Raw genomic sequence first — 55987 nt, forward strand, 5'->3', positions numbered from 1 at the left:
CTCGTCGTGGGGTCCGGGGCTGCTGTTGGTGGTGATCGCGCTGATCACGACCCTCACCGCGTTGGCGGCTCCACGCCTGTACGTCCGTTCCTGACGGCGGGCCCGGCGTCACCGGACCCGGTCGACCGGCAGCGGTCCCCGCGACAGCACGGTGCGGATCGCGAAGGTCGACCGGGCGTCGGTGACCGCGTCGACCGCGAGGACCTGGTCGAGCAGCATCGACTCGTACGCCGCGAAGTCGGGCACGACCGCCTCGACCAGGAAGTCGGCCTCCCCGCTCACGACGTGGCACGCGATCACCGCCGGGATGGCGGTCAGGGCGTCCTCGATCGTGCGCGAGGTCCGGCGGGAGTGCTGGTCGACCCGCAGCGAGATGAACACCGTCATCCCGAGACCGGCCCGCGTCCGGTCCAGCTCGGCCCGGTACCCGCTGATCAGTCCGGCCGCCTCCAGCGCCCTGGTGCGGCGCAGGCACGACGACGGGGACAGGGACACGCGCTCGGCCAGCTCCACGTTCGCGATCCGGCCCTCGCGCTGCAGGATCGTCAGAATGGTGCGGTCGATCTTGTCGAACTCCTCCTCCGGCACATCGTGCAGCGTAGTGGCCGGATGCTGACGGATCGTTGCGTCGGCGAGCCCGTATGACGGTGGATTCGGCAGCGAATGCGCCGCTTCGCGCGCGATCGTCGTGGACATGGACGAACTCACGACGCCGCGAGCGGTCACCCTCTACGTCGGCGCCCTGCTCGGGCCCGGCGTGCTCCTCCTGCCCGGTCTCGCCGCCGAGGTCGCCGGCCCGGCGTCGATCGTCGCCTGGGGCGGCCTGCTCCTGCTGTCCGGGCTGCTCGCGACGGTGTTCGGGGCGCTCGGGCGGGCGTACCCGGGTAGGTCGGGCGCCGCGGGATTCGCCGGGGCGGCGTTCGGCGCGCGCGCGGAGCGGGCGGTCGCGGTCTGCTTCCTCGGGGGCGCCGTCCTGGGGGCGCCGGTCGTGTGCCTGATCGGCGCGTCCTACGCGGCGCGGCCGCTCGGCAGCGACCCCGGGGTGACCACGGCCCTCGCCGCCGTCCTGCTCCTGCTCGTCGTGACGCTCACCGCCTCCGGCGGGCGCTCGTCCGCGCGCGTCCAGCTGGGGCTCGTCGGCGTGCTGATCGCGCTCGTGGCCGTGGCCGTGCTCGCCGCGGCCCCGCACGCGCGGGCCGGGCACTGGACGCCGTTCGCCCCGCACGGCTGGGTCGCGGTCGGCACCGCGAGCTCGGTGCTGATGCTGTCGTTCGTCGGCTGGGAGGCGGTGTCCCCGATGACGGCGCGCCTGCGCTCACCGCGTCGGCAGCTGCTCCGGGTGATCGCGGCCGCCTTCGTCGTGACGTCGGTGCTCTACCTCGCGCTCGCCGGCGCGACGGTCGGCGTCCTGGGCCCGCGGGCGGGGAGCCCGACCCCGGTCGCGGACCTGCTCGCGATCGGCGTCGGGCCCGCCGGCGCCGTGGTGGCCGCGGTCGCCGCCGTCGCCCTCACCCTCGCGGCCACGAACGCCTACCTGACCGGCGCCGCCGCGATGACGACGGAGGTCTCCGGCCCCGCGCTCGCCCGCCGCCTCCCGGTCGGGGTCGCGGCGGTCGGGGTGGTGCTGCTCGTGGGCACCGGCACCGGGTGGTGGGGGACCACGACCCTCGTCGCGATCCCGACCGTCCTCTTCCTCGCGGTGTACGTCGTCGCGACGGCGGCCGGCGCGCGCCTGCTGAACGGAGGCGTCCGTGTCGCTGCGGCGGCCGCCTGCGTGGTGGTCACGGTCGTGCTCGCCTTCGCCGGTCCCGTCGCGCTGGTGCCGGTGCTCGTCGTCGGGGCGGTGGTGCTGCTCGGTCGCCGTTCGCCAGCAATCGTCCGTTGCTGACACCTGACGTCAGGATGGCGCCGTTCGCACGTCCGCCCGCGACCGGTCGAGAAGCGCGAGTGGCGCCGTTCGCACACCTGACGTCAGGAACGGACCATTGCTGACACGTCCTGTCAGGCCTGCGCGATCGCCGGCACCGGCGCCGCCATCGGCACGCGGGACCGCCGCGCGGCGAGGCGGGAGAACCCGGGGATCGCGGACAGCACCCGCAGCACCGTCGGCGGCGCGGTGTCCCCCGCGGCGTTGCGCCCCGCGGCCGCCCGCTCGGTGCGGACCTGGCGCTGCTGCTCGGCCTCCACGGTGGGTCGGCGCCGCCGCTCCAGCTCGGCCGGGTCGCCCCCGGTGACGACGAGGTTGGCCAGCTCCGCCGCGTCGGCGAGCGCCAGGTTGATCCCGTTGCCGCCCACCGGGCTCATGACGTGCGCCGCGTCGCCGAGGAGCACGACGCCGGGCCTCGACCACGTGTCCACCGTGGTGATGCGGACCGGCAGCAGCGTCAGGTCGTTCACCGACCCGACGCTCGCCCGGACCCGGGCGGCCAGCCACGGCAGGACCGCGCCGAGCGCGTCGATCAGCGGGCCCACGCCCGCCTCCCGCACCTGCGCGAACGTCCCCGCGGGGATCGACCAGCCGACCTGCCACTGCCCCGTGCCCTGGTCGAGCAGCGCCACAGTGCCGCCGGGACGGGCGAAGAGGTCGAGCCCGGAGGACGGCGGGTCGTCGTCGTGCTGGTCGACCGCGGCCCACAGCAGATCGAGGCTCGCGCCGAGCTCGGTGGCCTCGATGCCGGCCGCCGCACGGACCTTCGACGACCGGGGCCGTCCGCGCCGACGACGAGGTCGGCCGCGATCTCGTGCGCCTCGCCGTCGACGGTGTAGCGGACGCCGGTCACGCGGTCGCCGGCGCGGACGAGGTCGGAGAACCGGGCACCCATCCGCACGACGGCACCCAACCCCTCGGCCTTCGCGGCCAGCCACGGGAGGAACCGGGCCTGCGGGATCAGCGCGTAGAACGGGAACCGCGACGAGGCACCGCGGTAGTCCAGCAGCCGGTACGTGCGTTCCGGGGTGTGCCAGCGGAACGCGTCCGAGCGGGTGTGCGGGACCTCGGCGAGCAGGTCGTCGGCCAGGCCCAGGTCGTCGAGGTACTCCAGGACCCCGGGCGCGAGCGTGTCGCCCCGGAACCGCCGGGCGAAGTCGTGCCGCGCCTCGAGCAGGGTCACCTCGATCCCGCCCCGCGCCAACAGATACGTCAGCAGCACCCCGCCCGGTCCGCCGCCGACCACCACCACGCTCGTCCCCATGGCTCCACGATATCTTGGTTGCCAAGACATCAGCGCCAGAGGACCACCATCTCGACCGTCGTCGGGCCGACGCGACGCACCGAGGCGGCGACAACGTCGCCGCGTGCCGGGCACGGGGTCACGGTGTCCCCGTCGGGCTCCGGGCACCGCAGCTGGTTGCGGATCACCGACCCCGCGCTCGGCTCGACGGACCAGGCGCCCGCCCAGGAACGCAGGGCGGCCGCGGTGCCGACGGTGGACCCGGGCGTGATCTCGAGGGTCTCCACCTGCCGCCCGTCCGCGCCGATCACCGGGAACTCGGCACTCGTGACGTCGTCGCGTGGCCGGCTGCGCCGGAACCCGGGGTCGCCCTCGTAGCGCACGTCCTGCGACAGCCAGCCGCGGCGACCGTCGGCGGCCCGGAGCACACAGCGCCACTGGTCGTCCTCCGGCTCACTGCAGGTCGCGGTGATCGGCACCCGGAAGTAGGCGGACGTGATCTCGGCGGCCTCCGCCTCGACCGAGGACCGGCTGCGCTGGTCGAGCCCGAGCAGGGTCACCGCCAGGAGCCCCAGGCCGCCGACGACGACCGCCAGCGCGACGACCGGGAGGATCACCTCGAGCGGGCTCGTGCGCCACGCCGCCCGCAGGACGTCCGCGGCCCGGGCCACCGGACCTACAGCTTCCGCAGTCGCAGCAGCGCGTCGGCGAGCACCTCGTCGCGTTTGCAGCAGGCGAACCGCACCTGGGTCTCGACCCCCTCCGGCGACGCGTGGAACACCTGGTTCGGCACGGCGGCCACGCCCACGCGCGCGGGCAGCGAGCGGCAGAACTCCAGCGAGTCGGTCTCGCCCAGCGGCGCGATGTCCGCCGTCACGAAGTACGTCGCCTTCGAGTGGTAGACCTCCATGCCCAGCTCACGCAGGCCGTCGGTCAGCAGGTCGCGCTTGGCCTGGAGTTCCCGGCCCATCGTCGCGAACCGGTCGTCGGGCAGCTCCAGCCCGATCGCGACCGCGTGCTGTAGCGGCGTCCCGGAGGCGAACGAGAACCACTGCTTGACCCCGAGCACCTTCTCGATCAGCTCCGCCGGCCCCGTCGCCCAGCCGATCTTCCAGCCGGTCACCGACAACGTCTTGCCCGCCGACGAGACCGTGACCGTCCGCTCCGCCATGCCCGGCAGCGTCGAGATCGGGACGTGCACCTCGTCGTCGAAGAGCAGGTGCTCGTACACCTCGTCGGTCAGGACGATCAGGTCGTGCTCGATCGCGACGGCGGCCACCGCCTCGAGCTCGGAGCGCGAGAGCACGGCACCGGTCGGGTTGTGCGGCGAGTTGAGCAGGATGACCTTCGTCCGCCCGGTGACCGCCGCCCGGAGCAGCGCCGGGTCCAGCCGGAAGTCCGGGGCACTGATCCGCACCGGCACCAGGGACGCTCCGACCAGCACGGACGCCGCCTGGTAGAGGTCGTAGAACGGCTCCAGGGCGATCACCTCGTCGCCGGCGCCGACGAGCGCCACCAGCGCCGAGGACAGCGCCTCCGACGCCCCGGCACACACCACGACCTGCGACGCCGGGTCCAGCTCGATCCCGTAGAAGCGCTGCTGGTGCGCGCAGATCGCCTCGCGCAACGCCGGGACCCCGACGGCGGGCGGGTACTGGTTCTGCCCGCGGTGCATCGCGGCGACGGCGGCGTCGACGACCTCCCGGGGCCCCGGGGTGTCGGGGAAGCCCTGGCCGAGGTTGATCGCGTCGTACTGCACGGCCAACGCGGACATCTCGGAGAAGATCGTCGCCAAGGTGACCTCCGGTCTCGTGAGCACTTCCGGGGGCTATAGCACCAGAAAGTGCTCACGAGCGCGCAGCGCACCTACTCCCACTCGATCGTGCCCGGCGGCTTGCTGGTCACGTCCAGCACGACGCGGTTGATCTCGGCGCACTCGTTGGTGATCCGCGTGGAGATCCGCTCGAGCGTCTCGTAGGGCACCCGGGTCCAGTCGGCGGTCATCGCGTCCTCGCTGGACACCGGGCGTAGCACCACGGGGTGGCCGTAGGTGCGGCCGTCGCCCTGCACCCCGACCGAGCGCACGTCCGCGAGCAGCACCACCGGGCACTGCCAGATCGTGCGGTCCAGCCCCGCCGCCGAGAGCTCCTCGCGGGCGATCGCGTCGGCCCGGCGCAGCGTGGCCAGGCGGTCCGCCGAGACCGCCCCGATGATCCGGATCGCCAGCCCGGGCCCGGGGAACGGCTGGCGCTGCACGATCGACTCCGGCAGCCCGAGCTCGGTGCCGACCGCCCGGACCTCGTCCTTGAACAGTGCCCGCAGCGGCTCGACCAGCGAGAACTGCAGGTCGTCGGGCAGCCCGCCGACGTTGTGGTGGGATTTGATGTTCGCCGCGCCGGAGCCGCCGCCGGACTCGACGACGTCCGGGTAGAGCGTGCCCTGGACGAGGAAGTCGACCCCCTCGCCCTCGGCGAGGTCGCGGGCCGCGCCCTCGAACGACCGGATGAACTCCCGGCCGATGATCTTGCGCTTCTCCTCCGGGTCGACGACGTCGGCGAGCTCGCGCAGGAACACCTCCTCGGCGTCCACCGTCACGAGGTCGACCCCGGTCGCGGCGACGAAGTCGCGCTCGACCTGCCCGCGCTCGCCCTCGCGCAGCAGTCCGTGGTCGACGAACACGCAGGTCAGCCGGTCGCCGATCGCGCGCTGGACCAGGGCGGCGGCCACCGCCGAGTCCACGCCGCCCGACAGCCCGCAGATCGCCCGGCCCGCGGGCCCGACCTGCGCCCGGATCGCCTCCACGGTCTCGGCGACGATGTTCGCCGGCGTCCAGTCCGTGCGGATCCCGGCGACGTCGCGCAGGAAGCGCTCGAGCACCAGCTGGCCGTGCGGGGAGTGGCCGACCTCGGGGTGGTACTGCACGCCCGCCAGGCGCCGGTCGACGTCCTCGAACGCGGCGACGGGCGCCCCGGGCGAGGACGCCGTCGTCGTGAAGCCCTTCGGGGCCACCGTCACGCCGTCGCCGTGGCTCATCCACACCGGGTGGGCCTCGGGGATGTCGCCGTGCAGCCGGCCCGGGTCGGTGACGTGCAGCTCGGTCCGGCCGTACTCGCGGTCGCCGGTGTGCGCCACGGTGCCGCCGAGCGCGGAGGCCATCAACTGGAAGCCGTAGCAGATGCCGAAGACCGGCACGCCCGTCTCGAACAGGGCCGGGTCGATGCTCGGGGCGCCGTCGGCGTACACCGACGCGGGGCCGCCGGAGAGCACGATCGCGGCGGGGTCCTTCGCGAGCATGTCGTCGACCGACATCGAGTGCGGCACGACCTCGGAGTAGGCCTGCGCCTCCCGCACGCGCCGGGCGATGAGCTGCGCGTACTGGGCGCCGTAGTCGACGACGAGGACGGGGTGCTCACCGCTGCTGCTCACGCCGTCCATCGTGCACGACCGCATTGACACAGCGACCTCTTGCTTCTTAGTGTCGACGACACTAACTTCATTGACACCATGACCCAACGATCCGGACTCGCCCTCGCCGTCCTCGCGCTCGCCGTGGAGGAGCCCATGCACCCGTACCGGATGCAGCAGCTGATCCGGGAGCGCGGCAAGGACAAGGTCGTCAACGTCGGCCAGCGCTCGCAGCTCTACAAGACGATCGACCGGCTCGTCCGCGACGGGCTGCTCGTCGCCGAGGGCACCGAGCGGCCCGCCGCCCGCCCCGAGCGCACCGTCTACGCCGCCACGGAGTCCGGGCACGACACCGCGATCACCTGGACGCTGGACATGCTCACCGCGCCCCGCCACGAGTTCGGAGAGTTCACCGCGGCGCTGGCCCACCTCCCGCTGATCACCGCGGACATCGCCCGGGACGCCCTCGAGCTGCGCCTGGCCGACCGCCGGGCCGAGCGCGACGCGGTGCGCGACGGGCTCGACCGGGTCCGCGGCCGGCTGCCGCGACTGGTGCTCGTCGAGGAGGAGTACGCCCTCGCGCACCTGGAGACCGACGTCGCGTGGCTCGAGGGGCTGCTCGACGACCTGCGCGCCGGCGCCCTGACCTGGACCACGGACCTCCCGGGAGACCCACCATGACCGACCGCCCCCTCCGCGTCCTGATCGTCGGCGCCGGCACCGGCGGGATGTGCCTCGCGCACGGCCTGCGCCGGGCCGGCCTCGACGTCGCCGTCCACGAGCGCGACCGCACGCGCACCAGCGGCCTGCACGGCTACCGCGTCGGCATCTCGCCGAACGGTGCCCGGGCCCTGCGGGCGTGCCTGCCGCCGGAGCTGTTCGACACCTTCGTCGCGACCACCGCCGCGCCCTACGACCGGCTCGGGATGTACACCGAGCAGTTCCGCGAGCTGGTCTCGATCGGCCTCGACGAGCTGCCGCACACCGGCGACGGCCCGGAGGACCGCGAGCACAACGTCAGCCGCATGACCCTGCGTCAGGTCCTGTTCACGGGCATGGAGGACGTCATCACCTTCGGCCGCCGCTTCACCCACTACACCCAGCACGACGACGGCGTCACCGCCCACTTCGACGACGGCTCCACCGACGACGGCGACCTGCTGGTCGGCGCGGACGGCGCGAGCTCGCGGGTGCGTCGCCAGTACCTGCCGCAGGCGACGCAGACCGAGACCGGCCTCGTCGCGATCGGCGGGAAGACCCCGCTCACCCCGGTGACCGAGGCGCTGCTGCCCGAACGCGCCCGGCAGGGGTTCTCCATGATCTTCGACCGGCGTGGGCAGTTCGGCATCACCCACGTCATGCGCATGCCGTGGGACGCCGGGCACGCGCCTCGCGAGGGCATCGGGTCCAGCGAGGGCGAGCTGCTGTCGCGCTGGCCCGGCCTGCGCTTCGACAACACCGCCGACCACGTCTCCTGGGCGATCACGACGTCCCGCTCGATCGCGCCCGCCGACCTGCTCGACCGCGAGGGCGCCGACCTCACCGCGCTCGCCGACGAGCTCACCGCCGACTGGTCGCCGTGCTGGCGCGCGCTGCTCGCCGGGGCCGACCACGGCGCGGACGTCGCCCTGTCGATCCGCACCTCGGACCCGCTGCCCGCCTGGGAGCCGAGCACCGTGACCCTCCTCGGCGACGCCGCCCACACCATGACGCCGGGTCGCGGCGCCGGCGCCAACACGGCGCTGCGCGACGCCCGCGAGCTGCGCGACCGCCTCGTCCGGGTCCGCGACGGCGAGCTGTCCCTGACGGCGGCGGTGGGCGAGTACGAGGACCTCATGCGCCGCTACTCGGCGCTGGCGGTCCGCGAGTCGCTGGAGTTCATGAACGACCGCGGCACCGCCCGGAGACCGGTGATCGGTCCGCTGTCGGTGCTCGCCCAGCGCACCGGGCTCCGCCTGGTCGACCGCGTCCCGGCCGCGAAGCGCCGCATGGCCCTCGGGATGCAGAAGGTCCGCGACTCCGAGCTCGTCTGAGCGATGATTCCCGACGGCGGGTCCGGTCCTACCGTCATGACCACCATGACGACGGACCTCTGGCCGCTCATCCACGCCGAGCGCGCGGCCCTGGCGCGGGACCTGGACGACCTCCCGGAGACGCAGTGGCGCTCGCGGTCGCTGTGCTCGGAGTGGACGGTCGAGGAGACCGTCGCCCACCTCGTCGCCGGCGCCTCGATCGGCCCGTGGCGCTGGATCCGCAGCGTCGTCGGCGCCCGGTTCGATTTCGACCGGCACAACGCGCGGCGACTCGCGGAGCACCGTGGCGCGACGCCTGCGGAGACGCTGGCCCGCTTCCACGCGGTCGTCGACAGCACCACCTGCCCGCCCGGCCCCGTCGAGATGTGGCTCGGCGAGATCGTGGTGCACGGCGGCGATGTCCGGCGCCCCCTCGGGCTGGTCCGGGACGTGCCGGTGTCCACGCTGACCCCGCTCGCGACGTTCTTCGCGAAGCAGAACTCGACGGTGCGCAGCCGCACGGTGAGCTCGGGCCTGCGCCTTGCGGCCACGGACGGACCCTTCGCCGCCGGTCCCGACGACGGCCCGCTCGTGTCCGGCCCGACCCTCGCCCTGGTCATGGCGATGGCCGGCCGCGCCGCGTTCTGCGACGACCTGACCGGCCCGGGCGTCCCGACCCTACGGGAACGGTGCGGCTCATAGCGCCGCCCACAGCCCGATCCGGTTCCCGTCCGGGTCGCCGACGACGGCCATGGTCCCCAGGCCGGGCAGGGTCCACGGCTCGACGAGCACGGACCCGCCCGCCTCCTCGGCCCGGGCGACGGCCGCGGTCACGTCGTCGACCGGCACGTAGGCGACGACGCCGACCGGGTGCGGGCTCGCGTCGCCCGCCTGCCCGATCCCGCCGGCCAGGGAGCCCCCGGCGTCGACGAGGCCGTAGTCGAGCTGCTCGTCGACCTCGATGCGCCAGCCGAAGAGCTCGCCGTAGAACGTGCGGGACGCGGAGGCGTCGGAGGCAGTGACGTCGATCCAGACGGCGGGACGGTCCATGGGTCGTCTCCCGGGGTCGCGGTGGGTTCCCGGAGGTGTCGAGGCCGAGGGTCGGGTCCTCGACAGCGCAGCAGTGATCATCGAGCACTCCCGGCGCCGGTGGAGCGACACAGACCGCCGTAGGTGCTCCCTCGCCGATCCCAGACGTCATGATCCACTTACGGGCGGCAGAGTGTCCCACCACGCGGGCGTTCTGCCGCCCAGATGTGGATCATGGTCGAGTCGGGCCGGCGCCTGTACTCGATCGACGAGCGCCGACCGCGGACCGCTCCGGCCCTTGCGCCCCACACACGGCGGGCCCAGGTCGCCCACCTCCACCCCACCGTTGCGCCCCGCACACGGCGCGCCGCAGCCGCCCGACCGCCGTGTGCGGCGCGCAACGCACGGCCGGCGCTGAGTTCGACCCACGCGCCGTGTGCGTCCCGCAACGCACGCGTCCCGCTGCACGCCACCCACCGGCCGTGTGCGTCCCGCAACGCGCGAGCGACACTCAGCGCGGCCCGCCCGCCGGGTGCGCCCCGCACACGTCCTCAGCCTGCGCGGAACTCGCCCCCGACGAGCACCGGCACCACGTCGCTCGCGTCCAGCTCCGCCGCGACCTCGACGTCGTCCGCGAAACCGTCGTCGATGAGCTCCCGCCCGCTGACGCACGCGCGCAGTTCGGCCCGGAGGTCGGCGCGCACCGCCGCGAACGCCGCCGCGGCCGCCCTCGCCTCCGGCGACAGCCCGCCCGCACCCGCCGCGAGCAGCGTCGACACCACCGCGCCGGCTCCCCACAGGTCCTCGACGGCAGGTCGCAGCCCACCGTCGGGCCACCGCTCCCCCGCCGGCACCACGGCCACGGTCGCCCCCGGCCGCGCCGCGAGCCACGCGCCCACCGCCGTCGCGTTCCGCAGACACGCCGCGACCAGCGTCGACGCACTCGCGGCGAGCGCGGCGCCGATCGTCGAGCCGTTCGGAGAGGGCAGCACGATCCGGTCGGGCGCCGGGTCCACGCGGCGGATCGAGCCCGGCGAGAGCGACAACCCGCCCTCCGACCGGCGCCCCGCCACCACCACGCCGTCCCTCTGGGTCGAGCTCCGCTGCGCTCCGTCTCCCGGCGAACCGGAACGCACGGCCGACGGGATCACGGCCATCCCACGGTCCAGGGCGACCGAGGTCGCCGTCGTGAAGGACAAGACGTCGACGACCACGGCGACGTCCGCACCCCGCGCGACCAGTGCCCCGCCGGCGGGCCCCCACTCACACCGGACGCGGTAGCCCGCCTGACTACCCGAGGACGTCACGCACGGCCGCCCGCGCCGAGGGCACGTCGCGCGCGGCCACGGCGGCCTGCGCGGCACGCTGCGCCGTCGCCAGGTCGATCGTCGACACCCGCGCGGCCACCGCGGGCAGGGCGGACGCGGCCGCCGAGAGCGAGGTGACGCCGAGGCCCACGAGCACGACGGCGAGCGCCGGGTCCGCCGCGGCCTCGCCGCAGACGCCCACCGGCGTCCGGGTGACGGCCGCGGCCCGGCAGAGCTGGTCGAGCAGCCGCAGGACGGCGGGCTGCCAGGGGTCGTTGAACGCCGCGAGCGGCCCGGACTGCCGATCGGCGGCGAAGACGTACTGGGTGAGGTCGTTGGTGCCGACCGAGACGAAGTCGACCTCGGCGAGCAGCTCGGGCGCGTTGAGCACCGCGGCCGGGACCTCGATCATGACCCCGACCTGGTCCACCCCGGCCGCACGGGCCCGCGTCACGAAGCGTCGCGCCTCGTCGGCGGTGGAGATCATCGGGGCCATCACCTTGAGCTCGACCCCGGCGTCCGCGGCTCCCCCGACGGCGGCCGCGAGCTGGCGGTCGAGGACGGCCGCCCGGTCGGGTGCCGCGGAGACCTCGTCGAAGACCCGCTGGCCCCGCACACCCAGCGCCGGGTTCACCTCGGGCGCCATGTTCAGGAACGGCACCGGCTTGTCCGCGCCCGCGTCCAGCGTGCGCAGGGTGATCGGCCTCCCGGCGAGCGGGGCCATCGTCGCGGCGTACCCGGCACGCTGCTCCTGGGCGGTGGGCTCGGTCGCGGCCGACAGGAACGTCAGCTCGGTCCGCAGCAGCCCCACGCCCTCGGCGCCGACGGAGGCCGCGCGATCGGCGTCCTTCGCGTCCGCGATGTTGGCGACGATCGCGATCCGCCGGCCGTCGGTGGTGGTGACCGGCCCGGTGACCGACGTCGGCCCCGCGGCGGCGAGGTCGGCGCCGACCGTCGTGCCCGCGGGCACCTCGACGACCTCGCCCACCGTGCCGTCGACCCGCACCAGCGTGCCCTCCTCGAGGCCTGCCGCACCGGGACAGCCGACGACGGCGGGGATGCCGAGCGACCGGGCGAGGATCGCGGTGTGGCTGGTGGGGCCGCCCTCGACGGTGACCAGCGCGAGCGCGGTCGCCGGGTCCAGGGTCGCGGTGTCGGCGGGCGCGAGGTCCTTGGCCACGAGCACCGACGGGCCGTCCAGCACCGGGACACCGGGCGCGGGCACGCCGAGCAGCTCGGCGACCACGCGGTCCCGCACGTCCGCGACGTCGCCCGCGCGCTCGGCCATGTACCCGCCGGCGGCCTGCAGGGCGGCGACGAAGCGTGCCGCGGACTCGTACACCGCGCGCGGCGCCGGGGTGCCGTGGTCGCGCACCAGCTCCTGCGCCGCCTCGAGCAGGGACGGGTCCTCGGCCATCATCGCGGTGGCGTAGAGGACGTCCGAGACCTCCTTGGCCAGGCCCGGCGTCCCGGCCGTCTCCATCATCCGCACCGACACGGCGGACCCGGCGGGCGCGATGCGGGCGGCCTCGACCTCGCGGCGGTCCTCGGGCACCGCGGGACCCGCGGGCGGCTCCCCCAACGGCTCGGGCACGCGCACGACGGGGCCGACGGCCGCCCCCGCGCTCGCCGGCGTCCCGGGCAGCGTCGCGGTCTCGGTGCTCGTCATGGCGGTCCCTCCCGTTGGTGTCGGTGAGGAGAACGTACGACGACGACCCCTTGACAGTCCACAGGTAAAACCACAAACTTCCAACCAGAACCACACGGGTTCGCCGAAGAACGGAGGTGATCGGGCATGTACGCCGCAGAGCGCCACCAGTTCCTGGTCCGCCGGGCTCGCGAGCTGGGCCGGCTCGAGGTGACCCAGGTCGCCGCCGAGCTCGGGGTCACCACCGAGACCATCCGGCGCGACCTCACCGCGCTCGAGCGCCAGGGCCTGCTGCACCGCGTGCACGGCGGCGCGATCGCGACCGACCGGTTCGAGATCGAGCCCGCGGTCGGCGTCCGCGAGGTCACCCACTCCGAGGAGAAGGACCGGATCGCCAAGGCGGCGATCGCCGAGCTCGGGGCGGCGTCCACGATCCTGCTCGACGCCGGCACGACGACCGCGCGGGTCGCGGCGCTGCTGCCCGACGACGTCGAGCTGACCGTCGTCACGAACGCCCTGCCGATCGCGACCACGCTCGCGGGCCGCTCCCGCCTCACGGTGCACCTCATCGGCGGCCGGGTGCGTGGCACCACGCTCTCCGCCGTCGACCGGTGGGCGCTGAAGACGCTGGAGAGCGTCAACGTCGACGTCGCGGTGCTGGGCACCAACGGCTTCTCGGTCGACCGCGGCCTCACCACGCCCGACGTCGGAGAGTCCGCCGTCAAGGGCGCGATGGTCAAGGCCGCCGCGCGCAGCATCGTCGTCGCCGACGCGAGCAAGTACGGCGCCGACTCGTTCTCGCGCTTCGCCACCCTCGCTGACGTCGACACCCTGGTCACCGACTCCGACCTGCTCGAGTCCCACCCCGAGGCCGCCGACTCGATCCGCGGCGCCGGTGCGGACCTGGTGGTGGCTTGATGATCGTCACCGTCACGCCCAACCCGAGCATCGACCGCACCGTCGAGATCCCGGTCCTGACACCGGGTGCGGTGCTGCGGGCCACGGACCACCGGGTCGACCCCGGGGGCAAGGGCGTCAACGTCTCCCGTGTCCTCGCCCGGTTCGGCCGCCCGACCCTCGCCGTCATGCCCGGCGGGGAGGGCGAGCTGGCCGCGCTGCTGCGCCGGGCCGGCGTCCAGCCGGTCTGCACCCCGGCGACCGGCACGACCCGGGTCAACACCGCGCTCGTCGAGGCCGACGGCACCACGACCAAGGTGAACGAGCCCGGCGTCCCGCTGACCGCGGACCAGGTCGACGCGCTCGTCGACACCGTCCGGGTGCACGCCGCTCCCGCCGACTGGGTCGTGACGGCGGGTTCGGTCCCGTCCGGCGCGACCGACGACCTGCACGCCCGCATCACGCGCGCCGCACGGTCGGCCGGGGCCCGGGTCGCCGTCGACACCTCCGGGACCGCCCTGGCCCACGCCGTGGCCGCGACCCCGGACCTGGTCAAGCCCAACGTCGCCGAGCTCGCCGAGCTGGTGGGCCACCCGCTGCCCGCCCTCGCCGACGTGCTGGCCGCCGCCCGCGAGCTCGTCGTCGGGGGCATCGGCACCGTCCTGGTCAGCATGGGCGCGAGCGGCGCCCTCGCCGTGACCGACGACGGGGCCTGGCACGTCGCGAGCCCGGCGGTCGCCGTCCGCAGCACCGTCGGCGCCGGCGACTCCACCCTCGCGGGCTACCTGATCGCCCTGACGTCCGGGGCCCCGAGCTCCGATGCCCTGCACCACGCGGTGGCCTGCGGGGCCGCCGCGGTCGGCCTGCCCGGCACCGCGGTGCCCGGCCCCGCCGACCTCGATCTCCCCCACGTCCGCCCGGCAACCGCCCCGGACTCGACCCTGGACCTCACCGGAGAGGCAGCATGAGCGACCTGATCACGGCCGACCTCGTCGACCTGGACCTGCCCGCGGGCGACAAGCGGGAGGTCGTCCGCTCGCTGGCCGAACGTCTCGTCAAGGCCGGTCGCGTGACCGACCTCGAGCAGTTCCTCGCCGACGTCGAGGCCCGCGAGGCCCAGATGCCGACGGGTCTCGACGGCGGGATCGGGATCCCGCACTGCCGGTCCTCGGCCGTCACCGAGCCGACGCTGGGCTTCGGCCGCAGCACGGCCGGCGTCGACTTCGGCGCCGAGGACGGCAAGCCGGCCGACCTGGTGTTCCTCATCGCCGCGCCCGAGGGCGGCGGCTCCGACCACATGACCGTGCTGGCCGCGCTCGCCCGCCGCCTGGTCCGCAAGTCCTTCACCGGCGAGCTCCGTTCCGTCACCGACCCGGCCGCCGCCGCCGGCTTCATCGCGAAGGAGGTCTCGGCATGAAGATCGTCGCCGTGACCGCGTGCCCCACGGGCATCGCCCACACCTACATGGCCGCCGAGGCCCTCGAGGCCGCGGCCGAGGAGGCCGGGCACGAGATCGTCGTCGAGACCCAGGGCTCGGCCGGCTCCACCCCGCTGACCGCCGAGCAGCTCGCCGAGGCCGACGTCGCGATCTTCGCGGCCGACGTCGAGGTCCGCGACAAGGACCGCTTCGGGCACCTGCCGCAGGTCTCGGTCGGGGTCAAGAAGGCCATCTCCGGCGGCGACCTGCTGGTCGCGCAGGCCGAGGAGGCCGTGAAGAACCACGTGCCCGCCCCGGCCGGTGCACCGGCCGCCGCCACCCCGGCCGGCGCGAAGGCCCCGGCCGGACCCGGCGCCGCGTCCAAGGTCCGCGCCTGGCTGATGACCGGCGTCAGCCACGTCATCCCGTTCGTGGCCGCGGGCGGCCTGCTGATCGCCCTGGGCTTCGCGCTCGGCGGCTACCAGATCAACCTGCCCGACGACTCCCCGCTCTACGAGCAGATTCTCGACGGCGGGTTCTCGGCCGGCTCGATCACCGCCTGGGGCGCCCTCGCCTTCGGCATCGGCTCGGCGGCGTTCAACTTCCTCGTACCGGTCCTCGCGGGCTACATCGCCTACGCGATGGCGGACCGTCCCGCGCTCGTCCCCGGCTTCGTCGGCGGCGCGATCGCGGTGACGACGGGGGCCGGCTTCCTCGGCGGCCTCGTCGCCGGCTTCGCCGCCGGTGGCCTGGTCATGTGGATCAAGACGTGGCGGGTGCCCCGGGCCCTCGCCGGGATCATGCCGGTGCTCGTCATCCCGCTGATCTCGACGGCCGTCGTCGGCCTGCTGATGTACGTCGTCGTCGGGCGGCCGATCGCCCTGATCACCGAGGGCCTGACCAACTGGCTCAACGGCCTGTCCGGCACGAACGCCGTCCTGCTCGGCGTCCTGCTGGGCCTGATGATGTGCTTCGACATGGGCGGCCCGGTCAACAAGGCCTCCTACACGTTCGCGGTCGCCGGCCTGTCCACCGGCTCGTCCGGCGCCCTGACGATCATGGCGGCCGTCATGGCCGCCGGGATGGTCCCGCCGCTCGCGATGGCCCTGGCCACCGTCGTCCGGCGCTCGCTGTTCAGCGAGGTCGAGCGGGAGAACGGCCGGGCCGCCTGGCTGCTGGGCGCCTCGTTCATCTCCGAGGGCGCGATCCCGTTCGCCGCGGCCGACCCCTTCCGCGTCATCCCCTCGATCATGGCGGGCGGCGCGGTCACCGGTGCCCTGTCGATGGCCTTCGGCGCGACGCTGCGCGCCCCGCACGGCGGCATCTTCGTGGTGCCGCTGATGGGCAACCCCTTCGGCTTCCTGGTCGCGGTCGTCGCCGGGACCCTGGTGGCCACCGCCCTGGTCGTCGCCCTGAAGACCTTCGCCCGCCGTCGTCCGGCCCCCGAGGCCGCCGCGACCACCGAGACCGTCACCGAGCGCGAGTCGGTGACCGCATGACCGCCGCGTCGAACAGCCAGGAAGGCACCATGATCGAGCGCACCGTCGTCGTCGCGACCGAGATCGGCCTGCACGCCCGCCCCGCCGCGGTGTTCTGCAAGGCCGCCGCCGCCCAGCCGGCCCGGGTCACCCTGGCCACCGGGGACGGCGACACCGCGGACGCCCGCAGCATGCTGGCCGTGCTCGGCCTCGGCGTCCGCGGTGGCCAGGAGGTCACGCTGACCGCCGACCCGGACATCACCGGGGCCCAGGCCTCCGTCGACGCCCTCGCCGAACTCCTGGCGACCGACCTCGACGCCTGACACCCCGGTACTGAGCGAAGGGCCCCTCCGGTCGATCTAGTCGACCGGAGGGGCCCTTCGCTCATTCCGGGCAGGGTTGGCGGTGGGTGCCCACGGCCCGTCTGTCCGACCGATGGGGTCCCTCGCTCAATCCGGGTGGAGCGCCGTCAGCGGCGCACCGACAGCCCGACCCGCTGGAACTCCTTGAGGTCCGAGTAGCCCGTCTTCGCCATCGCCCGTCGGAGCGCGCCGAACAGGTTCACGGTGCCGTCGGCCTGCGGTGCCGGGCCGCGCAGCACCGCCGCGAGGTCGCACCCGCGCTGGGCCACCCCGACGACGGAGGACCGGGGCAGGTTCGGGTGGGCCGCGGCGGAGGTCCAGTACCAGCCGCCGCCCGGGGCCTCGTCCGCGGCGGCGAGCTGCTCGCCGAGCATGATCGCGTCGGCGCCGCAGGCGATCGCCTTGGCCATGTCGCCCGAGGTGGCCATCCCGCCGTCGGCGATGACGTGGACGTAGCGCCCGCCGGTCTCGTCGAGGTAGTCCCGGCGGGCCGCGGCCGCGTCGACCAGCGCCGTCGCCATCGGCACGCCGATCCCGAGCACGTCGTCGGTCGAGGTGGACGCGGACTGCCCGTAGCCGACGATCACGCCCGCCGCGCCGGTGCGCATGAGGTGCATCGCGGTGCGGTAGTCACCCACCCCGCCGGCGACGACGGGGATGTCCAGCGACTCGATGAAGTCCTCGAGGTCGAGCGGCGACTCGCCGTCCTCGGAGTCCGACCCGACGTGCTCCGCCGAGATGATCGTCCCCTGCACCACCAGGATCTCCACACCGGCCGAGAGCAGCGCCGGGGTCAGCTCCCGGGCGTGCTGCGGGCTCACGCGCGCCGCGAGCGTCACGCCCGCCCCGCGTACCTGGTTCAGCGCCTCCGTGACGAGGTCGGGCTGGACGGGCGCCGCGTGCAGACGCTGCAGCTCCACCAGGGCGGCCGCCGGGTCGTCGGCCGCGCGCGCCACGATCTCCGCGAGGGCCTTGTCCGCCTCCGCGTGCCGCGCCCAGATGCCCTCGGCGTTCAGCACGCCGAGCCCGCCGAGCTCGCCGACCCGGATCGCGGTGGCCGGGGAGACCACGGCGTCCGTCGGGTGGGTCAGCAGCGGCAGGTCGAAGCGGTAGGCGTCGAGCTGCCAGGCCGTGGAGACCACCGACGAGGACCGGGTGCGCCGGCTGGGCACGATGTCGAGGTCGTCGAAGGTGTAACTGCGGTGGGCACTGCGGCCCCGGCCGATCTCGACCTGTTCGCGCATGGCGCCCTCTCTGCGGCTCCGACCTGGCTCAGCGACCCCCGTAGTTCGGGGCGACCGCCGTCATCGTCACGTGGTGCGGGTGGGACTCGGCGAGACCGGCCGCGGTGATCCGCACCATGTGCGCGGACTGCAGCTCGACCGTCGTCCGGGACCCCGTGTACCCCATCGCCGCCCGGAGGCCGCCAACCAGCTGGTGGGTGACCTGCGCGAGCGGGCCCCGGAAGGGTACGCGGCCCTCGACGCCCTCGGGCACCAGCTTGTCGTCGGAGAGCACGTCGTCCTGGAAGTAGCGGTCCTTCGAGTACGAGCCCTGCTGCCCGCGGGTCTGCATCGCGCCGAGCGAGCCCATGCCGCGGTAGGCCTTGTACTGCTTGCCGTCGACCAGGACCAGCTCGCCCGGGGTCTCTGCCGTACCCGCCAGCAGCGACCCCAGCATCACCGACGAGGCCCCCGCGGCGATCGCCTTCGCGATGTCGCCGGAGGACTGGAGCCCGCCGTCGCCGATGATGGGCACGCCCGCCGGGCGCGCCGCCGAGTCCGCCTCGGCGATCGCCGTGATCTGGGGCACACCGACGCCGGCGATGATGCGGGTGGTGCAGATCGAGCCCGGCCCGACGCCAACCTTGATGCCGTCGGCCCCGGCGTCGACCAGCGCCTGCGCGCCCGCCCGCGTCGCGACGTTGCCGCCGACGACGTCCACGCGGTCGCCGAGCTCCTGCTTGAGCTTCGCGACCATCGCGGTGACCGCCCGGGAGTGCCCGTGCGCGGTGTCGACGATCAGCACGTCGACCCCGGCGTCGACGAGACCCATCGCGCGGGTCCAGGCGTCGTCACCGACCCCGATGGCCGCGCCGCAGAGCAGCCGGCCGTCCGGGTCCTTCGTCGCCATCGGGTACTGCTCGGTCTTGACGAAGTCCTTGACCGTGATCAGGCCCTGCAGGAAGCCGGCGCCGTCGACCAGCGGCAGCTTCTCGATCTTGCGACGGCGCAGCAGCCCGAGCGCGGCCTCCGCGGTGACCCCGACCTGCGCGGTGACGAGGTCCGACGCCGTCATCACCTCGCGCACCTTGCGGGTGTGGTCCACCTCGAAGCGCATGTCGCGGTTGGTGATGATGCCCACGAGCTTCCCGCCCTCGTCGGTGACGGGGAGCCCGGAGATGCGGAAGCGGGCGCAGAGGGCGTCGACGTCGGCGAGGGTGTCGTCCGGCGAACAGGTGACCGGGTCGGTCACCATCCCCGCCTCGGAGCGCTTCACGACCTCGACCTGGGCCGCCTGCTGCTCGGCCGGGAGGTTGCGGTGCAGCACGCCCATGCCGCCGTGCCGCGCCATCGCGATCGCCATCCGCGCCTCGGTGACGGTGTCCATCGCCGAGCTGACCAGGGGGATCCGCAGGGTGATGTTGCGCGAGAGGCGGGCCGACGTGTCCGCCTCGGAGGGCACCACGTCGGACTCGGCCGGGAGCAGCAGCACGTCGTCGAACGTCAGGCCGAGCAGCCCGAACTTCTCCGGCACGTCGGGGTCCGTCAGCACCATGCCCACGATGCTAGTCGCCCCCGGACAGTGACCCCGGTCTCCGCAGGTCACCCGTCACCCGGTATGCACGGTGGGGACCCGTCGATCGACTAGTCCGGACCGGTAGGTTCGTCACCGTGCCGTACGAAGCCCTGCCGCCCGACCCCTTCGCGGGCGACCCGTCGTCGGACCCCTCCCGCATGCTCGACGCGATCGGCGACTTCCCTGACGTGACCGCGCCGGAGGACCTCCCCCTCGACGAGGAGGAGCGCGAGGAGGTCGTCGCCGACCTCGGGGACCTGGCGGTGTTCCAGGCCCTGCTCGCTCCCCGTGGCATCCGCGGGGTCGTCGTCGACTGCGAGGACTGCGAGGAGCAGCACTTCCACGACTGGGACCTGCTGCGCGCGAGCCTCCAGCAGCTGCTCGAGGAGGGACACATGCGCCCGCACGAGCCCCCGTTCGACCCGGACCCGGCGGCCTACGTGACCTGGGAGTACTGCCGGGGCTACGCGGACGCGACGCTGGCCGAGCAGTAACCGCCCACTCCCACGACGACGAAGGGCCCGGTTCCCCGAGGGGGACCGGGCCCTTCTGTCGTGCGTGTCAGTTACCGGAGGGCGACGGCGCCGGCGGCGTGGTCGTCGTGGCCTCGCGGCCCTGCTCCGGCGTGACGGTGTCCGGCTCGGACGTGCTCCCGTCCGTGCTCGGCACGGAGGCCGTGGTGCTGGCCTCGGCCGGGTCCTGCGGCGCCGGCCGCTGGGGCTTCGGCCGCGTGCCGGACTCCTCGCCCGGCGCCTGCTGCGCCGGCTCGCTGGTGCCCGTCGAGGGCGTCGGCCCGGTCGCGGCGGGGTCCAGGGACTTGAGCGCGTCCTGGCGCTGCTGCACGAGGGCCGGCTGGTCCTCGGGCTGCACGGCCTGGATCTGGGTCCCCGCGCTCTGCAGCAGCGACTGGGCGGTCGCCCGGTCACCCCGCGCGATCGCGTTGTTCGCCTCGACGATGGTGGCGCGGGCCTGCTCGGCCTTGGCGACGTTGTCGGCGTGCTGGGAGAAGAAGACCTTGGTCAGGCCGAACATCGCGTCGCCGGGCTGCGCGGAGTGGACCGCGACCGTGAAGCCGGACAGCGCGACCGCGATGGCGGCCGCCGCCACGGCGAACGGCATGCGGCGCCGGGCACGGCTGGCGCGACGGTCCCGGGCGGCGTGCCCGGCCTCGACCGCCTCGGCGGCCTCGTCGAGCGAGACCAGCTCCGGCATGGGCTCGGCCTCGATGTCGGCCTTCCACGCGGCGAGGATCGCGGCCAGATGGTCGTCGTCCTGCCCGGGACGACCGAAGACGTCGCCCGCGTCCACACCGCCGCTGACCGTTCCGCCGGCGATCGCGTCGAGCAGGGCGTCGTCGGCTCGGACGGCGGCGAGGTCCACCGGCCCGTCGACCAGATCGTCACCCGCACCGAACGCGCGGTGACCACCCACCTAACTCACCTCTTCCGAGATCGCGGACACGGCGGTCCGCAGCTTCGACAGTGCGCGGTGCTGAGCCACCCGGACCGCTCCGGGTGTGGATTCGACCGCTTCCGCGGTTTCCTCCGCCGAGAGACCAACGACGACACGCAGCACGAGGATTTCCCTCTGTTTGGGGGGCAGCGTGTCGAGCAGTTGACCCATCTGGACGGACAGAGCACCGTTCATCGCGCGCTGCTCCGGACCGTCGTACGGGTCCAGCTCCTCGGGCAGCTCGGAGACGGGTTCGGATCGGTTCCGCGCCACCGAGCGATGGGCGTCGACCACCTTGTGCGCCGCGATCCCGTAGACGAAGGCGAGGAACGGACGGCCCTGGTCCCGGTAGCCGGGCAGTGCGGTCAGCACGGCGAGGCACACCTCCTGGGCCACGTCGTCGGCCGAGACCGACGACCGTTCCTGCCGGCCGATCCTCGCGCGGCAGTAGCGCACGACGAGCGGTCGGATGATCGCGAGGACACGATTGAGAGCCGAGCGGTCGCCGTCGTTCGCGGCGGCCACCAGCCTCTCGAGGTCGTTCCCTGACTCGGTCATCGCTCCCCGTGGCCCCGGCGTTACGCGCGGCGGTGTGACCCGCAGGTCCACCTCGGTCCGACGGGCCACCTCCTCCGCGGAGGCGGTGTGTGCGGTGCCGTCCCACGGAGCCGGTGACCCGGAGGGGTCACCGTACCGTCCCCCCGGACGGACCGCGCCATGTCCTGCCGTCGGGTTCCCCCGATCCGGCACGCGCCAACGATCGGCCGCGCGATGGGAGGCACGAGGAGTGCCGATCGCCGGAGTCGGGACGTCGTCCGGGTGCGGCGGCGGCACCCCGGGCGGCAGCGGCGAGCCCACGGGCGGGCTCTGCGGCGGGCCCGACGCGGGCGGGGTGGGGTACGCCCCGGGACCCGCTCCGGCTCCTGGCCGGCCGGGCTGGACGGGGCGGGGCCGCGCGGTCAGGAGACCAGACCCCGGCGGAAGCCGTGCGCCACGGCCTGCGCGCGGTCACGGACGCCCAGCTTGCGGAACAGCCGGCGGGCGTGGGTCTTCACCGTGTCCTCGGACAGGTAGAGCTCGCGGCCGATCTGGCCGTTGCTCTTGCCCTGGGCCATCCCCCGCAGGACCTGCAGCTCCCGCTCGGTGAGCTGCACCCCGGTGTCGGAGGGCGTGCGCGGCGCGGGCACCGAGGTGCTGGCGAGGGTGTGCGCGAGCGCGGCCACGAGCTCGGGCCGCGAGGCGTCCCACCGGAGGTATCCGCGCGCACCGCCGGCGATGGCGGCGGCGATGCTGCCCGAGTCGTCCGGCGCGCCGAAGACGATGACGTTCGCCTGGGGGTGCGCGGCCACGAGCCGGCGGGTCGCCTCGACCCCGGTCGGCACGGCGCGCTGGGTCCCCACGAGGACGACGTCGACGCTCTGCCGGGAGAAGCGGGTGAGCAGCTCGTCGCCGTGGGCGACGCAGTCGATGCGGTGGACGCCCGGCACGGCCGACATGACGCGGGTCAGTCCCTCACGCACGCTGCGGCGGTCGTCGCAGATCAGGACCGTGGTCACGGAAGTTCCTCCCTGCAGCGTTCCTGCAGTCGCTTGGCGGGCACTACCGGTCATCGGCGCGACGCCGCCCCGGCTTGAGTCGGATCCGCGGTTTTCCCGCGCCGGATCGACGACCGGTGCCATGCCTGCTCCTCACACGGTGGTGCTGCGGCGGCCGGACGCCCGGCCGCGTCGCGCGACGTGGCAAGCACCGTCCGTCCCCCTCCTGTCCAACGGAACCGGGCCCGCCCGGTCACGGCCGACCCTGCACCCCCGCGGTCGCGCCCACCACCCACACGGAGCACCGACCACGGAGTGCTCAAGGGATGATCACGGATGGTGGTCGTTTCGGCAAGTCTTGTCACGCAGGGGATTCGGTGACCGGTGTTCTCGGCGCGCCGTGTCGCGCATCCGGACGACCGACACTCGGTCGCGCGAGATGGACCCGGCTCACAACCGAACGTCTTGTCCACCGCCGTGCGCCGGTCATAGGGTCGGGTGCACGGTCGCCCTGCGCGCGGCCGCCGGCACGGACGGTGACCATCGCCCGCGCCCGCCCCGCGTGGTGGGGTGACGTCGGGGCATGCAGAGCAGCGGGCCCCACGCCGGGCCACCACCGACGTCAGGACGAGGAGGTGGTCGAGATGGCCGACGTCCGTCGACTCCCCGGCCCCAACGCCGATCTCTGGGACTGGCAGCTGCACGCCGCGTGCCGTGGCATGGACAGTGCGTTCTTCTTCCACCCCGACGGCGAGCGCGGGCCGGCCCGTGCGAGCCGCGAGCGCCGCGCGAAGGCGGTGTGCGAGAGCTGCCCGGTGATGGAGCCGTGCCGCCGGCACGCGCTCGCCGCGGGCGAGCCCTACGGCATCTGGGGCGGACTCTCGGAGTCCGAACGGACCGGCTCCCGCTCGCGGGGCCGGGTGCAGGACGTCGTCATCCGCTGAGGACGCCGACACACGACGGGCCCGGCCGCTGCGCAGCGACCGGGCCCGACGTCCGTCCGGGGTGGATCAGTGCCCGTGGCCGTGCCCGTGGCCGTGGCCACCGGCGGCGTCGGGGGCCTCCTCCTCGGGCTTGTCGACGATCGCGGACTCGGTCGTGAGGACCATGCGCGCGATCGACACCGCGTTCTCCAGCGCGGAGCGGGTGACCTTCACCGGGTCGATGATCCCGGCGGCCATCAGGTCGCCGTAGGTCTCGGCCGCGGCGTCGTAGCCCGTGCCCCACCCGCCGTCGGCAACCTTCGCGGCGACGACGGAGCCCTCGAGGCCGGCGTTGAACGCGATGGCCTTGAGCGGCGCCGAGAGGGCCCGGCGGACCAGGGCGACGCCCGTGGCCTCGTCACCGGTGCGGCCCAGACCGCCCTCGAGCTCCGCGGAGGCGTGCAGCAGCGCCGCACCCCCGCCGGGGACGATGCCCTCCTCGACCGCGGCCCGGGTCGCCGCCACCGCGTCCTCGATGCGGTGCTTGCGCTCCTTGAGCTCGGTCTCGGTGGCCGCCCCGACCTTGATGACCGCGACGCCGCCGGCCAGCTTGGCCAGCCGCTCCTGCAGCTTCTCGCGGTCCCAGTCGGAGTCGGTCTCCTCGATCTCCCGCCGGATCTGCTGCACCCGGCCCTCGACGGCGGCCCTGTCGCCGCCGCCCTCGACCAGCGTGGTGGCGTCCTTGGTGACCACGGCGCGCCGGACGGTGCCGAGCGCGTCGAGGCCGGCCTCGGAGAGCTTGAGCCCGATCTCGGGGTTGATCACCGTGGCGCCGGTGGCGGCCGCGAGGTCGTCGAGGAAGGCCTTGCGGCGGTCCCCGAAGAACGGCGCCTTGACCGCGCAGATCCGCAGGGTCTTGCGGATGGCGTTGACGACGACGGTCGAGAGCGCCTCGCCCTCGAGGTCCTCGGCGATCACCAGCAGCGGCTTGCCGGACTCCACGACCTTCTCCAGCAGCGGCAGGAGGTCGGAGATCGAGCTGATCTTCTCGCGGTGCAGCAGGACGTGGGCGTCCTCGAGGACGGCCTCCATCGACTCGCCGTCGGTGACGAAGTACGGCGAGAGGTAGCCCTTGTCGAACTGCAGGCCCTCGGTGACCTCGAGCTCGGTGGCGAGCGTCGAGGCCTCCTCGATGGTGATGACCCCGTCCTCACCGACCTTCTCCATGGCCTCGCCGATGAGGTCGCCGATCTCCTGGTCGCGCGAGGCGACCGCGCCGACCGAGGCGATGCCCCGCCGGCCGTCCACCGGGGTGGACCGCGTGCGTAGGACCTCGGTGACCTTCTCCGCGGCGGCGGCCATGCCGGCGCCGAGGGCGGTCGGGTTGGCGCCCGCCGCGAGGTTGCGCAGGCCCTCGCTCACGAGCGCCTGGGCGAGCACCGTGGCCGTCGTCGTGCCGTCACCGGCGACGTCGTTGGTCTTGGTGGCCGCGGTCTTGGCGAGCTGCACGCCGAGGTTCTCGAACGGGTCGTCGAGGTCGATCTCGCGGGCGATGGTGACGCCGTCGTTGGTGATCGTCGGCCCACCGAACTTCTTGTCCAGCACGACGTGGCGCCCCCGCGGACCGAGGGTCACCTTCACCGCCGCCGCCAGCTGGTCCACGCCGCGCTCGAGGGCGCGACGGGCGTTCTCGTCGAACGTGATCTGCTTGGGCACTACCGGTCCTTTCGTGCTCCGGACATGCGACCGCCCCGGGACCCCGGACTCTCGGGATCACCGGGGCGGTGGCACTGCCTGCGGTGCTTAGTTGACGACCGCGAGGACGTCGCGCGAGGACAGGATCAGGTAGTCCTCGCCGTTGTACTTGACCTCGGTGCCGCCGTACTTCGAGAAGATGACGACGTCGCCGACCGCGACGTCGAGCGGGATGCGGTTGCCGTTGTCGTCGACCCGGCCCGGACCCACCGCGAGGACCTTGCCCTCCTGCGGCTTCTCCTTCGCGGTGTCCGGGATGACGATGCCGGACGCGGTCGTGGTCTCGGCCTCGGAAGCCTGCACCACGAGCTTGTCCTCGAGCGGCTTGATGTTCACGCTCGCCACGGGATGACCTCCACGATCAGGGGTCCAGCTTGGTTTCTGGATGGTGGGTGACGACCCCGGGGTGACCGACCCGCCGTCGCGGGTGCCGGGCCGGCTCCGGTGCCGTTCGGTTGGCACTCTACCGCCGCGAGTGCCAATCCATCAACGAGGGTCGGAGGGGTGCGTCGGGGCCGCGCGGCGCATCGTGTGGGCGTCCGCCCCGCTCGCGTAGTAGCGCCGCCGCAGGCCCACGACCTCGAAGCCCTCGGAGCGGTAGAGCGCCACCGCCGGCGCGTTGTCGGTGCGCACCTCGAGGTAGGTGACCGCGCCGATCGCGTCCGCCCGGCCGAGCAGCGCGCGCAGCAGGCGGCGCCCCGTCCCGTGGCCCTGGTACGCCGGATCCACCCCGATCGTGTGCACCTCGGCCTCCGCCGGCTCCCGCGAGAACGCCGGGGCGGGCAGCAGCGCGACCCCGGCGTAGCCGACGAGCCGGCCCCCCGACCGGGCGGCGTAGTAGGGGTGCCCGGCGTGCAGCTCGGCCCGGAACGCGGCGGCGCTCCACGGGTCGTCGCCGGGGAAGAGCAGGGCCTCCAGCCGCGCGCAGTCCGCGGCGTCGTCCGGCGTCAGGGCGTCGAGGACGATCCCCGGCGCGTCGCTCACGCCCGGCGTCGGGGCCGGCGCAGCCGCGAGCGGCGGGCGCCCGACTCCGCGCCCGGCGGCCGCAGGCGGCGCAGGACCTGGCTGCGGTGGGTGCACCGGCGCAGCAGCTCCAGCAGCGCGGCGTCGAACTCGCCGGGCTGCTCGAGCATGGCCATGTGGCCCGCGCCCTCCAGCGGCAGCAGCTCCGCCCGGGGCAGCTCGGCGGCGATCACCTCGGAGTGGGCGTACGGGATCATCAGGTCCTCGGTCCCCGCCGCCACCAGCACCTCGCACTGCGACAGGCCGCGCAGGGCGGCCTTGCGGTCGTGGGTGGAGAGGGTGTTCGCGAACGACGTCAGGACGTCCAGCGCCGTGGCGGCGATCGTCCGGTCGACCAGGTCGACCAGCGCGGGCTCGACGTCGGGATCGCCGAAGGCCATCCGGCGCACCGCGGCCCACATGGCGTTCCCGCCCAGGCGTCGGATGCGGTCCACGGTCTCGGGGCGCCAGTGCGCGAGCCGGCCGACCACGTTGACCGCCGGGTTGCGGTGCGAGAGCACCGCCCGCTGCAGGCCGACCGTCCCCACGTCCCCGGCGGAGGTGCTCACCAGCGCGACGCCGAGCACCCGGTCGCGGAACAGGGCCGGGTGCCGCTCGGCCAGCGCCATGATCGTCATGCCGCCCATGGAGTGGCCCACCAGCACCAGGTCGCCCTCCGGGGCGACCGTGCGGATGACCGCGTCCAGGTCCGCGCCGAGCTGCGCGATCGTGCACGCGCGGGCCGAGCACTGGCCGGACCGGCCGTGGCGGCGCTGGTCGTAGAGCACCACCCGGACGGCGGGGTCGGTGAGCTCCGCGAGCATGCGCCGCTGGAAGTGCCAGCAGCGCCGGTCCAGCGCGAAGCCGTGCACCAGGACGACGGTGAGCTCGGGCTCCACGCCCGGGGTCACCGGCTCGATCTCCTCGACCGCGAGCCGGGTCCCGTCGTCGGCGGCCACCGAGGACTCCCGACCGCGCGGCAGCAGCCCGAGCTGCGAGGGGTGCTCGGACTCGGACTCCTCGAGCTCGGCCCGGGCGCGGACCACGCGGGACCGGGCGCGCCCGGCGCCGACGGCGCCCGCCGCGGCGGCGCCGCCCAGCACCGTCCCGGCGATCGCCCCGAGGATCCCGCCGGTGTGCCGTCGGTCCTCACTCACGGGTCGTCGCTCCGGGGCGGGTCGCACGCACCGTCGTCATGACAGGCTTCTACCACGTCCGCGCCCGGTTCACCCTCTTCGTCGTTCAGCCCACCGTCGTCCGCCGCAGGCGTGGCCGGCACCCGACCCCGGTGACCACCTCGTAGTGGATGGTGCCCAGCAGGTCCGCCCACTCGGTCGCGGTCGGCCCGCCGTCGGCGCCGTCGCCGAACAGGACGACCTCGTCGCCCTCGACGACGCCGTGGCCGGTGCCGGTCGGGCCGAGGTCGACGACGACCTGGTCCATGCACACCCGCCCGACGACGGGCCGGCGGCGGCCCGCGATGCCCACCGTGAACCGCCCGGTCGACCCGAGCAGCCGCGGCACCCCGTCGGCGTAGCCCACCGGGACCAGGGCGAGGTCCCGGTCGGTCGGCGTGGTCCAGATGTGCCCGTAGGAGACGCCCTCGCCCGCGGCCACCGACTTGACCAGCGCGACGCGGGCGCGCAGCGACATCGCGGGCCGCAGGTGGACGCCGCCGCCGACCGGGTCGAGGCCGTAGACCGCGATCCCGGGCCGGACGAGGTCGCGGTGCAGGTCGGGACGCGTCAGGGTGGCCGCGGAGTTCGCGAGGTGGGCGAGCAGCGGTCGCCCGAGACGGGTGGTCGCCGCGGCGTGCGCGTGGTCGAACCGATCGGTCTGCACGTCGATCGTCGGGTGCGCGGGCGCGTCGGCGTGGGCGAAGTGCGTCCACACCGCGACCGGGTCGACCTCGCCGGCCCCGGCGTGTCCGGCGACCGCCTCGAGGAGGTCGCCCCACGCGTGCGGCGGGCAGCCGTTGCGCGAGAGCCCGGTGTCGATCTTGAGGTGGATCCGGGCGGGTCGGCCCGCGGCGCGGGCGCCGGCGGCCACCGCGGCGAGGTCGCGGCGGGAGGCCACGCCCAGGTCGATCCCGGTCGCCACCGCGCCGGAGAAGTCCTCCTCGGGCAGGTGCAGCCACGACAGGACGGGGGCGGTGATCCCCGCGGTCCGCAGTTCGGCCGCCTCCTCGAGCGTGCACACCCCCAGCCAGCGCGCGCCGGCGTCCAGCGCGGTCCGGGCGACGTCGACGGCCCCGTGGCCGTACCCGTCGGCCTTGACCACGGCCATGACGGCGGCGTCGTCGCCGAGCAGGGCCAGGTGGCGCACGTTGTGGCGGATGGCGTCCAGGTCGATGCGGACCTCTGCACGCGGCATCACGCGGCCTCCCGCACCGAGCGGATGGCCTCGGGCAGGGCCGCCTGGACGTGGGAGGCGGGAACGGGGCTGCCCCCCGACCCGATCTCGGCGGCGCGGGCGTGGACGAACGCCGCGCAGCCGGCCGCTTCCAGCGGGTCGAGACCGGCGGCGAGCAGGGCGCCCGCGACGCCGGAGAGGACGTCGCCCGATCCCGCCGTCGCGAGCCAGGACGACCCCGCCGGGTGCACGAGGACGCGACCGTCCGGGGTGGCCACGACGGTGGCGTTGCCCTTGAGCAGCACCGTCACGCCGAGCTCGGCCGCGGCGCGGCGGGCGGACGCGACCCGGTCGACGGCGGGGTCCGGCGGGTCGTCGAGCGAGGCCACGAGGCGGGCGAACTCCCCGGCGTGGGGGGTGACCAGGGTCGTGGTGGCCGCGGCCCGGGCGCGCAGGTCGGCGTCCGCGCCGAGCAGGGTGATCGCGTCCGCGTCGGCGAGCACCGGGACCCCGGCGTCGAGGACGTGGCGCAGGGTCGCGGCGCCGGCGTCGTCCGTTCCGAGCCCCGGCCCGACCGCCCAGGCCTGCACGCGCCCGGCGTCGCCGACCCGGTCGGTGGCGACGACCTCGGGCCAGGCCGCGCGGACCTCGTCGGCGGCGGTGCCGGCGTAGCGGACCATGCCGCTGGTCGCCAGGGCGGCGGCGCCGCTCGCGAGCACGGCCGCGCCCGGGTAGGTGGCGCTGCCGGCCGCGATCCCGACGACGCCCTGGGTGTACTTGTCGTCGGTCGGTCCGGGGACGGGCCAGCGGGCGCCGACGTCGGCCGCGTCGAGGACCCGCACCGTCGGCTCGGGCAGCTCGGGACCCAGACCGATGTCGACGAGCGTCACCGCGCCGCAGCGGCCCCGGTCCAGGACGTGCACCGGCTTGCGGGCACCGAAGGTGACCGTCTCCGTGGCCGCGACCGCCTCCCCGTGGACCACGCCGGTGAGCGGGTCGACCCCGGACGGGGTGTCGATCGCGAGGACCGGGGAGCGCACCGCGCCGACGAGCAGCGGAGCGGGGTCGCGCAGACCGCCGCGCGCGGAGGTGCCCACGATCGCGTCGAGGACGAGGTCGGCCCGGCCGACCGCGACGACCGCCGGCTCGACCTCGGAGAGCACCCGGGCGCGCGCCGCCCGCAGCGCCGCGAGCCCGGCCGGGTGGGCGCGGTCCGGAGCCAGCAGGACCGCGGTCACCGCGACCCCCCGCCGGCGCAGCTCCACCCCGGCCCACAGCCCGTCGCCGCCGTTGTTCCCCGCGCCGACCAGCACCACGACCCGGCGTCCGACGACCCCGCCCGTGTGCTCGACGAGCATCCGCAGCGCCACCCGGGCGGCCCCGTACGCGGCACGCCGCATGAGCGCACCCTCGGGCGTGCGGGCCAGCACCGGTTCCTCGGCGGCCTGCACCTGCTCGGGCGTCCAGACGCCGTACAAGGTGCCTCCTTCGTCGGCACGTGAGCACTAGTGGCTGCTATGGCAGCGAAAAGTGCTCACATGAGCCACAGCACATGATGACCGGGGACGTGCTGCCGGTGTGAGCACTTTTCGGTGCTATAGCACCCACTAGTGCTCACGAGGGCGCAGCGCACCTATTCGACCGTCACCGACTTCGCCAGGTTGCGCGGCTTGTCGACGTCGTACCCGCGGGCCCGGGCCACCTCGGCGGAGAACACCTGCAACGGGATCGTCGCCACCAGCGGCTGGATGAGCGTCGGGACGACCGGCACCTCGATCAGCGTGCTCGCGAACGGCCGGACGGTCTCGTCCCCGCGCTCCGCGACGACGATCGTGCGGGCGCCCCGCGCCTGGATCTCGCGGATGTTCGAGAGCAGCTTCGCGTGCAGCGTCGCGCGGCCCCGCGGCGAGGGCATCACGACGACGACGGGCAGGTCCTGCTCGATCAACGCGATCGGGCCGTGCTTGAGCTCGCCCGCGGCGAAGCCCTCGGCGTGCATGTACGCCAGCTCCTTGAGCTTCAGCGCACCCTCGAGCGCCACCGGGTAGCCCACGTGCCGGCCGAGGAAGAGCACCGCCTTGGAGTCCGCCAGCTCGCGCGCCAGCGCCCGCGTCGGCTCCACCGCGGAGGCCAGCACCTTCTTGACGGCGTCGGCCGAGGCGACCAGCTGGTGGTACTCGCGCTCGACCTCGTCGGCGTACTTCGTCCCGCGGTTCTGCGCGAGCGCGAGACCCACGAGGTAGCAGGCGACGACCTGGCTGGTGAACGTCTTCGTCGCCGCGACCCCGACCTCCGGTCCGGCGTGCGTGTAGAGCACCGCGTCCGACTCGCGCGGGATCTGGGCGCCGTTGGTGTTGCAGATCGCGAGCACGCGGGCCTTCTGCTCGCGGGCGTGCCGGACCGCCTCCAGGGTGTCCGCGGTCTCGCCGGACTGCGAGATCGCGACGACGAGCGTGGACCGGTCGAGCACCGGGTCGCGGTAGCGGAACTCGCTCGCGACCTCGACCTCGACCGGGATGCGGCACCAGTGCTCGATCGCGTACTTCGCGAGCAGGCCCGCGTGGTAGGCCGTCCCGCAGGCGACCACGAACACCTTGTCGATGTCGCGCAGCTCCTGGTCGGACAGGCGCTGCTCGTCCAGCACGATCCGGCCGTCGACGAGGTGGCCGCGCAGCGTGTCCGCGAGCGCCGCGGGCTGCTCCTCGATCTCCTTCGACATGAAGAAGTCGTGGCCGCCCTTCTCGGCGGCGGCGATGTCCCAGTCCACGTGGAAGGGCCGCGTCGGGGCGAGGTCCCCGTGGAAGTCGGTGACGACCGCACCCTCGCGGGTCAACGTGACGATCTGGTCCTGGCCGAGCTCGACCGCGTCGCGGGTGTGGTCGATGAACGCCGCCACGTCGGAGGCCACGAACGTCTCGCCGTCGCCGATCCCGACGACCAGCGGCGACGACCGCCGGGCCGCGACGATCTCGTCGGGCCGCTGCGCGTCCGTGAACACCAGCGTGAACGCGCCCTCGAGGCGGTTGACCACCCGGCGGACCGCCGCGGTGAACCCGGCGGCCGGGTCGTCGTCGAGCGCCCGCGCCACGAGGTGCGCCGCGACCTCGGTGTCGGTGTCGCTGGCGAGCTCCACGCCCGCGTCCTCGAGCTCGGCGCGCAGCGCGGCGAAGTTCTCGATGATGCCGTTGTGGATCACCGCGACCCGGCCGGTGGTGTCGCGGTGCGGGTGCGCGTTCCGGTCGGTCGGCGCGCCGTGCGTGGCCCACCGGGTGTGCCCCGTCCCGGTGCGGGCGACGGTGTCGGTCTCCGGGTGCGCGTCCGTCACGCGGACCAGGTTGTCCAGCGGACCGGCCGCCCGGTGCACCTCCACCGCGCCCGTCCCCGGGGTCACCGTCGCGATGCCCGCCGAGTCGTACCCGCGGTACTCCAGTCGCCGCAGACCGCCCAGCAGGACGTCGCGTGCCGGGCGCCAGCCCACGTATCCCACGATGCCGCACACGGGCTCCCAGCCTAGGTGGGCCGAAGTGGACCTTGGTCGGTGCCCACGTGACCCACCCGTCAGGAGCGTGTTCCAGCAGGCCGTGCGGGGTGCCGATGCACTACGGTCCGGCGCCATGGCCAGCGCGAAGCAGATCGTCGCCGAGCTCGGGCGTCCGGGCCCGCACCAGGTCCTGCGGGGGGAGCTCGCGCTGGTCGGCCTGCCGGGTGTGGTCTTCACCCCGACCTCGGGGGAGCTGCTGCCCGCGGTCGCGTTCGGCCACGACTGGCTGAACCCCGCCTCGCGCTACCTCGGCCTGCTGCGCCATCTCGCGTCGTGGGGGATCGTCGCCGCCGCCCCCGACACCGAGCGGGGCCCGTTCGCGTCGCACCGGCGCCTGGCGAACGACCTGCGTACCGCGCTCGACGTCGTCTCCTCAGTGCGGCTGGGCGGCACGGCCCGCGGCGCCGCGGTCAGCGTCGACCCCCGCCGCCTGGCGCTGGCCGGGCACGGGATGGGTGCGGGAGCCGCCGTGCTCGCCGCGGCCGCCCCGGCACACACGACGCGCGTCCAGGCCGCCGGCGAGCCCTACTGGGAGTCCGGCTCGGAGATCGCCGAGAACCGCGGGCACGTGCAGGCGGTCGCGACGATCGCGCTGTCCGAGTCGCGCCCGTCGGCCCAGGACGCCGCCCGCGCGGTCCACCTGCCGGGCCTGCACGTCGCGTTCGGCAAGGACCTGGTGGCCCCGCCCGCCGCCGGCACGGAGCCGGTCGCGGCGGCGTGGGCCGGACCGTCGGTGATGCGGACGGTCAAGAAGGCCAGCCACCTCGGCGTCGTCGAGGGCAAGCACTGGAGCGACCTGGTGCTCGACGGCAAGGCGGACCTGGGCGTCCTCACGACGGTGAAGGCCCTGCTCACCGGGTTCCTCCTCCACCACCTCACCGGCGAGAAGAAGTACGCGGACGTGATCGACGGTGCGGTCAAGGGCACCGACGTGCGGGTCTACCGGGAGTCGTCGACCGTCTGAGCCCCGCCGTCCTCGGGCTCGTCGAGCTCGTCGGGCTCACCGTCGGGATCGTCGAGCCCCAGCCCGCCCAGGGCGGCGAGGATCTCCGGGAGCGCGAGCAGGTCGGCCGGGAGCCCGGGCGACGGGTCGGGCGCGGGCCCGGTGCCCGAGAGCCGGCGGAGCACCGCGAGACGTTCCGCGAGCTCGCGCCAGGTCTCGGCGATCGCGGCGTCGGTGTGGTCGGCCACCGCCAGGTAGCGCGCCAGCCGGACGTCCAGGGCGCTCGCCCAGGCGTGGGCCGCGGCGGGCATCGCGCCCGGTCCCGGGGGCGGGCCGGGGTCGGCGGCCGCGAGCGCCCGGGCGGCTGCGGCCCGGTCGGTCACGTCGTCGGCCACGGCGAGTCCGGCCGCCTCGACGGTCTCCGCGGTCTCGGCCAGCATCGTGACGATCTCCTGCGCGGCCCGCCCGAGCGCGACGACCCGGTCGGCGACCTCGTCGGCCGACGGCCCGGACCAGCGCTCCCACAGCCCGCCCGCCTCCTCGGCGAGCGCGCGGTGCCGGGCGCGGATGCGGTCCGCGGCCCGCCGCAGGTCCTCCGCGCCCGCGGCGATCGCCGCGAAGCGGATACCGCGCTGGGCCTCGTGCCGGGCACGCAGCCCCGCCGCGTCGACCGGCGGCGCCGCGAGACCGGCGGTCCCGGCGAGCGCCAGCCGCGCCGGGAGCGCGCCGGTGACGTGGGCGATCCCGGCGTCCCCGGAGGCGAGCAGGGCGTCCGAGGTGTCCGCCCCGAGCTCGGCGAGCCGGCGCGGCGGCGGCACCGCGGACAACGCTCCGCCGCGTCGCCCGCCGTCGCGCCGTGTCACGCGTCTCAGCGTCCCCCACGGCGCCCGGCGGATCCACACCGGCCCCCAGGTGCTCCTACGCGCGCACCCCGGCCACGAGCTCCGCGAGCCGGTCGGCCACGCCGCGGGCCGTGTCCTCCGTCGGGGCCTCGACCATCACGCGTACCACCTGCTCCGTGCCCGAGGGCCGCAGCAGCACTCGACCTCGTCCGGCGAGCGCCGTCTCCTCGGCCGCGACCGCCGCCGCGACCTCGTCGGAGGACTGCACCGCGCCCTTGTCGGTCACCGGCACGTTGACCAGGACCTGGGGCAGGCGCTCCACCACGGCGGCGAGCTCGCCGAGCGGGCGTCCGGTGACCGTCATCCGCGCCATGAGGCGCAGCGCGGTCAGCAGGCCGTCGCCGGTGGTGGCGTGCGAGGGCAGGACGACGTGGCCGGACTGCTCGCCGCCCAGGGAGAACGCGCCCGCGCGCAGCTCCTCGAGCACGTAGCGGTCGCCCACCGCGGTGGTGCGCACCCGGATTCCGGCGGCCTCCATGGCCAGGTGCAGGCCGAGGTTGCTCATCACGGTGGCCACGAGGGTGTCGGCGGCCAGCTCGCCGTCGGCGTGCAGGGCCAGCGCGAGGACCGCGAGGATCTGGTCGCCGTCGATCACGGTGCCGTCCGCCGCGACCGCGAGGCACCGGTCGGCGTCGCCGTCGTGGGCGATGCCGAGGTCGGCGCCGTGGTCGACGACGGCCTTGCACAGCCCGTCCAGGTGGGTGGACCCGACGCCGTCGTTGATGTTCCAGCCGTCCGGGTCGGCGGCGAGCGTGGTCACCCGGGCGCCCGCGCGCTCGTAGGCCTGCGGTGCGGCCAGCGAGGCCGCGCCGTGCGCGCAGTCGACGACGACGTGCAGGCCGTCCAGCGGATGCGGGGTGGCCACGAGGAGGTGGTCGAGGTAGCGGTCGAGCGCGTCGGGCACGTCGGTGACGCGCCCGATCCCGAGGCCGGTGGGCCGACGGTCGGCGGCCACGACCTCCCCGAGGTGCGCCTCGATCTCGTCCTCGAGGGCGTCGGGCAGCTTGTGCCCGCCGGCCGCGAACAACTTGATGCCGTTGTCGGGCATCGGGTTGTGCGACGCCGAGATCATCACGCCCAGGTCGGCGTCCATGGTCGCGGTGAGGTACGCGACGGCCGGCGTGGGCAGGACGCCCAGGCGACGGACGTCCGCCCCCGCGGCGGAGAGGCCCGCGCAGACCGCGGCCTCCAGCATCTCGCCGCTCGCCCGCGGGTCACGGCCGACGACCGCCACGGGCCGGGCGCCACCGTCGCCGGACGCACCGCCGCCCGCGTGCTCGACGAGCACACGGGCGGCGGCGGACGCGACGGAGAGCGCCAGCTCGGGCGACAGGTCGGCGTTCGCGAGGCCGCGGACGCCGTCGGTCCCGAACAGGCGACCCATCAGCGCTTCGAGTACTGCGGGGCCTTCCGGGCCTTCTTGAGGCCGTACTTCTTGCGCTCCTTGGCCCGGGCGTCCCGGGTGAGGAAGCCGGCCTTCTTGAGGCCGGGGCGGTCCTCCGGGTCGACCAGGGTCAGCGCCCGGGCGATGGCCAGGCGCAGCGCGCCGGCCTGGCCCGACGTCCCGCCACCGTGGAGGTTGGCGAAGATGTCGAACTGCTCGGTGCGCTCGGTCGACACGAGCGGCTCGCGGATGAGCTGCTGGTGGACCTTGTTCGGGAAGTACTCCTCGAACGCCTTGCCGTTCATCGTCAGCTTGCCCGAGCCGGGCACCAGGCGGACGCGGACCACGGCCTCCTTGCGGCGGCCGACGGTCTGGATCGGGCGGTCGATCGTGGCGAACACCGGGGCCGGGGCGTCGCCGAAGACCTCGGCGCCCAGCTCGTCGGTCTCGCCGTCGGTGGCGAAGTCGCCGGAGGTCAGGTCCGCGGCCGCGGCGAGCGACTGCCCGCCCTCCGGAGCCTCGGAGGTGACCTCGTAGTCGGTCTCGGTCTCGACGTTCGGGTCGTCGGGGGTGGTCACTGGCTCACCTGTCGGATCTCGTACGGCACGGGCTGCTGGGCGGCGTGCGGGTGCTCGGGGCCCGCGTAGACCTTGAGCTTCGACGCCATGGCGCGGCCCAGACGGTTCTTGGGGAGCATCCCCTTGACGGCCTTCTCGACGAGGCGGTCGGGGAAGCGCTCGAGCTCCTCGCCCACGGTGCGCTTCTTCAGCCCGCCGGGGAAGCCGCTGTGGTGGTAGACGAAGCGGTCGTCCCGCTTGCCGCCGGTCAGGGCGACCTTCTCCGCGTTCACGATCACCACGAAGTCACCGGTGTCGACGTGCGGGGCGTAGGTCGGCTTGTGCTTGCCCCGCAGCAGCTGGGCGGTCTGGCTGGCCAGCCGGCCGAGCACGACGTCGGAGGCGTCGATGACGTGCCAGGCGCGGTCGATGTCGCCGGGCTTCGGACTGAACGTGCGCACGGAAGCTACCTCGTCACGGTCATACTGGGTCTGCGGTACGTCAGGTCGGTGACACAGGCGCGGAGGCCGGTCCCGCCGGACGGGTTCCACGCTGCATCTCCTCGCGGCGAACGGTCACCGCGCAACGACTGTCCAGCGTACGCGGCCCCTGCCCGGAGCCCGCCACCCACCCCCGTCAGTAGCGGGCGGCGTTGCGGTGCTCCACGGCCCGGTAGGTCTGCTCGGCCTGGCCGAGCCGCCCGCCGATCGCCCCCAGGACCTGCGCGAGGTCCGCCCACGCGGCGTCGATCTCGCGCTGGCGGGCCTGGTACTGCTCGGCGGCCGCACCAGTCCACCCCGCGGTGAGCGGCGCGAGGCGACGCTGCAGGTCGTCGAGCTGGCCCCGGATGCGCGTCGCGGTGGCGGTCACGTTCTGCTGGGCGGCGGAGAGCTCGCCGAAGGTCACGCGGATCTCGTTCACGGTGGTCCTCCCCCTCAGCCCAGGGCCTGGCCGATGCGCGAGGTCGAGCTCGCGACCTCGTCCTCGGCGGCACGGTAGGTGGCCCCGGACGCCGTGACCGACTCGGCGATCGCGCCGAGCGCGGCGTTGATGCGGTGGGCGTCGTCGTTCCAGCGGGCCATCAGCTGCGTGAAGGCCGTCGACGCGTCCCCGCGCCACGTCGCCTCCAGCGGCACCAGCTGGCCGCGCAGCTGGGCGAGCTGCGCCGCGATCTGGTCGCGCACCTCGAGGACGTGCTGCCCCGCTCCCTGCATCAGCTGCGTCTCGGTCCCGAACTGTCCTGTCACTTCCTGCTCCTCCCGCCGGTTCCTGCTCCCGTCCCGACGGTGACATCCCGCCGCCGGGCGTGGGTGCCGTTCCGGCGAACTCGTGCCCGGCGGATCACGGCGGGCTGCGCAACGTGGACACGACCCGGGCGCACGCGGCGAGCACGGCGTCGGCGGAGGCGTCGTCGTGGCGGCACCCCACCGACAGCTGGGTCGCCCCGGAGAAGACCACGACCCAGTCCACCGTGGTCCCGGGCGCGGGGACCTGACGGTAGGTCGCCACCGTGCGTCCCGCGAAGGTCGTCTCCGGCGCCAGGTCGGACACCCCGCCCCCGGCGGCGCGCGCCGCCTCGAACCCGGCGAGCAGCTGGGCCCGGGCGGCGGCGGGGTCGGCGGACGCGAGCGCGCTCTCCTGGACCGCGATCAGGTTCGGCCCGGTCGGCTGCCCCGCGGGCCGGATGCGGCTGCGCCGGGTCGCCGAGTCGCTGCCGTCGGTGGTCCAGCCGGCCGGCAGCTCGTAGGCGTGCGCGAACACCGAGACCACCGTGGGCGGGGTCGCGCCGGCCGAGGGCCCGTCGCCGTCGGTGCGCAGCCCGGCCACGGCGAGGACGAGCACCACGACCGCGACGGTCGCCGCCGCGACGACCGCGGCCCGCCGCCGCGGCGTCCACCCGCCCACCCCGCGGGCCGGGGTCTCCCCCCGGGTGGCCGGGACGAGCTCGTGGGCGATGCGGACGGTGGGGCCGTCGGGGTCGATCCGCGGCGCCGCCTGGTCGGCGTCCGGTCCACCGGCCGGAGGCCCGCCGTACGGGTCGGCGTACGGGTCGGCCGGCGCGCCCCGCGGCGGGGCAGGCGCGGCCGTCCGGGCTCCGGCGGCCCCCGGTCGGGCGCCCGCGGGGACCGCGGTGGGCCAGTCGGGCAGCAGCACCGGCGACGACGGCGGCCCCGACGGCGGGGCGGCGGGGCGGGCCCGTGCCGGTGACGACGCCGTCGCCAGCAGGGCACCCCGGGCCACCACCGTGCGGGGCTCGGCCGGGACGACCGGGGGCACCCCCAGCTCGGCGTGCACGAGGGTCCCGAGCAGCGGGGTCCGCGCCAGGCCCCCGATCAGGCGCACGCCGGAGAGCCGGGCCGCCGGCACCCCGGCGTCGTCGAGCGCTCCGGCGAGCAGGGCCACGAGCCGCCCGCACGGCGCGCGCAGCAGGTCCTCCAGCTCGCCGCGCGAGCACCACGCGGCACCGGCCGCCCCCGGGAGCGGGATCTCGGCCTGCTCGGCGTCGGAGAGCCGCTCGCGCGCGTCCCGCACGTCCTCGACGAGGACCTGCCGGTGGCGCCGTTCCGGCAGCCCGGCCCCCGCGGCGACGGCGCGCACCCGCTCGACGTCCGGCGCGTCGTCGGGCAGGCCCGCGAGGACGTGGGCGAGGACGAGCTCGTCGGCGTCGTCCCCGCCGAAGGCGTCGCCGGACCGGTGCGCCAGCACGGTCGACCCGGCGTCGACGACCGCGGCCCGGGCCCCGCGCGCGCCCACGTCGAGCACCGCCAGCGGCCCCTCCCCGCCCGGCCGGGCGGGGCGCATCCACCGCGCGTGCGCCGCCGCGGCGACCGGCTCGGCCACCAGCTCCAGCCCCGCGGCCAGCCCGGCGCCGGCTCGACGGAGCGTCTCGCGGCGCGTGCGCCCCCAGTCGGCGGGATGGGTGAGCACCAGCCGGTCCGGGCGCCGGCCGCGCAGGGCGGGGCCGGCGCGGTCCACCGCGGCGGCGAGCACCGCCCCGAGCGCCTCCACGACCCCGACCGTCCGCGTCCCGAGCAGGAGGGTGCCCTCGTCGACGTGCCGGCGCGGACGCGGCTCGAGGCGGGCCGGGTCCGCGGCCGCCCCCGCCCGCGCAGCCGCGCCGGTCACCAGGGCGGCGTCCGGGGGCGCGAGCACGGCCGCGAGGTCCAGGGGCGGTTCCACGACGTCGGCGCCCCCGCCCGGGTCGACCGCGACGGCCACCCCGGTGTCGCCGAGGTCGACCGCGACCCGCGCGCTCACCGGCCGCCCCGGCCGTCGTCGGGACCGTTCCCGGCGACGGGCCGGATCGGCTCGTCCGGGTCGCGCCACGCGAGCTGCACCAGCCGCTCGCCGTCGCGCCGGGTCACGAGCACCGCCCGCCCGGGGGGACGCGGTCCGGGCCGCGCGGCCCCCACCAGCGGGCCCTCGTCGCGGCTGCCGTGCCCGACGAGGCCGGGCGTGGCCAGCTCGCGCAGGCGGGCGAGCACGGGCTCGAACATCGCCCGCGAGGTGCCGCCGACCCGCCGCGCCACCACGACGTGCAGGCCGACGTCCTTGGCCTGGGCGAGCAGGTCGAGCAGTGCGGTCAGCGGGTGGCCGCCCGCCGTCGCGACCAGGTCGTAGTCGTCGACGAGCAGGAAGACCTCCGGGCCGGTCCACCAGGAGCGGGTGCGCAGCTGCTCCGGCGTGACGTCGGGCCCGGGCAGGCGGCGGCGCAGCGAGGCGACCAGGTCGGTCATCGCCTCGGTGAGGGCGTCCGGGGTCGAGGTGTAGCTGATCAGGTGCTCGGAGTCGACGGCGCCGAGCAGGCCGCGGCGGTAGTCGACGATCATCAGCCGGGCCTGTGCGGGGGAGTACCGCGTGACGACCTGGTGGGCGAGCAGGCGCAGGAACGCGGTCTTGCCGGACTCGCCGTCGGCGTAGACGAGCAGGTGCGGGTCGGCCGAGGTGTCCAGGAGCACCGGGGCGAGCCGCTCCTCGTCGACGCCGATCGGCAGCAGGTGCGCCTCGCCCTCGCCCGGCCCGGGCAGCGCGGAGACGTCGACCCGCTCGGGCAGCAGCGCGACCGGGGCGAGGGCGCGGCCGTCCCACCCCGCGGCGACCGCCCCGACGAGATCCGGCTCCGCGAGCGCGACGAGCACGTGGCTGCGGTCCGGCGCGATCCCGCGGCCCGGCCGCCCCTCCGGGACGGTGGCGGCGACCCGCCGGTCGACCTCGGACTCGCCCGGGTCGCCGAGTCGCAGCTCGATCCGGGTGCCCAGCAGGTCCTTCAGCGCGGGCCGCAGCTCGGCCCACCGGTTGACCCCGATCGCGACGTGCACGCCGTAGGACAGCCCCGTCGTCGCGAGGGTGATGACGGCCGCCTCGAGCGTCTCGTGGTCGGTACGGAAGGCGTGCCACCCGTCCACGACGAGCACCAGGTCGCCGAAGGGGTCCGGGAGGTCCTCGCCCCGTCGGCGGCGGGCGCGCAGGTCCGCGACGGAGTCGATGCCCCGCTCCCGGAACCACCGCTCGCGCGCCGTGGCGACCGCCCCGACCTCGGCCACCACCCGCCGCACCAGGTCCGTGTCGCCGCGGCCCGCGACCGTCCCGACGTGGGGCAGCCCCGCGAGGCCGGACAGCGTCCCGCCGCCGAGGTCGATCACGTGGAAGCCCAGCTCGTCGGGGGTGTGCGTGAGTGCAGCCGCGCTCACGAGGGTGCGCAGCACCGTGGAGGTGCCCGCCCGCGGGCCGCCCGCGACGACGACGTGGCCCGCGGCGCCGGACAGGTCCGCCCACAGCACCTCCCGGCGCTGCTCGTACGGCCGGTCGACCAGCCCGAGCGGCAGGCGCAGGGTGCCGTTCGCGGGGAAGCCGGGCGCGGAGTACCCGCGGTCGGCGGTGGCCTGCAGGGGCGGCAGCAGCGCCGTCAGGTCGACCGGGCCCTCCAACGGCGGCAGCCACACCTCGTGGGCGGGTGGTCCCGCGTCGCGGAGGCGGTCGACGACGACCTCGAGCACGCTGGGGGCGGCCCCGTCGTCGGGGACCGGGTCCGGGGTCGGGTCGGCGGACGGGACCCGGGGACGCGGGTCGGGGACCGGGTCGACCCAGCCGCCGTGGAACGGTCGCGGCGCGGCCGGTCGCCGCCCGGTCCGGGCGGGCGCGGCCCGGCCGCGGTCGCCGGGGCGGCGGGCGGGCCCGGAGACGTAGCCCGCCGTGAAGCGCACCATCGTCGAGGTGTCCGAACGCAGGTAGCCGGTGCCCGGGACCGCGGGGAGCGTGGCCGCGTCGGGCACCCCGAGCACCGCCCGGGAGTCCGCCGCCGAGAACGTGCGCAGTCCGATCCGGTACGACAGGTGGGACTCCAGGCCGCGCAGGCGTCCCTCGTCGACGCGCTGCGAGGCGAGCAGCAGGTGGATCTGCAACGACCGCCCGAGGCGGCCGATCGCGGTGAACACCTCGGCGAGGTCGGGCTTCTGGTGCAGCAGCTCGGAGAACTCGTCGACCACGACGAACAGCGCCGGGAGCGGCTCGAGGTCGGCCCCGCGTTCCCGGGCGCGCTCGTAGTCGGCGACGCTCGCGAGGTTGCCGGCGGCCCGCAGCAGTTCCTGACGGCGGGTCATCTCGCCGGCCAGCGCGTCCTGCATCCGGTCGACCAGGGCGAGGTCGTCGGCGAGGTTGGTGATGACGGCCGCGACGTGCGGGGCGTCCGCGAGCCCGGCGAACGTGGCGCCGCCCTTGAAGTCGACCAGGACGAGGTTCAGCGCGGCCGACGAGTGCGTGGTGATCAGGCCGAGCACGAGGGTGCGCAGCAGCTCGGACTTGCCCGAGCCGGTCGCGCCGACGCAGAGACCGTGCGGGCCCATCCCCTCCTGCGCGGCCTCCTTGAGGTCCAGTTCGACCGGCTCGCCGTCCTCCCCCAGCCCGAACGGCACGCGGAGCCGGTCGCGCGGCGCGCGCGGCCGCCACGCCGCCGCGACGTCGAAGGTCTCGGGGTGCCCGGACACGCCGAGGAGGTCGAGCAGGCCCGGGGTGGCCGGGCCGGGACCCTCGGGCGCCGAGGCGGGCGTGCGGCAGGGCGCGAGCCGCCGGGCGAGGGCCTCGGCCTCCGGCCCGCGCAGCGCGTCCGGGCGACCGAACCACTCGACGCCGGCCTCGGTCGCCGCCCCGAGCCGGTCCGTGCCGGGGTGGTCCGGGTCGGGGGCCACCACGAGACGCAGGCCGCGGCGGGCGACGAGGGCGTCCAGGCGGGACCCGAGGTCGAGCAGGGTCACCCCGGCCAGCCCCTCCTCGGCGAGGTCGTCGGCGACCGCGGGGCCCTCTCCGTCCCCGACGGCGCCGCCGTCGCAGACCACGACGACGTGCGGCGAGCCCGCCGGCGGGGTCGCGCCCCGGCTGAACCGTGGCCGGTCCGCGAGCTCCGGGCCGAGCCAGGCGGTCACCGCGGCCAGCGACGGCGCGATCATCCGGACCGGGCCGGCGCCGTCGGTCAGGCGCGGGTGGGCGACGTGCGGGAGCCACTTCACCCACTCCCACGCGGGTCGCGTCGCCTCGCCCGCGACGACGGCGAGCAGGAGCTCGTCCGGGGAGTGCAGCGTGACCAGCTGCGCCACCGCGGCCCGGGCCAGCGCCAGCCGGCGCTCCCGGCCGACCGGGCTCGCGTCCGGCCCGGTCACCGCGACCGCCGCGAAGGCGCGCAGCGACACCGCGGTCGGGAGGTCCTCGACGACGGAGTGGGCGCGCACGAAGCGGCGCAGGGCGGACGTCGTGACCGGCTCGAGGTCGGCGACCGGCCCGGTCTGCGGCGGGACGAGGGCGGTCGCGAGGCGCTGGGCGCCGCGCCCCACGCGCACGTGCGCGAAGTCCGGGTCGGCCGGGCGCCGCTCCCAGGTCCGCGGTCCGCGGGCGAGGCCGGCGAGCGCGTCCGGGTCGGGGTGGGTCCACGCCAGCCCGGCCCGCTGCTCCGCGGCGATCGACCGCGTGCGACGGCGCAGCTGGGCGAGGTAGCGCAGGTAGTCCGCCCGCTCGGCGTCGGCCTCCGCCCGTCGCGCGGCGCCGCCCCGGGAGAAGCCGCCCGCGACCATGCCCAGCGTCGACAGCGCGATCATGCCGCCGAACAGCCACGACGTGGGGTTGTCGATCCCGAGGACCACCACGAAGCCCACCGAGGCGAGCACCATCACCAGGGGCAGGAGCCGGCCGAGCAGGCCCGCGGGCACGATGCGCGGCTCCTCCGGCGGCGCCTCGATCGCGAGCTCGCCGCCCGGCACCACCGGCGCGGGCCCGCGCGGCCCCCGCCGGACGACCTGCGTCCCCACGCCCCTCCTCCCGCCGCTCGCGGCCCGACCCCCGCGGTGGGAGCCTACGGATCTCCGCGTTCACCCCACCCGGGCGCGGCGTGCTGGACATACTAGGGAGCCGATCACCCGGTCGGGGGCGTTTCGCGGTTCCCGCCCGGACGGCCCAGGGGCACGGAGGTGGCAGGAGTGAGCACCGGCAACGGCCGGACGACGGCGCTGACGGGACCGACCGGCCACCGCGGCACCGGCACCGGCTCGGCCGCCCCCGCGGTGTCGGCGCCCCCGCCGTCCCCGGTGCCCGCCGCGGCCGACCCGGTCGCCCCGCTCACCCGGGTGTCGGTCCTGGCCCCGTCCACCCGGGCCGATCTCGCCCTGCCCGGCGACGTCCCGGTCGGGGAGCTGCTCGGGGTGCTCGTCGAGCTCACCGGCGCCGACGACGACGGGCCGCCCGCGCCGGCGTGGGAACACCCCGCCGCGGTGCGCAGCGCGGACCGGCCGGGGTCGGGGGCGTGGACGCTGGCCCCGCTCGGGCGGGAGCCGGCCGACCCCCGCCACACCCTGGACGACCTCGAGGTCCTCGACGGCGACCAGCTCGTCCTGCGTCGCCGCGCCGAGGCCGCCCCCGCCCCGCTCTACGACGACGTCGTCGACGCCGTCGCCGGGTCGACGCCGGCGGGGTTCGTGCCGTGGGACGCGACGTGGGCGCACCGGACCGGGCTCGTCGCCGCCGTGGTCGCGGCCGCGACGCTGCTGGGCGCACTGCTCGCGGCCGGGCGGGGACCGGGCACGGCGGGCGGGCTGGTCACCGCCGTCCTCGCCGCCGTCGTGGCCCTCACCGCGACGGTGCTCGCCGCCCTCGCGCCGCGCCTCGCCCGCCGGCCCGGTCCGGCGGCGGTGCTTCTCGGCCTCGCCACGGGTGCGGCCGCGGTGTGCGGGCTGGCCGCCGTCGGCGGACCGGACGGCACCCCGCTGACGACCGGCCTCGGCAGTGCGCACCTGCTCGTCGCGTGCGCCCTCGCCCTGGCCGCGTCGGGCACGGTGCTGCTGGCCGCGCCGCACGCCGACCGGGTGGCGCTCGCGGTCGGCGTCGCCCTCGCGACCGCTGCGGCGCTCGGCACCGTCGTCGGCGCCGTCGCGACGGTCGCGGACGCGGTGGCGGCGGCTCGCGGTGCGGGCCCGGTCGAGCCCGCCGCCGTCGCGGCCGGGGCCGGCGCGGCCGCGCTCGTGCTGCTCTCCGCCCTGCCCCGCCTGGCCGTGCTGCTGGCCCGCCTCCCGCTGCCGCAGGTCCCCCTCTCGCCCGCCGACGAGGACGTGGACGCCGACCCTGCGGACCCCGCCGTCCTCGACCGCCGCACGGAGCGTGCGCACGCCCTGCTCGCGGGGCTCGCGGGCGGCGCCGTCGTCGTGCTGGTCGCGGCGGCGGCCGTCCTCGGACTGGCCCCGGCGCCCGGCTGGCGGGGCACCCTCGGCGGCGTCCTCGCCGTCCTGCTCGTGGCGCTCGCCGCGCTGCGATCGCGCAGCCACGCGGGCGCCGTCCCCGCCTCGGTCCTGCTGCTGGGGGCGCTCGTCGGCGCCGCCGGGCTGGGTGTCGGCGCGGCCGCGGCGGCCCCACCCGGCCTGCCCCGCCTCGCCGTCGGGCTGGGCGCGGCCCTGCTCGGCGCCGTCGCGGTGCTCCTCGGCTCGCTCGGACCGCGCCGGCGGTCGTCGCCGGGGGCCCGCCGTGCGGTGGACCTGGCCGAGGGCGTCGCGATCGCCGCCGTCCTCCCGCTGGCGTGCGCCGTCGCCGACCTCTTCGCGGTGGTGCGGCTGCTGTGACCGGACGGCGGGGCGGTCCGTCGGCGGGCATCGCCGCCGCGGTGCTGACGGCGCTCACGGCGTTGTCGCTGCTGTCGGCGCCCGGGCCGGCGGCGGCCTCCCCGGCGGCGGTCCCGGTCGCGCCGCCCGCCCCGCCGGCACCCGACGCCGCAGCCCTCGCCGCCCTGCCCCGCGCCCCGGCCGCGCTGCCGGGGCTGTCCCCGGTCGGGCCGTGCCCGGACGGGGTCCCACCGGACCCGCTCGGGGCGCTGTCCCCGGAGCCGGACGCCGTCCCGGGCGCCGACGGCCGGGGCGTGACGGTCGCGGTCGTCGACTCCGGGGTCGCGGCGCACCCGCGGCTGACCGGCGGGGTGCTCGACGGGGGCGACTTCGTCGGCGGGCGCTCCGCGCGCGCGGACTGCGACGGCCACGGCACCGCGATGGCCGGGATCGTCGCCGCCGGCTCCGGACCGGACGACGGCGTCGTCGGGATCGCACCCGGTGCCGCGGTGCTGTCCGTCCGGGCGCAGAGCGCCTGGTACCGCAGCGGGACCGGCGGGGCCGGGGACGAGGCCGTGCTGGCCCGGGCCGTGCGTGCGGCCGCCGCGACGCCGGGGGTCCGGGTGCTGACGCTGGCCCTCGCCGCCTGCCGCCCGGCGGCCGCCCTGGTCGGCGGCGCCGAGCCCGCCGTCGGTGCCCTGCGCGCCGCGGTGCGCGACGCGGTCGACCGCGACGTCGTCGTCGTGGCCGCGGCGGGCAACGTGGGGACGGCCTGCCCGGCCAACGCCCCGGCCGAGGCGGACCGGCGGGTGGTCACCGTCCCCGTCCCGGCCTGGTTCGGCGGGGACGCGGGGCTGCTCGCGGTCGGTGCCCTCGACGCCGACGGCGGCCCCGACCGCGGGTCGCTGGCCGGCCCCTGGGTCGGCCTCGCGGCCGCCGGCGACGTGCCCGCCGCCCTGGACGCCCGGTCGGACGGGTTGACCGCGGACCTGACGCTGCCCGGCTCGGCCCCCGGACCCGTCGTCGGGACCAGCGTCGCCGCGGCCCGCGTCGCCGGGGCGGCCGCCCTGCTGCGCGCCCGCTTCCCGACGATGCCCGCCCGCGACGTGGTGGCCCGGCTGCGGGACACGGCGGCCCCGGTCGTCGGCGGCTCGCCCGTCACGGTCGGCGCCGGGGCCCTCGACGTGGCGGCGGCTCTCACAGGCGCCCGGCCGGCGGCGCCGCCCCCGCCGGTCCCGGCTCCCTCCGTCGTCGACCGCACCGGGTGGGTGGTCGCGGCCGGGGTCGCGGTGCTCGTCGTCCTGGGCCTCGGAGCCCTGGTCGTCCGGCGTCGGAGGGTCCGGTGAGCGCTCCGGGCGAGCCGCGCCTCGGGTCGCTGCCGGTCGCGGGGGTGCTGGTGGCCGAGGTCGGGCTCGCCGTCGCTCTCGGCCTGCTGGCGCTGGAGGTCGGGCTGCTGCCGCTGGCGGGGGTCGTGCTGTCGCTCGCGCTGGTCGCCGGGCTGGTCCGGGTCCGCGGCGAGCTGGTCGGCACGTGGGCGGTGCTCGCCCTGCGCCACCGGGCCCGGCCCCGCGAGCTGCCGCCGGCCGCCCCCGGCGACGGGCTCGGCCTGCCCGGCGTGGACGCCGCGGTCGGACCGGTCGACGTGATCGACGCCCGCGACCACGACGGTCGCCCGGTCGCCCTGCTCGGCGGCGAGGACGGAGCATGGAGCGCGGTGCTGGTCCCCGAGGTCGAGGACCTGCCCCTCCTGCTCGACCCGACCGGGACCGGTGCGCCCGCCGGCACGGACGCCGTCGGCGCGGGCCCCGACGGGTTGCCGCTCCCGGCACTGGCGGCGACCCTGTCCGACCGCGGCGTGGTCCTCGACGCCCTCACCGTGGTCCGCCACGTCCGTCCGGGCGGGGACGACGGTCCCGCCCGGGCCGCCCACCGGGAGGTCCTCGGGCCGCTGAGCGACGCCGCGCACCGCAGCGTGTGGTTGGTCGTGCGCCTGGACCCGGAGCGGTGCCCGGACGCCGTGGCGGCCCGCGGCGGCGGCGCGCTCGGGGCGCACCGGGCGCTGGTGGGCTCGTTGGCCCGCGTCGGCCGGGTGCTGGCGGCGTCCGGGGTGCCGGTCCGGCCGATGGACCGCGAGGGGGTGCGCGAGGCGGTCGCGGTGGCGGCGGGGACGGACCTGGACGACGGACACGGCTCCGGGGCCGGCGTGCAGGAACGGTGGGACGCGGTGGTGGTCGGCGAGATCGGCCACGCCACGTGGAGCGCCACCGCGCTCGACCCGGCGTCGCTGGACCTCGACGCCCTGGCCGCGCCGGACGCCGTGTCGACGGTGGCGCTCGCGCTGGTGGCCGGGGACGACGGGGACGACGGGGACGACGGGGAGGACCGGACCGGCCTGGTCGGGCTCGACCTGCGGGTCCGCGTCACCGGCCGGACCCCGACCGAGGTCGTCGACGCCGGGCAGGACCTGGTGGCGGGCGCCCGCGCCCGCGGGGTCCGGCTCGACCCGTTGCACGGGCGCCAGGCCGCCGGGCTGCGGGCCACGCTCCCGCTGGGCGGTGCCCGGTGACCCGGCGCGCGCCCACCCGTCGTGCCCCGGCCGTCCGGGTCCCGGTGGCCGCGCTGCACGGCGTGTCGGCGCCGGTGGCCCCGGCCGGGATCGTGCTCGGCGCGGACACCGCGGGGGCTCCGGTCGCGCTGACGGTCCTGCGTCCCGTGCCCACGCGGATCGTCGTGCTCGGGGCGCTGCACCTCGCCCGCCAGATCGCCCTGCGCAGCGTCGCCCAGGGGGCCCGGCTCGCCGTCACCACCGGCCGGGCCGCGGCGTGGGAGGCCGTCGCCCGCGCGGCGGCCGATCCCGCCCTCGTCGACGTCGGGCCGGACGAGCCCGCGGAGCCCGACGAGGACACCCGCGGGCCCGGCGACACCGCGGCGCTGCTCACCGTCCACGACCGCGGCGCCGTCGGCTCCGGACCATCCGCCCCGCACGGCCCGTGGCACACCACCCTGCTGGTGCTGCCGGCCCTCTCGCCCGCCGTCGCGGACGCCGCGGACGACGCCGACGTGGTGCTGCTGGGGCGGATGCCGCCGCAGGAGGCGGAGCTGGCCGCCCGGCTGTGGCGGCTCTCGGAGCCGATGACCGAGACGCTGCGCACGCTGCCCGACCACGGCGTCGTCGCCCTCGGCCGCGACACGTGGCGTCGCCTCGACCTGGTGACGGCCGACCGGGAGACCGCGATCCTCGGGCCGGTGCGCCGGGCCTGACCTCAGCGCCGGGTGGTGCGGACGGCCCGGGTCGTGGCGGCCCGTGCCGCCAGGGACCCGTCGTCGGGATAGTCGACCCCGACCAGCCGCAGCCCGTGGGCGGCCACCACGTGGACGTCCGACGAGCGCCGGTCCGCGGTGAGCAGCGAGGCCGGCCACCCGACGGGACGCCGCCCCTCACCGACGGCGAGCAGGGACCCGACCAGGGACCGGACCATCGAGTGGCAGAACGCGTCGGCGGACACCCGGGCCTCGACGACGTCGGGCTCCCCGGCGACCTCCTGCCACCCGAGGTGCTGCAGTTCGCGGATCGTGGTGGCGCCCTCCCGCGGACGGCAGAACGCGGCGAAGTCGTGCTCGCCGAGCAGGCGCTCCCCGGCGGCGCGCATCGCGTCGACGTCGAGCGGGCGGGGCCAGCGCAGCGTGTCCCGGGCGCGCAGCGGCTCCGGGCCGGACGGCGCGGTGCAGACCCGGTACGCGTAGTGCCGGCGGACGGCGGAGAACCGGGCGTCGAACCCGGGCTGGGCGACCTCGACGGCGTGCACCCGCACGTCCGCCGGCAGCATCCGCGCGAGCCGGCGGACGAGCCCCGCCGGCACCGTCCCGTCGGCGGCGAGCACCGCGGTGCCGGGGACGACGTCGAGGTGGGCCACCTGGGCGTCGGCGTGCACGCCGGCGTCCGTGCGTCCGGCGACCGTGAGGGCCACCGGGGCGCGGGCCAGCGTCGCGAGGGTCTCCTCGAGCACGCCCTGCACGGTGCGCAGCTCCGGCTGCCGCGCCCAGCCCGCGAAGTCGGTGCCGTCGTAGGCGAGGTCCACCCGCAGCCGCACCGGGGACGCCGCAGACACCGCGGGCCCGCCGTCGGGGTCGACGGCGGGCCCGGGGTGGTCGTGCTCGGGGGCGGGTCCGGTCAGGACTCGTCCTTCTTCTCGGTGCTCAGGCCGGCCGCGTCGGCGGCGTTGTCGGCCATCGGCTCCGGCACCTCGTCGGCGGCGGCGTCGGACGCCCCGTCCGTGGTGTCGTCCGACGCCTCGGCCTCGGCCGTGGTCGCCTCCGACTCCAGCACCGGGGTGTCGGCGTCGGTCCCGACGGCCTCCTCGGCCGCGGCGCCGTCGGCGGTGGTGTCGTCGGACTCCGCCGCCGCGATGGTCGCGGCGGTGGCCGCCGCGCCCGTCGCCGCGCCGCCGACCTCGGTCTGGCGCGAGGCCGCCGACCGCGTGGCGGCCGACGCCTCGGTGGAGGCCAGCTTCTCGTTCACCAGCTCGATGATGGCCATCGGGGCGTTGTCGCCCTTGCGGGGCAGCGTCTTGATGATCCGCGTGTAGCCGCCGGGCCGGTCGGCGAAGAACGGGCCGATCTCGGCCATCAAGCGGTGCACGACGTCCTTGTCGCGGATCTGCTGGGAGATCTCGCGGCGGTTGTGCAGGTCGCCCTTCTTCGCCTTCGTGATCAGGCGCTCGGCGTACGGGCGCAGGCGCTCGGCCTTGGCGCGCGTCGTGTGGATCCGCCCGTGCGTGAACAGCGACGTGGCCAGGTTGGCCAGCAGCAGCTTCTGGTGCGCGGGGGAACCGCCGAGGCGGGGGCCCTTGGTGGGCTGGGGCATTCTCGTGCTCCTGTCTCGGGCGCCTTTCCTCCCCGGCCCTGCGCGGGCCGGGGAGGGGGCAGTACGTCAGAGCTCTCGGGAAATCAGAGCTGTTCGGTCTCGGCGTAGTCCTGGCCGTCGTCGGTGCCGAACGACCCGTACCCGCCCTCGCCGTAGGACTCGTAGCCCTCCGACGGGTAGTCGGACGCGGCCGCGCTCGGGTCGAACCCGGGCGGGCTGTCCTTGAGGGCCAGCCCGAGGCCGGCCAGCTTCATCTTGACCTCGTCGATGGACTTCGCACCGAAGTTGCGGATGTCCAGCAGGTCGGCCTCCGAGCGGCCGACGAGCTCGCCGACCGTGTGGATGCCCTCCCGCTTGAGGCAGTTGTAGGACCGCACCGTGAGGTCGAGGTCCTCGATCGGCATCGCGAACGCCGCGATCGAGTCGGCCTCGGCGGGCGACGGCCCGATCTCGATGCCCTCGGCGTCGACGTTGAGCTCGCGGGCCAGGCCGAACAGCTCGACGAGCGTGCGGCCGGCGGACGCGATGGCGTCGCGCGGGGTGATCGAGGGCTTGGTCTCGACGTCGAGGATCAGCTTGTCGAAGTCGGTGCGCTGCTCGACGCGGGTCGCCTCGACCTTGTAGCTGACCTTGAGCACCGGCGAGTAGATCGAGTCGACCGGGATGCGGCCGATCTCGGCGCCGGAGGCCTTGTTCTGGGCGGCGGGGACGTAGCCGCGGCCACGCTCGACGACCAGCTCGACCTCGAGGCGGCCCTGGTCGTTCAGGGTCGCGATGTGGAGGTCCGGGTTGTGCACGGTCACGCCGGCCGGCGGGACGATGTCCCCCGCGGTCACCGTGCCCGGGCCCTGCTTGCGCAGGTACATCGTCGCCGGCTCGTCCTCCTCGGAGCTCACGACGAGCTCCTTGAGGTTCAGGATGATGTCGGTGACGTCCTCCTTCACCCCGGGGACGGTGGTGAACTCGTGGAGGACCCCGTCGACCCGGATGGAGGTCACGGCCGCGCCCGGGATGGACGACAGCAGGGTCCGCCGCAGCGAGTTGCCGAGGGTGTAGCCGAAGCCCGGCTCGAGCGGCTCGATGACGAACCGCGACCGGGTCTCGTCGACCGGCTCCTCCGAGAGGGCCGGGCGCTGGGAGATCAGCACTTCTGGTGTTCCTTCCGATGCTCGGGCATCCGCTATTTGACGCCGAACGGTGGAACCGGGGCCGGCAGGCTGCCGGCCCCGGGAGGTCGAGCTACTTGGAGTAGAACTCGACGATCAGCTGCTCCTGCACGGGCGTGTCGATCTGGGCCCGCTCGGGCAGCTGGTGCACGAAGATGCGCAGCGACTCCGGGACGACCTGGAGCCAGCCGGGGACCGGGCGGTCGCCGAAGGACTCCTTCGCGTCCACGAAGGGCAGCATGTTCCGCGACTTGTCGCGGACGTCGATGATGTCGTACTGCGTCACCCGGTAGCTGGGGACGTCCACCTTCTGGCCGTTGACCAGGAAGTGGCCGTGCCCGACCAGCTGGCGGGCGGCACGGCGCGTCCGGGCGAGCCCGGCGCGGTAGACGACCGAGTCGAGACGCGACTCGAGCAGGCGCAGGAACTCGTCGCCGGTCTTGCCCTCGCGACGGTTCGCCTCCTCGTAGTACTTGCGCATCTGCTTCTCGAGCACCCCGTAGGTGAAGCGGACCTTCTGCTTCTCCTGGATCTGCATGAGGTACTCGGACTCCTTGATGCGGATCCGGCCGTGCTGCCCCGGGGGGTACGGACGCCGCTCGAAGGACTTGTCGCCGCCGACCAGGTCGACCTTGAGGCGGCGGGACTTGCGCGTGACAGGACCGGTGTAACGGGCCATGACTGTTCTCCTCCCCTACCTCAGACCCGGCGCCGCTTGGGCGGGCGGCAACCGTTGTGGGGCTGCGGGGTGACGTCGGAGATCGTCCCGACCTCGAGTCCCGCGGCCTGCAGCGAGCGGATCGCCGTCTCGCGGCCCGAGCCCGGGCCCTTGACGAAGACGTCGACCTTCTTCATGCCGTGCTCGGCCGCCTTGCGGGCCGCGTTCTCGGCGGCCATCTGGGCGGCGAACGGCGTGGACTTGCGCGAGCCCTTGAAGCCGACGTGGCCGGCGGAGGCCCAGCTGATCACCGCACCCGAGGGGTCGGTGATCGAGACGATGGTGTTGTTGAAGGTGCTCTTGATGTGGGCCTGGCCCTGGGAGATGTTCTTCTTCTCCCGGCGGCGCACCTTCTTGGCGCCTGCGGCGCCGGTACGGGTCCTGGGTGGCATTGCTGAACTCCTGGTGAGGTGATCGGGCCCCGCCTACTTGCGGGTGGCCTTCTTCTTGCCGGCGACGGTCTTCTTCGGGCCCTTGCGCGAGCGGGCGTTCGTCTTCGTCCGCTGGCCGTGGACCGGGAGGTTGCGCCGGTGACGCAGGCCCTGGTAGCTGCCGATCTCGACCTTGCGCCGGATGTCCGCCTGGACCTCGCGACGCAGGTCACCCTCGACCCGGAGGTTCTGCTCGATGAACGCGCGGATGGCCGCGGCGTCCTGATCCGACAGGTCCTTGCTGCGGAGGTCGGGGTCGATCCCGGTCTCCGCGAGGATCGTCCGGGACTGGCTGCGGCCGATCCCGAAGATGTAGGTCAGCGCGATCTCCATCCGCTTCTCGCGGGGGAGGTCGACGCCGGAAATGCGTGCCATGTGGCGACGTACTCCTCGTGTCGATGGGAGGTGTCGGACCCCGCCCGTCCCGACGTCGTCGGGCCCCGGCCTCCCGCCGGGGGTGGTTCCGCCGGGACTGTGCCGGCGTAGGTACGGGGGTGTTCTCGTCGCGACCCGGACGGACCCGGGTCGCTGGGCGTCAGCCCTGGCGCTGCTTGTGCCGCAGGTTGTCGCAGATGACCATGACCCGCCCGTGACGGCGGACCACCTGGCACTTCGCGCAGATTCGCTTGACGCTCGGCTGGACCTTCACGATCTCGTCCTCGCTGCCTGCTCTGCTGGGTTCACTTGTAGCGGTAGACGATGCGGCCGCGCGACAGGTCGTACGGCGAGAGCTCGACCACGACCTTGTCCTCGGGGAGGATTCGGATGTAGTGCTGCCGCATCTTGCCGCTGATGTGTGCCAGGACCTTGTGCCCGTTCTCGAGCTCGACCCGGAACATCGCGTTGGGCAGGGGCTCGACGACCCTGCCCTCGACCTCGATGGCGCCGTCCTTCTTCGCCATGTCCTCCGCACTTCTCTCGCGCCGCCGCCGATCCCGCACCCTCTCAGGAGAGGACGCACTCACCGCGACGACAGCCTGACGACCACGGTCGTCCCGCCTCCCCCGCCCCGCGGGTGCGCGACGGTTCGGGCGCACGACGGCGAGCCGGACCCGACCGACCCGGAAGGGACGCGCGGGACTCGGCACGACACGCGCACCAGCCGTCAAGTGTACGCGGGGCGTGTCGTGGACCTGGTCACGGGGTCCAGAGGGGTCATCAACCGTCAACGTTGACCGTTTGTGGTCCGCCGGACACGATGACCACTCCGAGACCCCCAACGTAGGAGGAGGAGCACGTGGACGTCGACGGTGTCGTCGCGCTGGTGACCGGAGGAGCGTCCGGACTGGGCCGGGCGACGGTGGAGAAGCTGCACGCGCAGGGCGCCTCGGTGGTGATCGTGGACCTGCCGTCGTCCCCGGGAGCCGAGGTGGCCGACGGGCTCGGCGAGAAGGTCGTGTTCGCCCCGGCCGACGTCACCGACCCCGAGCAGGTGTCGGCGGCGATCGACGCCGCCGCCCAGCTCGGCACGCTGCGCGTGACGATCAACTGCGCCGGCATCGGCAGCGCCCACCGCACCGCGGGGCGCAAGGGTCCGTTCCCGCTCGAGGACTTCACCCGGGTGCTGAACGTCAACCTGGTGGGCACCTTCAACGTCATCCGTCTCGCCGCCCAGGCGATGAGCGAGGTCGACCTCGTGGGCGAGGAGCGGGGGGTCGTCGTCAACACCGCCTCGGTCGCCGCCTTCGACGGCCAGATCGGGCAGGCGGCCTACTCCGCCTCCAAGGGCGGCATCGTCGGGATGACGCTGCCGATCGCACGCGACCTGGCCTCGCTCGGCATCCGCGTGTGCACGATCGCCCCCGGCCTGTTCCACACGCCGCTGTTCGCGACGCTGCCCCAGGAGCACATCGACTCCCTGGGCGCCCAGGTGCCGCACCCCTCCCGCCTCGGCGACCCCACCGAGTACGCCGCCCTGGCCGCGCACATCGTCGCCAACCCGATGCTCAACGGCGAGACCATCCGCCTCGACGGCGCCATCCGGATGGCCCCGAAGTAGGCCCGCCCGGCGGCCCCGCCCTCAGGTGCGGGGGCGGGCCGCCACGCGCCCGAGCCCGCCGAGGGCCAGCACCAGCCCCCACGGCCCGGCGACCCAGATCCACCACGGGTACACCGGGGACGCCGTCGCGAGCGAGACCGCCAGCCAGATCACGACGTTGACCGCGCTCGCCACCGCCCACGCCGCGACCGCACCCCGGCCGCCGCAGGCCGCGAACGGCAGCGGCGGGGCGCCCGGGAAGGACGGGCGGGACGAGACCTCCCGACGGCGGGCCGGGGCCGGCGTCGCCCGCGGACCGGTCTCGGCCGGGAGGTCCGCGAGCAGCGGGGCGAGGTCGTCGCGCACCACCGCCCCGTGCGCGGCGCGCACGCGCTCGTCGTACTCCGCGAGCGTCAGCCGCCCCTCACCGTGGGCCGCGACCAGTCGGCGCGCGACCCGCTCCCGCTCGCCGTCCGACACCCGCACCGCACCCTGCTCGGTCATCACGCACTCCCCGGTCCACGTCGGTGCGGCCAGGCTAGCGGATAGCGGATAGCGGAGAGTTCAGCTATCCGAATCGCGATCGGCATCGGCGGCAGGCGCCGTCAGGACCCAGGGACCGTGGTCGGTCACCGCGACCGTGTGCTCCCAGTGGGCGGCCCGGCCGCCGTCGAGGGTCACCACGGTCCACTCGTCGTCGAGCTCGTCGGTCTCCGGGTCGCCGGCCGTCAGCATCGGCTCCACCGCGAGGACCATCCCCTCGCGCAGGCGCATCCCGGAGCCCGGGCGCCCGACGTTGGGCAGGAACGGCTCCATGTGCATCTCGGTGCCGATGCCGTGCCCGCCGTAGTCCGCGACGATCCCGAACGGACCACCCTCGCGGGCGACCGCGCTCTCGACGGCGTGGGAGACGTCGCCGAGCCGGTTCCCCGGCCGGACCTCCGCGATCCCGGCCCACATCGCCGCGCGGCAGGCCGCCGACAGCGCCGTGTCCTCGGCCCGCGCGGTCCCCACGTGCAGCGTCACCGCGGCGTCCCCGTGCCAGCCGTCGAGGATCGCCCCGCAGTCCACGGACAGCAGGTCGCCGTCGGCGAGCACCGTGGCCGCCGACGGGATCCCGTGCACCACCTCGGCGTTGAGCGAGGTGCAGATGCTGCCGGGGAAACCGTGGTAGCCCAGGAACGACGGCACCGCGCCCGCCTCGCGGATCGTCGTCTCGGCGAGCTCGTCGAGGTCCTTCGTGCTCACCCCGACGGCCGCCGCGGCGCTCACCCGCTCGAGGGCGGCCGCGACCACGAGCCCCGCGGCGCGCATGGCCTCGACCTCACCGCGCGTCTTGACCTGGATCTCGGTGCCCACGCGCCCGCCGGACAGGCGCCCGGCGACCCGCCCGAGCCCGGCGGTCACCTCGGCGAGGCGCCCACCGGCGCCCACCGCGGCTCAGTCCTCCGGCTCGTCGGCCAGCGCGTCCATGGCGCGGTCGGTGACCTCGTCCATGGTGCCCATCGCGTCGACCTTCACCAGCAGGTCGCTGTAGTGGTCGATCAGCGGGGCGGTCTCGCGCCGGTAGACCTCCTGGCGGTTCCGGATGACGTCCTCGGTGTCGTCCGACCGGCCCCGCGCGGTGAGGCGCTGGATGAGTTCCTCGTCGTCGACCTCGAAGAGGAGCACCGCGTCGAGGCGCTGGCCCAGGTCGTCCAGGACCTTGCGCAGCTCCTCGGCCTGCGAGGTGTTCCGCGGGAAGCCGTCGAGCAGGAAGCCCTCGGCGGCGTCCGGCTGGGCCAGGCGGTCCTTGACCATCCCGACCGTGACCTCGTCGGGCACCAGGTCGCCCGCGTCGACGTAGCGCTGGGCTTCCTTCCCGAGCTCGGTCTCGTTCTTCATGTTCT

The 55987-nt window shown here is 75.4% G+C and carries 58 protein-coding genes (2 of these 58 only partly in view); 18 read left to right on the forward strand and 40 right to left on the reverse strand.

The features are described from left to right. Positions 1-94, forward strand: the end of a protein-coding gene (locus tag WCD74_RS10925; protein ID WP_337694893.1) for an MFS transporter. It extends 1202 nt beyond the left edge of the window; 94 of the gene's 1296 nt are visible here — the last part of the coding sequence; the start codon falls outside the window, past its left edge; its stop codon occupies positions 92-94. A gap of 14 nt (positions 95-108) precedes the next feature. On the opposite strand, the gene WCD74_RS10930 is transcribed toward WCD74_RS10925, so the two are convergent. Further along, positions 109-588 (reverse strand): Lrp/AsnC family transcriptional regulator, encoded by a 480-nt coding sequence (locus tag WCD74_RS10930; protein WP_337694894.1) that lies wholly within the window; start codon positions 586-588, stop codon positions 109-111. Positions 589-694: 106 nt separating this feature from the next. Here WCD74_RS10930 and WCD74_RS10935 point away from each other — a divergent pair, with 106 nt between their 5' ends. Continuing rightward, a complete protein-coding gene (locus WCD74_RS10935) occupies positions 695-1888 on the forward strand; it encodes an amino acid permease (protein WP_337694895.1) in 1194 nt (397 codons plus the stop codon). A 113-nt stretch (positions 1889-2001) separates the two neighbouring features. Here WCD74_RS10935 and WCD74_RS10940 read toward each other — a convergent pair whose 3' ends face one another. The 5 genes from WCD74_RS10940 to guaA form a co-directional block, all read right to left on the reverse strand. Further along, positions 2002-2472 carry an FAD-dependent monooxygenase gene (locus WCD74_RS10940; RefSeq protein WP_337694896.1) on the reverse strand — a complete coding sequence of 157 codons (471 nt, stop codon included), beginning with the start codon at positions 2470-2472 and terminating at the stop codon, positions 2002-2004. Next, entirely contained in the window at positions 2460-3191 is a 732-nt protein-coding gene (locus tag WCD74_RS10945; protein ID WP_337694897.1) for an FAD-dependent monooxygenase, read from the reverse strand. Before WCD74_RS10945 ends, WCD74_RS10940 begins: the two co-directional genes overlap by 13 nt. 29 nt (positions 3192-3220) lie before the next feature. Continuing rightward, complete coding sequence (locus WCD74_RS10950) at positions 3221-3841, reverse strand: hypothetical protein (protein ID WP_337694898.1); 621 nt, start codon at positions 3839-3841, stop codon at positions 3221-3223. 5 nt (positions 3842-3846) lie between these two features. Further along, the gene (locus tag WCD74_RS10955; protein ID WP_337695103.1) at positions 3847-4944 is read right to left on the reverse strand and encodes an aminotransferase class I/II-fold pyridoxal phosphate-dependent enzyme; all 1098 of its coding nucleotides are present in this window, start codon (positions 4942-4944) and stop codon (positions 3847-3849) included. A gap of 92 nt (positions 4945-5036) precedes the next feature. Further along, the gene (guaA, locus tag WCD74_RS10960) at positions 5037-6605 is read right to left on the reverse strand and encodes a glutamine-hydrolyzing GMP synthase (protein ID WP_337694899.1); all 1569 of its coding nucleotides are present in this window, start codon (positions 6603-6605) and stop codon (positions 5037-5039) included. A gap of 69 nt (positions 6606-6674) precedes the next feature. On the opposite strand from guaA, the gene WCD74_RS10965 reads away from it, so the two are divergent. The 3 genes from WCD74_RS10965 to WCD74_RS10975 are packed head-to-tail and all read left to right on the forward strand — an operon-like array spanning position 6675 to position 9289. After that, complete coding sequence (locus tag WCD74_RS10965) at positions 6675-7256, forward strand: PadR family transcriptional regulator (RefSeq protein WP_337694900.1); 582 nt, start codon at positions 6675-6677, stop codon at positions 7254-7256. After that, the gene (locus WCD74_RS10970) at positions 7253-8608 is read left to right on the forward strand and encodes an FAD-dependent oxidoreductase (RefSeq protein ID WP_337694901.1); all 1356 of its coding nucleotides are present in this window, start codon (positions 7253-7255) and stop codon (positions 8606-8608) included. Before WCD74_RS10965 ends, WCD74_RS10970 begins: the two co-directional genes overlap by 4 nt. A 45-nt stretch (positions 8609-8653) precedes the next feature. Then, positions 8654-9289, forward strand: coding sequence for a maleylpyruvate isomerase family mycothiol-dependent enzyme (locus WCD74_RS10975; RefSeq protein ID WP_337694902.1), 636 nt, complete (start codon positions 8654-8656; stop codon positions 9287-9289). Here the strand turns inward: WCD74_RS10975 and WCD74_RS10980 are convergent. The 3 genes from WCD74_RS10980 to WCD74_RS10990 form a co-directional block, all read right to left on the reverse strand. Then, on the reverse strand, positions 9284-9637 hold the full coding sequence (locus tag WCD74_RS10980; RefSeq protein ID WP_337694903.1) for a VOC family protein: 354 nt from the start codon (positions 9635-9637) through the stop codon (positions 9284-9286). The two genes, WCD74_RS10975 and WCD74_RS10980, sit on opposite strands and share 6 nt — an antisense overlap. 530 nt (positions 9638-10167) lie before the next feature. Beyond that, the gene (locus WCD74_RS10985) at positions 10168-10980 is read right to left on the reverse strand and encodes a 2-phosphosulfolactate phosphatase (protein WP_337694904.1); all 813 of its coding nucleotides are present in this window, start codon (positions 10978-10980) and stop codon (positions 10168-10170) included. After that, a complete protein-coding gene (locus tag WCD74_RS10990) occupies positions 10907-12592 on the reverse strand; it encodes a putative PEP-binding protein (RefSeq protein WP_337694905.1) in 1686 nt (561 codons plus the stop codon). The genes WCD74_RS10985 and WCD74_RS10990 overlap by 74 nt, the downstream gene beginning before the upstream one ends. Before the next feature lie 126 nt (positions 12593-12718). On the opposite strand from WCD74_RS10990, the gene WCD74_RS10995 reads away from it, so the two are divergent. The 5 genes from WCD74_RS10995 to WCD74_RS11015 are packed head-to-tail and all read left to right on the forward strand — an operon-like array spanning position 12719 to position 16686. Next, a complete protein-coding gene (locus tag WCD74_RS10995; protein ID WP_337694906.1) occupies positions 12719-13489 on the forward strand; it encodes a DeoR/GlpR family DNA-binding transcription regulator in 771 nt (256 codons plus the stop codon). Next, on the forward strand, positions 13489-14436 hold the full coding sequence (gene pfkB / locus WCD74_RS11000) for a 1-phosphofructokinase (RefSeq protein WP_337694907.1): 948 nt from the start codon (positions 13489-13491) through the stop codon (positions 14434-14436). Before WCD74_RS10995 ends, pfkB begins: the two co-directional genes overlap by 1 nt. Further along, positions 14433-14885 carry a PTS sugar transporter subunit IIA gene (locus tag WCD74_RS11005; RefSeq protein WP_337694908.1) on the forward strand — a complete coding sequence of 151 codons (453 nt, stop codon included), beginning with the start codon at positions 14433-14435 and terminating at the stop codon, positions 14883-14885. The genes pfkB and WCD74_RS11005 overlap by 4 nt, the downstream gene beginning before the upstream one ends. Next, positions 14882-16384, forward strand: coding sequence for a PTS fructose transporter subunit IIC (locus WCD74_RS11010; RefSeq protein WP_337694909.1), 1503 nt, complete (start codon positions 14882-14884; stop codon positions 16382-16384). The genes WCD74_RS11005 and WCD74_RS11010 overlap by 4 nt, the downstream gene beginning before the upstream one ends. Further along, positions 16381-16686 (forward strand): HPr family phosphocarrier protein, encoded by a 306-nt coding sequence (locus tag WCD74_RS11015; RefSeq protein ID WP_373696059.1) that lies wholly within the window; start codon positions 16381-16383, stop codon positions 16684-16686. Before WCD74_RS11010 ends, WCD74_RS11015 begins: the two co-directional genes overlap by 4 nt. A 146-nt stretch (positions 16687-16832) precedes the next feature. On the opposite strand, the gene WCD74_RS11020 is transcribed toward WCD74_RS11015, so the two are convergent. Both WCD74_RS11020 and guaB read right to left on the reverse strand, forming a co-directional pair. Next, positions 16833-17969, reverse strand: a complete 1137-nt coding sequence (locus WCD74_RS11020; RefSeq protein WP_337694910.1) for a GuaB3 family IMP dehydrogenase-related protein — start codon at positions 17967-17969, stop codon at positions 16833-16835. A 28-nt stretch (positions 17970-17997) separates the two neighbouring features. Next, complete coding sequence (guaB, locus tag WCD74_RS11025; protein WP_337694911.1) at positions 17998-19503, reverse strand: IMP dehydrogenase; 1506 nt, start codon at positions 19501-19503, stop codon at positions 17998-18000. 116 nt (positions 19504-19619) lie between these two features. On the opposite strand from guaB, the gene WCD74_RS11030 reads away from it, so the two are divergent. After that, complete coding sequence (locus WCD74_RS11030; protein WP_337694912.1) at positions 19620-20018, forward strand: DUF5319 domain-containing protein; 399 nt, start codon at positions 19620-19622, stop codon at positions 20016-20018. Between the two features lie 67 nt (positions 20019-20085). Here the strand turns inward: WCD74_RS11030 and WCD74_RS11035 are convergent, their stop codons facing one another. From WCD74_RS11035 to WCD74_RS11045, 3 genes are all read right to left on the reverse strand, one after another. Beyond that, entirely contained in the window at positions 20086-20955 is an 870-nt protein-coding gene (locus WCD74_RS11035) for an anti-sigma-D factor RsdA (protein ID WP_337694913.1), read from the reverse strand. Further along, positions 20956-21534: a sigma-70 family RNA polymerase sigma factor gene (locus WCD74_RS11040; protein WP_018330963.1), complete on the reverse strand. Its 579-nt coding sequence runs from the start codon at positions 21532-21534 to the stop codon at positions 20956-20958. Positions 21535-21935: 401 nt separating this feature from the next. Then, complete coding sequence (locus WCD74_RS11045; RefSeq protein WP_018330962.1) at positions 21936-22532, reverse strand: response regulator transcription factor; 597 nt, start codon at positions 22530-22532, stop codon at positions 21936-21938. 623 nt (positions 22533-23155) lie between these two features. Between WCD74_RS11045 and WCD74_RS11050 the strand changes: the two genes are divergently transcribed. Then, positions 23156-23455: a WhiB family transcriptional regulator gene (locus tag WCD74_RS11050; RefSeq protein ID WP_337694914.1), complete on the forward strand. Its 300-nt coding sequence runs from the start codon at positions 23156-23158 to the stop codon at positions 23453-23455. A 66-nt stretch (positions 23456-23521) separates the two neighbouring features. Here the strand turns inward: WCD74_RS11050 and groL are convergent, their stop codons facing one another. From groL to glmS, 7 genes are all read right to left on the reverse strand, one after another. After that, positions 23522-25150 carry a chaperonin GroEL gene (gene groL, locus WCD74_RS11055; protein ID WP_337694915.1) on the reverse strand — a complete coding sequence of 543 codons (1629 nt, stop codon included), beginning with the start codon at positions 25148-25150 and terminating at the stop codon, positions 23522-23524. 87 nt (positions 25151-25237) lie between these two features. Next, positions 25238-25534, reverse strand: a complete 297-nt coding sequence (groES, locus tag WCD74_RS11060) for a co-chaperone GroES (RefSeq protein WP_018330959.1) — start codon at positions 25532-25534, stop codon at positions 25238-25240. A 141-nt stretch (positions 25535-25675) separates the two neighbouring features. Next, on the reverse strand, positions 25676-26173 hold the full coding sequence (rimI, locus tag WCD74_RS11065) for a ribosomal protein S18-alanine N-acetyltransferase (RefSeq protein ID WP_337694916.1): 498 nt from the start codon (positions 26171-26173) through the stop codon (positions 25676-25678). Next, positions 26170-27348 carry an alpha/beta fold hydrolase gene (locus WCD74_RS11070; RefSeq protein ID WP_337694917.1) on the reverse strand — a complete coding sequence of 393 codons (1179 nt, stop codon included), beginning with the start codon at positions 27346-27348 and terminating at the stop codon, positions 26170-26172. Before WCD74_RS11070 ends, rimI begins: the two co-directional genes overlap by 4 nt. An 85-nt stretch (positions 27349-27433) precedes the next feature. Beyond that, entirely contained in the window at positions 27434-28564 is a 1131-nt protein-coding gene (gene alr / locus WCD74_RS11075) for an alanine racemase (RefSeq protein WP_337694918.1), read from the reverse strand. After that, on the reverse strand, positions 28564-30021 hold the full coding sequence (locus tag WCD74_RS11080; protein WP_337694919.1) for an NAD(P)H-hydrate dehydratase: 1458 nt from the start codon (positions 30019-30021) through the stop codon (positions 28564-28566). Before WCD74_RS11080 ends, alr begins: the two co-directional genes overlap by 1 nt. A gap of 155 nt (positions 30022-30176) precedes the next feature. Further along, a complete protein-coding gene (gene glmS, locus WCD74_RS11085; protein WP_337694920.1) occupies positions 30177-32042 on the reverse strand; it encodes a glutamine--fructose-6-phosphate transaminase (isomerizing) in 1866 nt (621 codons plus the stop codon). Positions 32043-32157: 115 nt separating this feature from the next. Between glmS and WCD74_RS11090 the strand changes: the two genes are divergently transcribed. Continuing rightward, positions 32158-33048, forward strand: a complete 891-nt coding sequence (locus tag WCD74_RS11090) for a dienelactone hydrolase family protein (protein ID WP_337694921.1) — start codon at positions 32158-32160, stop codon at positions 33046-33048. Here the strand turns inward: WCD74_RS11090 and WCD74_RS11095 are convergent. The 8 genes from WCD74_RS11095 to eccCa all read right to left on the reverse strand — a co-directional run bounded on the left by WCD74_RS11095 (position 33024) and on the right by eccCa (position 43165). Continuing rightward, on the reverse strand, positions 33024-33890 hold the full coding sequence (locus WCD74_RS11095; RefSeq protein ID WP_337694922.1) for a WXG100 family type VII secretion target: 867 nt from the start codon (positions 33888-33890) through the stop codon (positions 33024-33026). The genes WCD74_RS11090 and WCD74_RS11095 overlap by 25 nt on opposite strands. A 55-nt stretch (positions 33891-33945) precedes the next feature. Continuing rightward, on the reverse strand, positions 33946-35313 hold the full coding sequence (glmM, locus tag WCD74_RS11100; RefSeq protein ID WP_337694923.1) for a phosphoglucosamine mutase: 1368 nt from the start codon (positions 35311-35313) through the stop codon (positions 33946-33948). Further along, positions 35313-35891 (reverse strand): 30S ribosomal protein S9, encoded by a 579-nt coding sequence (rpsI, locus tag WCD74_RS11105; RefSeq protein ID WP_337694924.1) that lies wholly within the window; start codon positions 35889-35891, stop codon positions 35313-35315. The genes glmM and rpsI overlap by 1 nt, the downstream gene beginning before the upstream one ends. Further along, a complete protein-coding gene (gene rplM / locus WCD74_RS11110; RefSeq protein ID WP_337694925.1) occupies positions 35888-36331 on the reverse strand; it encodes a 50S ribosomal protein L13 in 444 nt (147 codons plus the stop codon). Before rplM ends, rpsI begins: the two co-directional genes overlap by 4 nt. Before the next feature lie 175 nt (positions 36332-36506). Beyond that, on the reverse strand, positions 36507-36791 hold the full coding sequence (locus tag WCD74_RS11115) for a WXG100 family type VII secretion target (RefSeq protein ID WP_337694926.1): 285 nt from the start codon (positions 36789-36791) through the stop codon (positions 36507-36509). A gap of 14 nt (positions 36792-36805) precedes the next feature. After that, positions 36806-37117, reverse strand: coding sequence for a WXG100 family type VII secretion target (locus WCD74_RS11120; RefSeq protein WP_337694927.1), 312 nt, complete (start codon positions 37115-37117; stop codon positions 36806-36808). Between the two features lie 94 nt (positions 37118-37211). Further along, the gene (locus WCD74_RS11125; RefSeq protein ID WP_337694928.1) at positions 37212-39128 is read right to left on the reverse strand and encodes a type VII secretion-associated protein; all 1917 of its coding nucleotides are present in this window, start codon (positions 39126-39128) and stop codon (positions 37212-37214) included. Beyond that, entirely contained in the window at positions 39125-43165 is a 4041-nt protein-coding gene (gene eccCa, locus WCD74_RS11130; protein WP_337694929.1) for a type VII secretion protein EccCa, read from the reverse strand. Before eccCa ends, WCD74_RS11125 begins: the two co-directional genes overlap by 4 nt. 168 nt (positions 43166-43333) lie before the next feature. Between eccCa and eccD the strand changes: the two genes are divergently transcribed. From eccD to WCD74_RS11150, 4 genes are read left to right on the forward strand one after another with little or no spacing between them, the layout of a single operon-like run. Next, complete coding sequence (eccD, locus tag WCD74_RS11135) at positions 43334-44962, forward strand: type VII secretion integral membrane protein EccD (RefSeq protein WP_337694930.1); 1629 nt, start codon at positions 43334-43336, stop codon at positions 44960-44962. Next, positions 44959-46287 (forward strand): S8 family serine peptidase, encoded by a 1329-nt coding sequence (locus tag WCD74_RS11140; RefSeq protein ID WP_337694931.1) that lies wholly within the window; start codon positions 44959-44961, stop codon positions 46285-46287. Before eccD ends, WCD74_RS11140 begins: the two co-directional genes overlap by 4 nt. Then, on the forward strand, positions 46284-47507 hold the full coding sequence (eccE, locus tag WCD74_RS11145) for a type VII secretion protein EccE (protein WP_337694932.1): 1224 nt from the start codon (positions 46284-46286) through the stop codon (positions 47505-47507). The genes WCD74_RS11140 and eccE overlap by 4 nt, the downstream gene beginning before the upstream one ends. Continuing rightward, positions 47504-48202 carry a hypothetical protein gene (locus WCD74_RS11150; protein WP_337694933.1) on the forward strand — a complete coding sequence of 233 codons (699 nt, stop codon included), beginning with the start codon at positions 47504-47506 and terminating at the stop codon, positions 48200-48202. The genes eccE and WCD74_RS11150 overlap by 4 nt, the downstream gene beginning before the upstream one ends. Before the next feature lie 2 nt (positions 48203-48204). On the opposite strand, the gene truA is transcribed toward WCD74_RS11150, so the two are convergent. From truA to infA, 8 genes are all read right to left on the reverse strand, one after another. Then, positions 48205-49050 (reverse strand): tRNA pseudouridine(38-40) synthase TruA, encoded by an 846-nt coding sequence (truA, locus tag WCD74_RS11155; protein ID WP_337694934.1) that lies wholly within the window; start codon positions 49048-49050, stop codon positions 48205-48207. Between the two features lie 62 nt (positions 49051-49112). Continuing rightward, a complete protein-coding gene (gene rplQ, locus WCD74_RS11160) occupies positions 49113-49805 on the reverse strand; it encodes a 50S ribosomal protein L17 (RefSeq protein WP_337694935.1) in 693 nt (230 codons plus the stop codon). Positions 49806-49888: 83 nt separating this feature from the next. After that, positions 49889-50953: a DNA-directed RNA polymerase subunit alpha gene (locus WCD74_RS11165; RefSeq protein WP_337694936.1), complete on the reverse strand. Its 1065-nt coding sequence runs from the start codon at positions 50951-50953 to the stop codon at positions 49889-49891. A 91-nt stretch (positions 50954-51044) separates the two neighbouring features. Then, the gene (gene rpsD, locus WCD74_RS11170; RefSeq protein WP_286051552.1) at positions 51045-51650 is read right to left on the reverse strand and encodes a 30S ribosomal protein S4; all 606 of its coding nucleotides are present in this window, start codon (positions 51648-51650) and stop codon (positions 51045-51047) included. 20 nt (positions 51651-51670) lie between these two features. Further along, positions 51671-52081, reverse strand: a complete 411-nt coding sequence (gene rpsK, locus WCD74_RS11175; protein ID WP_286051551.1) for a 30S ribosomal protein S11 — start codon at positions 52079-52081, stop codon at positions 51671-51673. Between the two features lie 33 nt (positions 52082-52114). Further along, on the reverse strand, positions 52115-52495 hold the full coding sequence (rpsM, locus tag WCD74_RS11180) for a 30S ribosomal protein S13 (RefSeq protein WP_286051550.1): 381 nt from the start codon (positions 52493-52495) through the stop codon (positions 52115-52117). A 160-nt stretch (positions 52496-52655) separates the two neighbouring features. Further along, positions 52656-52769 (reverse strand): 50S ribosomal protein L36, encoded by a 114-nt coding sequence (gene rpmJ, locus WCD74_RS11185; protein WP_018330934.1) that lies wholly within the window; start codon positions 52767-52769, stop codon positions 52656-52658. 31 nt (positions 52770-52800) lie between these two features. Beyond that, positions 52801-53022, reverse strand: a complete 222-nt coding sequence (gene infA, locus WCD74_RS11190) for a translation initiation factor IF-1 (protein ID WP_018330933.1) — start codon at positions 53020-53022, stop codon at positions 52801-52803. A 335-nt stretch (positions 53023-53357) separates the two neighbouring features. Here infA and WCD74_RS11195 point away from each other — a divergent pair, with 335 nt between their 5' ends. After that, entirely contained in the window at positions 53358-54119 is a 762-nt protein-coding gene (locus WCD74_RS11195; protein WP_337694937.1) for a 3-hydroxyacyl-CoA dehydrogenase, read from the forward strand. A 21-nt stretch (positions 54120-54140) separates the two neighbouring features. Here WCD74_RS11195 and WCD74_RS11200 read toward each other — a convergent pair whose 3' ends face one another. The 3 genes from WCD74_RS11200 to WCD74_RS11210 all read right to left on the reverse strand — a co-directional run. After that, positions 54141-54602 carry a DUF1707 SHOCT-like domain-containing protein gene (locus WCD74_RS11200; RefSeq protein ID WP_337694938.1) on the reverse strand — a complete coding sequence of 154 codons (462 nt, stop codon included), beginning with the start codon at positions 54600-54602 and terminating at the stop codon, positions 54141-54143. A gap of 60 nt (positions 54603-54662) precedes the next feature. Continuing rightward, positions 54663-55412, reverse strand: a complete 750-nt coding sequence (gene map, locus WCD74_RS11205; RefSeq protein ID WP_373696063.1) for a type I methionyl aminopeptidase — start codon at positions 55410-55412, stop codon at positions 54663-54665. Between the two features lie 126 nt (positions 55413-55538). Beyond that, positions 55539-55987, reverse strand: the 3' portion of a protein-coding gene (locus WCD74_RS11210; RefSeq protein ID WP_337694939.1) for an adenylate kinase. 109 nt of this gene lie beyond the right edge of the window; the window shows 449 of its 558 coding nt (coding positions 110-558); its start codon lies beyond the right edge, outside the window; it ends in the stop codon at positions 55539-55541.

The sequence above is a fragment of the Actinomycetospora aurantiaca genome (genome assembly GCF_037401875.1).
GTDB lineage: Bacteria > Actinomycetota > Actinomycetes > Mycobacteriales > Pseudonocardiaceae > Actinomycetospora > Actinomycetospora aurantiaca.

Excerpts from the sequence above, each read along its gene's own strand:
- WCD74_RS10935 (WP_337694895.1), top strand. The coding sequence starts at position 695 with ATGGACGAACTCACGACGCCGCGAGCGGTCACCCTCTACGTCGGCGCC.
- WCD74_RS10945 (WP_337694897.1), bottom strand. The coding sequence starts at position 3,191 with ATGGGGACGAGCGTGGTGGTGGTCGGCGGCGGACCGGGCGGGGTGCTG.
- WCD74_RS10955 (WP_337695103.1), bottom strand. The coding sequence starts at position 4,944 with ATGTCCGCGTTGGCCGTGCAGTACGACGCGATCAACCTCGGCCAGGGC.
- guaA (WP_337694899.1), bottom strand. The coding sequence starts at position 6,605 with ATGGACGGCGTGAGCAGCAGCGGTGAGCACCCCGTCCTCGTCGTCGAC.
- WCD74_RS10965 (WP_337694900.1), top strand. The coding sequence starts at position 6,675 with ATGACCCAACGATCCGGACTCGCCCTCGCCGTCCTCGCGCTCGCCGTG.
- WCD74_RS10970 (WP_337694901.1), top strand. The coding sequence starts at position 7,253 with ATGACCGACCGCCCCCTCCGCGTCCTGATCGTCGGCGCCGGCACCGGC.
- WCD74_RS10975 (WP_337694902.1), top strand. The coding sequence starts at position 8,654 with ATGACGACGGACCTCTGGCCGCTCATCCACGCCGAGCGCGCGGCCCTG.
- WCD74_RS10980 (WP_337694903.1), bottom strand. The coding sequence starts at position 9,637 with ATGGACCGTCCCGCCGTCTGGATCGACGTCACTGCCTCCGACGCCTCC.
- WCD74_RS10990 (WP_337694905.1), bottom strand. The coding sequence starts at position 12,592 with ATGACGAGCACCGAGACCGCGACGCTGCCCGGGACGCCGGCGAGCGCG.
- WCD74_RS10995 (WP_337694906.1), top strand. The coding sequence starts at position 12,719 with ATGTACGCCGCAGAGCGCCACCAGTTCCTGGTCCGCCGGGCTCGCGAG.
- pfkB (WP_337694907.1), top strand. The coding sequence starts at position 13,489 with ATGATCGTCACCGTCACGCCCAACCCGAGCATCGACCGCACCGTCGAG.
- WCD74_RS11005 (WP_337694908.1), top strand. The coding sequence starts at position 14,433 with ATGAGCGACCTGATCACGGCCGACCTCGTCGACCTGGACCTGCCCGCG.
- WCD74_RS11010 (WP_337694909.1), top strand. The coding sequence starts at position 14,882 with ATGAAGATCGTCGCCGTGACCGCGTGCCCCACGGGCATCGCCCACACC.
- WCD74_RS11015 (WP_373696059.1), top strand. The coding sequence starts at position 16,381 with ATGACCGCCGCGTCGAACAGCCAGGAAGGCACCATGATCGAGCGCACC.
- WCD74_RS11020 (WP_337694910.1), bottom strand. The coding sequence starts at position 17,969 with ATGCGCGAACAGGTCGAGATCGGCCGGGGCCGCAGTGCCCACCGCAGT.
- guaB (WP_337694911.1), bottom strand. The coding sequence starts at position 19,503 with ATGGTGCTGACGGACCCCGACGTGCCGGAGAAGTTCGGGCTGCTCGGC.
- WCD74_RS11040 (WP_018330963.1), bottom strand. The coding sequence starts at position 21,534 with ATGACCGAGTCAGGGAACGACCTCGAGAGGCTGGTGGCCGCCGCGAAC.
- WCD74_RS11050 (WP_337694914.1), top strand. The coding sequence starts at position 23,156 with ATGGCCGACGTCCGTCGACTCCCCGGCCCCAACGCCGATCTCTGGGAC.
- alr (WP_337694918.1), bottom strand. The coding sequence starts at position 28,564 with ATGCCGCGTGCAGAGGTCCGCATCGACCTGGACGCCATCCGCCACAAC.
- WCD74_RS11090 (WP_337694921.1), top strand. The coding sequence starts at position 32,158 with ATGGCCAGCGCGAAGCAGATCGTCGCCGAGCTCGGGCGTCCGGGCCCG.
- glmM (WP_337694923.1), bottom strand. The coding sequence starts at position 35,313 with ATGGGTCGCCTGTTCGGGACCGACGGCGTCCGCGGCCTCGCGAACGCC.
- rplQ (WP_337694935.1), bottom strand. The coding sequence starts at position 49,805 with ATGCCCCAGCCCACCAAGGGCCCCCGCCTCGGCGGTTCCCCCGCGCAC.
- rpsD (WP_286051552.1), bottom strand. The coding sequence starts at position 51,650 with ATGGCCCGTTACACCGGTCCTGTCACGCGCAAGTCCCGCCGCCTCAAG.
- rpsK (WP_286051551.1), bottom strand. The coding sequence starts at position 52,081 with ATGCCACCCAGGACCCGTACCGGCGCCGCAGGCGCCAAGAAGGTGCGC.
- rpsM (WP_286051550.1), bottom strand. The coding sequence starts at position 52,495 with ATGGCACGCATTTCCGGCGTCGACCTCCCCCGCGAGAAGCGGATGGAG.
- infA (WP_018330933.1), bottom strand. The coding sequence starts at position 53,022 with ATGGCGAAGAAGGACGGCGCCATCGAGGTCGAGGGCAGGGTCGTCGAG.
- WCD74_RS11200 (WP_337694938.1), bottom strand. The coding sequence starts at position 54,602 with ATGACCGAGCAGGGTGCGGTGCGGGTGTCGGACGGCGAGCGGGAGCGG.
- map (WP_373696063.1), bottom strand. The coding sequence starts at position 55,412 with ATGCGCGCCGCGGGGCTCGTGGTCGCGGCCGCCCTCGAGCGGGTGAGC.